Origin of the sequence: Coralloluteibacterium thermophilum, from assembly GCF_042654365.1 — a bacterium.
Classification (GTDB): Bacteria; Pseudomonadota; Gammaproteobacteria; order Xanthomonadales; family Xanthomonadaceae; genus Coralloluteibacterium; species Coralloluteibacterium thermophilum.
The window spans coordinates 1-53,248 of the sequence record NZ_JBHSGG010000031.1 but is presented as its reverse complement, the minus strand read 5'-3'; the positions used below and the strand labels follow the sequence as shown (position 1 = coordinate 53,248).

Genomic DNA, 53,248 nt, shown 5'->3' with positions numbered 1-53,248 from the left:
CGCCGACGTCGCCGCCGCCGTGCGCGCGCGCGACGCCGAGCTCGACGCGCTGTACACGGCGCTGTTCCGCGAGCTGCTGACCTACATGGCCGAGGATCCGAGGATGATCTCCTCGTCGATCCACCTGCTGTTCGTGGCCAAGAACATCGAGCGCATCGGCGACCACGCGACCAACATCGCCGAGAACATCTGGTACGTGGTGCACGGCGAGGCGCCGCGGCAGGAACGGACCAAGCTCGACCGCACCTCGGGCGGGTGAACCGCCGCTGCGCGCCGGCCGCCGCGACGGCGGCGGCACGCGGGCCCGGTGCTATTCTCGCCGCATGACCGAGACCTCCCCGACGCGCTCGATGGCGGCGCGTTTCCGTGGCTTCCTGCCCGTCGTCGTCGACGTGGAGACGGGCGGCTTCGACCCCGAGCGGCACGCCCTGCTCGAGATCGCCGCCGTGCCGATCGACCTGGACGCCCGCGGGGACCTGGTCCCGGGACCGACGGTGACGACGCACGTCGAGGCCTTCCCCGGCGCGGAGCTCGACCCGAAGTCGCTCGAGATCACGGGCATCGACCCCACGCATCCCTTCCGCGACGCCAAGCCGGAGAAGGAGGCGCTCGACCTCATCTTCGCGCCCCTCCGTGCCGCGGTGAAGAAGCACGGCTGCCAACGCGCCATCCTGGTCGGGCACAACGCCCACTTCGACATCGGCGTGCTCAACGCCGCCATCCGCCGTACCGGCCACAAGCGCAGCCCCTTCCACCCGTTCAGCGTGTTCGACACCGTCACCCTGGCCGGTCTCGCCTACGGACAGACCGTCCTCAGCCGGGCGGTGCAGGCTGCGGGCCTGGAGTGGAACGCCAGCGAGGCGCACTCGGCGGTCTACGACGTCGAGCGCACCGCGGAGCTGTTCTGCGCCGTCCACAACCGCTGGCAGGCGATGAGCCGCGCCCTGCTGCTGCAGCCCGCCCCGGTGCCCGCGCCCGCCGGCTGATCGCTGTATCCCAGGCACCGGCTTGCCGCCCGGCGGAGCGCGGTCGCAGACTCGGGCTCCCCGCCCCGTGCGCCGCCACGCGAAGGAGCCTGCGATGATCCACGATTCCATCCTCGGAACGGTCGGCAACACCCCCATCGTCCGCATCAACCGTCTCGCGCCCGAGGGCGTGGAGATGTACGCGAAGCTGGAGTACTTCAATCCGCTGTCGTCGGTGAAGGACCGCCTGGCGCTGGCGATCGTCCTGGACGCGGAGGCCAGCGGCGCGCTGAAGCCCGGCCAGACCATCGTCGAGGCGACGTCGGGCAACACCGGCATCGCGCTGGCCGGCATCGCCGCCGCCCGCGGCTATCCCTTCGTCGCCTTCATGACCGAGACCTTCTCGGTGGAGCGCCGCAAGCTCATGCGTGCGCTGGGCGCCAGGGTCGTCCTCACCCCGGCCGCCGAGCGCGGCACCGGCATGGTGCGGGCCGCGAAGGCGTTCGCGGAGAAGCACGGCGCCTTCCTCGCCAACCAGTTCGCCAATCCGGCCAACCCGCGCTTCCACGCGGCGACCACCGGCCCGGAGATCCTGCAGGACTTCGCCCGCCGGCGGCTGGACTGGTTCGTCTCCGGCTACGGCACCGGCGGCACCATCTCCGGCGCGGGCCGCGTGCTCAAGGCCGCGCGGCCGGACCTGAAGATCGCGGTGACCGAGCCTGCGGGGGCGGCACTGCTGTCCGGCAACGAGTGGAAGCCGCACAAGATCCAGGGCTGGACGCCGGACTTCCTGCCCGAGGTGCTGGACCGCACGGTCTTCGACCGCATCGTGCCCGTGGACGACGTCCTCGCCCGCGACACCGCACGCGCCCTCGCGCAGAAGGAGGGCATCTTCTGCGGCATCTCGTCGGGCGCCACCTTCGCCGCCGCGCTGGAGATCGCGCGCGACGCCGCGCCGGGAACCGTCATCCTCGCCACCATCCCCGACACCGGCGAACGCTACCTCTCGACCTTCCTGTTCGAGGGCATCGAGGAAGGCTCGGACGAGGAATGGCTCAAGGGCCTGGAGGCGCGCTCGACGGCGGGGTTGCCGTAGGGGCGGCTGAGAGCACGGGAACGGAATCGGGAGCTGGAATCCAGAGGCGGGAATTGGGAACTGGGAATCGGGACCTGAAGCGTCCGAGGCCAGTTCCCGGTTCCCGCCTTTCCCGCCCCCCAGGTCCCGATTCCCGATTCCCGCCTCACCCTTCCCGCTTCATCCAGCGCCCGCTTCACCTCAAAACGGCGGCCTCCCGCCCTCGCCCTTCACCTCGTCCCGCCGCGTGGGCTCGACGGACGACGGTGCCGGCTCCCGCGCGGTGGGGGCCGGCACGGGGCGTACGCGGCGGCGGCCGAGGTTGAGGTAGATGCCGACGCCGCTGATCACCGCCCAGGCGAGCGGAAGGGCGATGAAGGCGGTGAGGTTCAGCGTGTAGACCAGGCTGAACAGGGTGCAGAGCGCACCGACCAGGTTGATGGCCTGGAAGCTCAGCCGGTCGCCGCGCCAGGCCCCGATCTGCAACAGCAGCTGAGCCACGAGGATGCCGGCGACGCCGCCGAGCCCCAGCCAGTCGAACCACTGCAGTTGTTCCGCCATCTCCGACTCCTCCGTCCGCTGCTCTCGTTCCCTTGCGCGGCCGGCGTGCCGCCCGCGATCAGGCCGCCCGCTGCCGCACCGCCTCGAACAGGGCCACGCCCGCGGCGACCGACACGTTGAGGCTCTCCATCTCGCCCGGCATCGGGATGCGCACCAGCCCGTCGCAGTGTTCGCGGGTGAGCCGGCGCAGGCCCTCGCCCTCGCCGCCCATCACCAGCGCGACGTTGCCCTTGAGATCCAGGCCGTAGAGCGAGGCATCGCCCTCGCCCGCCAGCCCGTAGACCCAGACGCCGGCGTCCTTGAGCGTGCGCAGGGTCCGCGCGAGATTGGTGACACGGACCACGGGGATGCGGTCCGCGGCGCCCGACGCGGTCTTGCGCACGGTGGCGTTCACCGGCGCCGAGCGGTCCTTCGGGATCACCACGGCGGTCACGCCCGCCGCCGCCGCGCTGCGCAGGCAGGCGCCGAGGTTGTGCGGATCCTGCACGCCGTCCAGCACCAGCACCAGCGCCCGCCCCGCGGCCGCCTCGACCAGCTCCGGCAGCTCGCGCTCGTCCCAGGTCCGCGCCGCCTCGTAACGCGCGGCGGCGCCCTGGTGCCGCGCGCCGCCGCTGATGCCGTCCAGCGCCTGCGCGGACACCCGGCGCACGGCGATGCCGAGATCCTGCGCCTCCCGTTCGAGCGCCGCCACGCGCGGATTCCTGGCGCCGGCCTCGACCAGCACTTCGCGCACGTGCGCGGCGTCGTTCTCGATGGCCGAGGCGACGGCGTTGATGCCGACGACCCAGCTGGTCCCACTGCTCATGCGCGGTCCTTCTTCCTGCGCCCCTGCTTCGCGACGGGTTCGTCGCGCTCCTCGATCAGCCTGAAGTCGATCTTGCGGTCCTCCACGCTCGCGCGCAGCACCTGGATGTGCACGCGGTCGCCCAGCCGGAACGCGGTGCCCCGACGCTCGCCGGAGAGCATCTTCCGGATCGGGTCGAAGTGGTAGTAGTCGCGCGGCAACTGGGTGACGTGCACCAGCCCGTTGACCTTGGAGTCGTCGAGCTCGACGAACAGGCCGAACGAGGTCACGCCGCTGATGGTGCCGGCGAACTGCCCGCCGACGTGCTGCTCCATCCACGCCGCGCGGAAGCGCTCGTCGACCTCGCGCTCGGCCTCGGTGGCGCGACGCTCGCGCTCCGAGCACTGCAGCGCCAGCGCGACCATGTCGTTGTCGCTGTAGAGGTAGCCCGGCGGGCGGCCGCCGCCGAGGGCGTACTTGATCGCGCGGTGCACCAGCAGGTCGGGATAGCGGCGGATCGGCGAGGTGAAGTGCGCATAGGCCTCGAGCGCGAGCCCGAAGTGGCCGACGTTCTCCGCCGAGTACACCGCCAGGCTCTGGCTGCGCAGCAGCACCGATTCGATCAGGGCCGCGTCCGGCCGCTCGCGCACCTTCTTCAGCAGCGCAGTGAAGTCGCGCGGCTGCACCTTGTTCCACGACGGCATCTTGAGCCCGAACTCCTGCAGGAACTCGAGCAGGTCCTCGTACTTCTGCTCCGGCGGGCGGTCGTGGATGCGGAACGGCGCGGGGATCTGCGCCGCCAGCAGGTGCTTCGCGGCCTCGACGTTCGCCGCGATCATGCACTCCTCGATCAGCTTGTGGGCGTCGTTGCGCTGGAGCATGCCGGCCTGCACGACCTCGCCGGCCGGCCCGATCACGAAGCGGGTCTCGGAGGACTCGAACTCGATCGCGCCGCGCTTCTGCCGCGCCTTGGCGAGCACGTGGTAGAGCTGGTGCAGGCGCTGGACCTGCGGCAGCAGGCCGCCGATGCGGCCGAGCGCGTCCTCGCGGTCGGCATCGAGCACGCCGTCGCCGACCGCGTTCCACACCTGCGTGTAGGTGAGGCGCGCATGCGAGCGCATCACCGCCTCGTAGAACTTCGAGCCGCGGACATTGCCCTCGCGGTCGATCTGCATGTCGCAGACGAAGCACATGCGGTCCACGTCCGGCTTCAGCGAGCAGATGCCGTTGGACAGCGTCTCCGGCAGCATCGGGACCACGAAGCCGGGGAAGTACACCGACGTCGCGCGCTTGACCGCCTCGTCGTCGAGCGGCGTGCCCGGCTTGACGTAGTGCGAGACGTCGGCGATGGCGACGATCAGGCGGAAGCCCTGGCGGTTGGGTTCGCACCACACCGCGTCGTCGAAGTCCTTGGCGTCCTCGCCGTCGATGGTGACCAGCGGTACGTCGCGCAGGTCGACGCGGCCGGCGGCGTCCTCGGCGGGCACCTCCACCGGTACGCGCGCGGCCTCGGCCAGCACCTCCGGCGGGAACTCGTGCGGCAGCTCGTGGCCGTGGATGGCGGTGGTGACCACCAGCGACGGCGTCAGCCGGTCGCCGAGCACGCTGAGCACGCGGCCGAACGGGGGCCGCATGCCCGCCTGCGGCTGCACGATCTCGCAGACCACGAGCTGGCCGGCGCGCGCGCCGCCGCGCGCGTCCGGCGGGATCATCACGTTGTGCAGCATGCGGCGGTCGTCGGGAGCCACGAAGCCGATGCCGCCTTCCTCCTGGTAGCGGCCGATCAGGCGCGTCGTGCGGCGCTCCAGCACCTCCACGATCGCGCCCTCGCGGCGCCCGCGGCGGTCGACGCCGGTGACGCTCGCCAGCACGCGGTCGCCATGCATGACCTTGCGCAGCTCGGCCGGCGGCAGGAACAGGTCGTCGCCGCCCGCGTCGGTGCGGAGGAAACCGAAGCCCTCCGGGTTGGCGATGACCGTGCCCGGGACGAGGTCGAGACGCCGCGCCACCGCGTAGCCGCCGCGGCGGTTGGCGATCAGCTGGCCGTCGCGCAGCATCGCGCCCAGCCGGCGGCTGAGGGCGACGAAGCGGTCCGGCGCGGTCAGGCCCAGGGTGTGCGCGAGCTGCTCGGCGGTGAGCGGGCCGTCGGCGTCGCCGAGGACGCCGAGGATGACCTCGCGACTGGCGATGGGGTTCTCGTAGCGGGCGGCCTCGCGCTCGGCATGCGGATCGGCGCGCTCCTGCCGCGGCGGCGCGCCCACGGCGCCCGTGGCCTCGAGGGTGCGCGGCTTCTTGGTCCGGCCTCCCGCCTTGGCGGGTGCGGCCTTGGCGCCAGGGCCGCCGTCGGCCTTCTTGCCCTTGCGCGGGCGCTCGCCCTCGGCGGGTGCGGGTTGGAGGGGCTCGGGCAGCCAGCCCGGCAGTTTGTTCGCGCGGCCCTTGTCGCCGCGCCTGGTGGGTTTCGTCATGCGCAGGATGGTACACGTCGCTTCGTGAGCGCCGGTTGGGCGCGTCGCGGCGTCCGCGCACGGATCCGCGAAAAGTCCGTTGACAGGCCCGCGCACCAGGCGTAAATTGCGCGGCTCGCTCCGGCGAGAAGTCACTGCCCAGGTGGCGGAATTGGTAGACGCACTAGCTTCAGGTGCTAGCGTTCGCGAGAACGTGGAGGTTCGAGTCCTCTCCTGGGCACCAACATCGCATCGGGATCGGCAACGGTCCCGGCGCAGAACGAGAAACCCGCTCACCGAGCGGGTTTTTTGTTGCCTGCGCAAGGCGAAGGCGGAGCGGGCCTCAGGAGCAGGCGAGGCAGGCCGCGCCCGCGTCCCGCTCCTCTCGACCCGCTCCCCAGGCAGCGCGCTACGCGCGCTCACCCCCATCCCGGCCTTCCCCCGCAGGCGGGGGAAGGAGCCTGGGCAGCGGGAGGTGAGAGATGGAAAAGCGAGAAACGAGAGGAAGCGCGATCACCCGCACTCGTTTCCCGCTCCTCTCCACGCACTCCTCGAGCCAGCCCTACGCCGCGCCGCTGAGGTGCTCGTAGAGGATGAACGCGCCGATGCCGATGAGGACGATCCCGCCGATCACCTCCGCGCGGCGGCCGATCATCGCGCCGACCAGGCGGCCGAGCATGATGCCCAGGGTCACCATCAGCAGCGTTGTCGCCCCCACCGTCAGCGCCACCGGGAGGATGGGCACTTCGAGGAAGGCGAGGCTGGCGCCCACGGCCATGGCGTCGATGCTGGTGGCGAAGCCGGTCGCGGCGATCGCCCAGAATCCATGCCGCACCGGGCGCTCGACCAGGCCGTCGTCGCGCAGTCCCGCGTGGATCATGCGCGCGCCCAGCACGCCCAGCAGGCCGAACGCGATCCAGTGGTCGAAGGCGGTGATGTAGCTGGCCGCGGCAGCGCCGATGGCCCAGCCGATCACCGGCGTCACCGCCTCGATGCAGCCGAAGATGAGGCCGATGCGCAGGGCCTCGCGCCACCGCGGCCGCTGCAGCACGGCGCCCTTGCCGATCGCCGCGGCGAAGGCGTCGGTGGACATGGCGAGAGCGAGGAGCACGACCGAAACGGCGTTCATGCGGGCCAGCGGGGTCGGGCGGATGCGGCCACGACACGACGGTGCGCCCGACCCGCTGGCACCGGCATGTCGATGGTCTCGCCAACCTGGACTGGCTGCCCGTACCACGGTGCACGTCGTGCGCCGAGTGTGTTGATACGGGCGCTTCCGGGGGTGGAAGCAGGCTACTCCCCAAAGATGGCGCCTAGTGTAGCAGCGACGCGGGAGGGGCGCCGCCGCGACGGTTCAGCCCGCCGCGGCCAGCGGCTGCGTGCGCGCCTCCAGCCAGGCCAGCGCCGCGCCCTCCAGCAGGGGGGCGAGGGCATCGCGCACCCGAGCGTGGTAGGCGTCCAGCCAGGCCCGTTCGCCCGCATCCAGCCGGTCGAGGTCGATGCAGCGCAGGTCGATGGGGCACAGGGTGAGCGTCTCGAACTCCAGGAAGTCGCCGGACCCGCCGGGCACGTCCGCAGGCTGGTTCAGGACCAGGTTCTCGATGCGCACGCCCCAGCGTCCCGGGCGGTAGGTGCCGGGCTCGATGGAGGTGATCATGCCCGGCAGCATCGCCATCTGCGGCGAAGGCGCGGCCCGCCACGACAGCGCCTGCGGCGCCTCGTGCACGGCCAGGAAGTAGCCGACGCCGTGCCCGGTGCCATGGCCGTAGTCGATGCCGTCCGCCCACAGCGGCGCGCGGGCGATGGCGTCGAGCAGGGGCGCGGCGATGCCGGCCGGGAAGCGCGCGCGCGACAGCGCGATCAACCCCTTCAGCACGCGGGCGCAGTCGGCCTTCTGCTCCGGGCTCGGCGTCCCCACCGGCAGCATGCGCGTGACGTCGGTGGTGCCGCCCAGGTATTGGGCGCCGGAGTCCACCAGCAGCAGGCCGTCGCCTGCGATGCGCGCATGCGCCGCGGCGGTCGCGCGGTAGTGCGGCATGGCGCCGTTGCCGTTGAAGCCCGCAATGGTGGCGAAGCTGGGCGAGACGTAGCCGGGACGCGCCGCCCGCGCGGCCAGCAGGAGGGCGTCCACGTCGAGCTCCGTGAGCGCCTCGCCGGCGGCGAGACGCGCCTCGATGGCCGCGAAGGCCACGCACAGCGCAGCGCCGTCCTGGCGCATGGCCTCGCGCACGTGCGCGGCCTCGGCCTCGCTCTTGCGGGCCTTGAAGGCCACGCTGGGGTTCGGCGCGCGCACCTGCCGCACCGTGTCCGGCACGTCGGCGAGCACGCCGGCGGTCACGCGGTCGGGATCGACCAGCAGGACGTCCCCCGCCGGCAGGGTGCGCAGCGCGCCGCCGAGCGCGGCGTAGTCGGCCACCGTCACCCCGTCCGCGGCGAGCGCGTCGATGTACGCCGGCGCCAGCTTGCCGGCGCCCACGAACAGGCGCGCGCCCGCCTCGCCCACGAGCAGGTGCGCGAGGAAGACGGGATTGAAGGCGACGTCGCTGCCGCGGAGGTTGAGCAGCCAGGCGACGTCGTCGAGGCTCGACACCAGATGCCACTGCGCCGCGTGCCCGCGCATCGCCTCGCGCAGGCGCCCCAGCCGCGCGCCTCGCGGCTCGGTCGCCCACGGCGCCGCATGCTCGACCACGGGCGCGCCGGGCAGTCCGGGCCGCTCCGGCCATGCCGCGCCGGGGAGGTCCAGGTCCTCGCGCAGGCGGATGCCGCGCGGCGCGAGCAGCGCACGCAGGCGCTCGGCCACCGACAGCGCCAGCACGCTGCCGTCCACGGCCACCACGTCTCCCTCCCCCAGATTCGCGGCCAGCCAGTCCATGTACACCGGGCTGCGCGAGTCGGGCAGCTTCATCATGCTCACGCCGCTGCCGGCGAGCTCGGCTTCGGCCTGCTCCCAGTACCGGCTGTCGGTCCACATGCCGGCGAAGTCGTGGCCGACCACCAGGGTGCCGACGGAGCCGCTGAAGCCCGAGAACCAGCGGCGCGCCTGCCAGCGCTTCGGGAGGTACTCGGACAGGTGCGGGTCCGACGACGGGACCAGGCAGGCGGCGACACCGGCGGCGCGCATGGCGGCGCGGAGCGCGGCGAGACGGGGCGGGACCGGGTGTTCGGGCGTGGACGACATGGCGTTCCTCGCGGCTGCGGCGGCCTGCGCGGCGCCGGGCCGCAAACGACGAAGGCCGCATCGCTGCGGCCTTCGGGCGGGGGCTTCGCCGGTCAGGCGAAGGCGTCGCGCAGGATGATGTTGGAGTTGCGGTCGGGGCCGGTCGAGACCATGGCCAGCGGGCAGCCCACCAGTTCCTCGAGGGCGCGCAGGTAGGCGCGCGCCGCCGGCGGAAGCCTGTCCCACTCCGTGATGTCGTGGGTGGACTCGGTCCAGCCGGGGAACTCCAGGTACTCCGGCTCGCACTCGTCCCAGCCGGCCGCATCCAGCGGCGCGTACTCGGTGGTCTTGCCGCGGTACTTGTAGGCGATGCACATCTTCAGGCTCGGCAGGCCGTCGAGCACGTCGAGCTTGGTGACGCACAGGCCGGTGATGCCGTTGATCGCCACGGCGCGCTTGAGCGCGACGATGTCGATCCAGCCGCAGCGGCGCGGGCGCCCGGTGGTGGCGCCGAACTCCTGGCCGCGCTCGCGCAGCGCCTCGCCGAGCTCGTCGTGCAGCTCGGTCGGGAACGGGCCGCCGCCGACGCGGGTCGCGTAGGCCTTGGCGATGCCGAGCACGTAGTCGATGGCCTCCGGGCCCACGCCGGTGCCGGCGAGCGCGCCGCCGGTGGTGGTGTTGCTGGAGGTCACGTAGGGGTAGGTGCCGTGGTCGATGTCGAGCAGCGAGCCCTGCGCGCCCTCGAACAGGATGCGCTTGCCCTGCTTGCGCAGGTCGTGCAGCAGGCCGGCCACGTCGTGCTTCATCGGCTCCACGTACTCGCCGAAGGCGAGCGCGTCGTCGAGGGTCTGCTTCACGTCGATCGCGTCGACGCCCAGGTACTTGGTCAGCACGAAGTTGTGGTAGTCGAGCGCGCTCTCGAGCTTCTCCGCGAGCTGCTTGGGATAGGCCAGATCGGCCACGCGCACGCCGCGCCGGGCGACCTTGTCCTCGTAGGCGGGGCCGATGCCGCGTCCGGTGGTGCCGATGGCCTTGCCGCCGGCGGCCTTCTCGCGCGCCTGATCCAGGGCGATGTGGTACGGCATGATCAGCGGCGTGGCCGGGCTGATCTTCAGGCGCGAGCGCACCTCGATGCCCTGCCCCTCGAGCTCGGCGATCTCCTTCTGCAGGGCCGCGGGCGACAGCACCACCCCGTTGCCGATCAGGCACAGCACGCCCTCGCGCAGGATGCCCGAGGGAATCAGGTGCAGGATGGTCTTCTTGCCGCCGATGACCAGGGTGTGGCCGGCGTTGTGGCCGCCCTGGAAGCGGACCACCGCGCCCACCTGCTCGGTGAGGAGATCGACGATCTTGCCCTTGCCCTCGTCGCCCCACTGGGCGCCCAGGACCACCACTGACTGACCCACGGCCTTGCTCCTTGATGCGAAGTGCCTTCGGTGGCACCGGTGAGAGACCCTTGGCCGGAGCGGGCGCGCTTCGGCGCCGCCCACCCGCAGACAAGGAAAAAGCCGGGGGTGTCCCGGCTTTTGCGAATTATCCAAGAAAACCGCCGGCTGCGCAGCCGCGGCCGTTCAGCCGGCGGCTCAGCGCACCGCCTGGAGCAGCACCAGGCCGAGGCCGATGGCCAGCGCCCCCGCGACCCGCAGGGCCCGGTCCGGCATGCGCAGCATGCTGAACGCGGCCCGCTTCCAGGTGCGGGGGACCGCGAACAGCATCAGGCCCTCCAGCACCAGCACGAGGCAGAGCGCCGCCCAGAGGTTGGCGCCCATGCGGTCAGCGCGCCGGACCGGCCTGGTCGAAGTACCGCATCAGCTCGGAGTCCTTGTCGAGCACCAGGGTCGCACGGCCGTCCGCGAAGGCGTTCCGGTAAGCATCGAGGCTGCGGTAGAAGCTGTAGAACTCCGCATCCTGCCCGTAGGCCTGGGCGTAGGTCGCGGCCGCGCCGGCGTCGCCTTCACCGCGCAGGCGCTGGGCGTCGCGCTCGGCCTCCGCGAGGATCACCGCACGCTGGCGGTCCGCTTCGGACTGGATGGTCTGGCGGATCTCGTCGCCCTCGGCGCGCAGCTCGTTGGCCACCCGCAGGCGTTCGGCGCGCATGCGGCGGAACACGGACTCCAGCACGCCGCTGTCCTCGGGCAGGTCGATGCGCTTGATGCGCACGTCCACCACCTCGATGCCGAAGCCGGCGGCCGCCTGGTTGGCGACCTCGACGAAGCGCGCCGAGAGGTTGGTGCGCTCGCCGCCCACGACTTCCTGCAGGGTGCGCTGGTTGATCTCGTTGCGGATGGCCTGCTTCACGACCGGGTCCAGGCGCGCGATGGCGTTGGTCTCCAGGCCGCCCAGCGAGGTGTAGTAGCGCCGTGCCTCGGCGATGCGCCACTTCACGAAGAAGTCGACGTTGACGTCCTTCTTCTCGCTGGTCAGGTAACGCTCCGGCGCCGACTCCAGGGTCAGGATGCGGCGGTCGAAGGTGACCGGGGTCTGCACGATCGGCAGCTTGAAGTGCAGGCCGGGCGGCAGGTCGCTGCGGACCACGCGGCCGAGCTGGATGACCATGCCGGTCTGCGCTTCGTTGACGCGGAACACCGAGCCCAGCAGCAGCAGGACCACGAGCGCCGCGATGGCGATGACGATGGGTCTCATGTCAGCGGCCCTCCGGACGGGTGGCCCGCGTGGGGCGTTCGGTGTTGCGCTGCGCCGCTGCGGCGCGCTCGGCCTGCGCGGCCATGCCGGCGTTGGTCAGGTCGGGCGTCGCCGTCGAGGCCGCGGGCAGGCGGCTCAGGCCGCCCGGCGGCAGGCCGCCGCTCTCGGTCGGCAGGTAGAGCACGTTGCCGGTGTCGCCCGAGTAGACCTTGCGGTTGGCGGCCAGCACCTCCTGCATGGTGTCGAGGTAGAGGCGACGGCGGGTCACCTCCGGCGCCTGCCGGTACTCGGCCGCGAGCAGGGTGAAGCGCTCGGCGTCGCCCTCGGCGCGGGCGAGCACGGCGGCCTTGTAGCCCTCCGCCTCGGTGCGGATGCGGGCGGCGGCACCGCGCGCCTCCGGCACCACGGTGCTGGCATAGGCCTGCGCCTCGCTCTCGATGCGCTCCTTGTCCTCGCGCGCGCTGATCGCGTCGTCGAAGGCGTCGCGCACCTCCACCGGCGGACGCGCGTCCGGCATGGCGAAGGTCGAGACCAGGATGCCGGTGCGGTAGCTCTCCAGGGAGGCCTGCAGCAGCTCCTGCGCGCGCGCAGCGAGCGCCGCGCGCTCGCCGGTGAGCACGCCGTCCATGATGCTGCCGCCGATCACGTCGCGCACCGCCGCCTCGGCCGCGTGCCGGAGGGTCTCCTCCGGCGCGGCATCGCCGAACAGGAACAGCGTGGGATCCGCGACCGCGTACTGCACTTCGTAGTTGATCTGCACGATGTTCTCGTCGCGCGTGAGCATGCGCACCTGGTCGGAGACGCGGCGCACGCTGGTGACGTCCACCTTGTGCACCGTCTCGAACGGCATCGGCAGCTTGAAGTTCGGGCCGGGCTCCATCACCCGCGCGAACTTGCCGAAGCGCAGGACCACGCCGCGCTGGCGCTCGTTGATCAGCTGGAAGCTGTCGAACACCAGCCACACCGCCGCCAGCAGAAGGACCAGCCACAGGGGATTGAAGCCGTCGCCGCCGCGGGAACCGCGGCTGCCGCCGTCGTTGTTGCCGCGACCGCCGCCGAACACACCCTTCAGGCGGCCGACGAAGGCCTCGATCTCCGAGTTGGGGTCCTTCCCCTTCCAGGGATCTTTGCTGCCCTTTCCGGGCTCGTTCCAGGCCATGCAGGCTCCGTCGCAGGGCGGACGCCGAGGCCGTAGACCAGGGCGCGCCGCGGGGGAAATCGCTCGATTGTAGGTAGGGGGGGCGCCCGGCTCAAGCCGAACGGCCGGCGGCACGGGCGTTCAGTCGACGTCGTCGCGCGGCGGCAGCAGGGCCCGCAGCGGCGCGGCGTCCGGTTCGGCGGCGATGCGCTCGGCCACGGTCAGGGGCATGTCCAGGCGCATGCGCCACCCGTCCTCGCCCAGGGTCTCGGCGACCACGCCGCCCGCCGCATGCAGGCGCGCATGCAGGCGCCCGGCTTCGGGCGGCAGGTGCAGCTCGCCGCCGACGCGGCGCAGGCGGAAACGCGCGTCGAGCGTCTCGCGCAGCAGGTCGATGCCGTCGCCGCGCTGCGCCGACAGCCAGATGCGCTCGCGCCCGCCCGGCGCCTCGGGCTCGTGGCGCGCGTCGGCGCCCTCGATCCGGTCGATCTTGTTGAACAGCAGCAGCTGCGGGATCTCGCCCGCCCCGATCTCCTCGAGGACGGCGTCGACCTGGGCGATGCGCTCCTCGCGCAGCGGATCGGCGGCATCGACCAGATGCAGCAGCAGATCCGCCTCGCGCGCCTCGGACAGCGTGGAGCGGAACGCGGCGACCAGTTCGTGCGGCAGGTCGCGCACGAAGCCGACGGTGTCCGAAAGCACCAGGGTGCCGGCCCCCGGCAGCCGCAGGCGGCGCACGGTCGGGTCGAGGGTCGCGAACAGCTGGTCCTCGGCGTACACCGAAGCGCCGGTCAGGGCGTTGAACAGCGTGGACTTGCCGGCGTTGGTGTAGCCGACGAGCGCCACGCGCGGCAATGCGTTGCGCTCCCGGGCGCGGCGCATCTGCGCCTGCTGGACCTCGACCTTGCCGAGCCGCTTCTGCAGCATGTCCACCCGCTTCTGCAGCAGGCGCCGGTCGGTCTCGAGCTGCGTCTCGCCGGGGCCGCGCAGGCCGATGGAACCGCCGCGCTGGCGCTCGAGGTGGGTCCAGCCGCGCACCAGGCGGGTCGCCAGGTGCCGCAGCTGCGCCAGCTCCACCTGCAGCTTGCCCTCGTGGGAGCGCGCGCGCAGGGCGAAGATGTCGAGGATGAGCCCGGTGCGGTCGACCACGCGCCGCCCGAGCGCCTTTTCGAGGTTGCGCTCCTGCACCGGCGTGAGCGCATGGTCCACCAGCACCAGGTCGGCGCCGGTGGCGTCGGCGAGCATCTTCGCCTCCTCCACCTTGCCGCTGCCGATGAAGGTGGCGGGACTCGGGCGGTCGATCCGCGCACCCAGGCTCGCCACCACCTGCGCCCCGGCCGAGCGCGCGAGTTCGGCGAACTCCTGCTCGGCGTCCTCGTCGACCCCGCCACGGTGCGGGTGGATCAGCAGGGCGTTCTCGCCCCGCCGCGAACGTTCGAAAAGCTCCAAGAGGACCTGTTTCCCGCCTGCGTCAGGCCGCCGGCTCGGCGGCTTCGGAATCGGATGCCGCGGCCCCGGCCGGCCCCATGCGCACGTTGCGCGCCGGCACCACGGTGGAGATGGCGTGCTTGTAGACCATCTGGCTCACGGTATTGCGCAACAGCACCACGAACTGGTCGAAGGACTCGATGGTCCCCTGCAGCTTGATGCCGTTGACGAGGTAGATCGATACGGGGACCCGCTCACGACGCAATGCGTTGAGGAACGGGTCCTGGAGGGACTGACCCTTGGACATGCTTCACCTGCTCTTCTTTTGTGCGCGCAGCGAGCCGGCGCGCCATCGGCAGCTCGAACGTTCTCGCGCCGCTCGGGGGTGCGGCGCGGCCGGGGAGCCGCCGGCGCCAGCGACGCCGGCCGGGGTGGAGCGGGCTCCAGGCCGGCGACGATGTTACACAGCGCTCCGGTCTTGATCGAGTGAGGGCGCGGCCGCCCGCCGCCCGAGGAACAGCCGCAGCGCGGCCTCGAGCTCGTCCCGCTGGTGCTGCGGATCGAGCCAGCGCGCCGCCGGATCCCCGCGCAGCCAGGTCAGCTGGCGCTTGGCGAGCTGCCGGGTCGCGGCGATCGCCTCGCTCCTGAACGCCGCGGCGTCGGTCGCGCCATCGAGATGGCGCCAGGCCTGCCGGTAGCCGACCGCGCGCATCGCAGGCAGGTCCGGGTGCAGGCGCGGATCGGCGCGCAGCCGGCGGACCTCGTCGAGGAAGCCCTGCTCCAGCATCTGGTCGAAACGCCGCGCGATCCGTGCGTGCAGGACCGCCCGGTCCGACGGCGCCAGCACCAGGCGCAGGACGCGGAAGGGAAAGCGGCGCCGCGTCGCCCCCTCTGCCTGCCAGGCGCTCAGCGGCCGCCCGCTGACCCGCCAGACCTCCAGCGCCCGGGCGATGCGCTGCGGATCGCTGGGCCGGATGCGCGCGGCGGAGACCGGGTCGACCCCGGCGAGATCGGCGTGGAGCGCCGCCCAGCCGCGCCGCGCGCCCTCCTCCCCGATGGCTGCACGCACCTCCGGCACCGATTCGGGCATCTCGGCAAGGCCGTCGAGCAGGGCACGGAAGTACAGGCCGGTCCCGCCGACCAGGAGCGGCACGCGGCCCTCGGCCGCCAGAGCCTGCATCTCGGCGAGGGCATCGGCCGCGAACTCGCCGGCGTTGTAGGTCTCGTACGGGTCGCGGATGTCGATCAGGCGGTGCGGCGCCAGCGCCTGGGTCGCCGCGTCGGGCTTGGCCGCGCCGATGTCGAGGCCGCGGTAGACCAGGGCCGAATCGACGCTGACGATCTCGGTGCCGAGCCGCTGCGCCCACTCGACCGCCAGCGCGGTCTTGCCGGAGGCGGTCGGCCCCATCAGCGCGATCGCCAGCGGCCGCGCGTCCCCGTCGCCTGCCATCCGCGCGGCGCTCACTCGTCGTCGGGCCAGCGCGGCAGGGCCGGCGCGGCCGGACGCTCCGCCGCGGCGGGCTGTTCGAGACAGGCCTGCAGTACCTTCAGCGCGTCCACGGTCGCGGCGACGTCGTGCACCCGTACGATCGCCGCGCCGTTCTGCGCCGCCAGCACCGCGCCGGCCACCGAGCCGTGGACGCGCTCCGCGGCGACCGCGCGGCTGGTGACGGTGCCGATCATCGACTTGCGCGACAGGCCCGCGAGCACCGGCACGCCGAGCTCGGCGATGCGTCCGAGCTGGCGCAGCAGCAGGTAGTTGTGCGCCACCGTCTTGCCGAAGCCGAAGCCGGGATCGACCAGGATGCGCGCCCGGGGAATGCCGGCCATCTCGGCGGCGAAGATGCGGTCGGCGAGGAAGCGATGGACCTCGCCGACCACGTCGTCGTAGGCCGGCGCGTCCTGCATCGAGCGCGGCTCGCCGAGCATGTGCATGAGCACCACCGGAACGCCCGCGGCCGCCGCGGCGTCGAGCGCGCCCTCGCGGCGCAGCGCGTAAACGTCGTTGATCATGCCGGCGCCGGCGGCGACCGCCGCGCGCATGACCTCGGGCTTGGAGGTGTCCACGCTGACGGGCAGGCCGGTCTCGCGCGCCAGGCGCTCCACCACCGGGAGGACACGTGCGAGTTCCTCCTCGAGCGGAACCTCGCCGGCGCCGGGGCGGGTGGACTCCCCCCCGACGTCGAGGAGGTCCGCCCCCTCCTCCGCCAGGCGCAGCGCGTGCGCGACCGCGGCATCGGTGGTGGCGTGGGCGCCCCCGTCCGAGAAGGAGTCGGGCGTGACGTTGACGATGCCCATGACGCGCGGCCGGTCCAGCTTCAGGCGGCGGCCGCCGCAGTCGAGGGCCGGGGTGGTATCGAACATGCGGTGATCCCGGAGTCCATGAAAAAGGCCAGCGCATGCGCTGGCCTTCGCACATCGCGGCGATGGTGCCGCCTCAGCGCCGAGGGCGGAAGAGCGCGTGGACGCCGAAGCCCGCCAACAGCAGGGCACCGCACCACAGGCCGGTTGCGACCTGCACAGGCAGCGCGCCGAGCAGGACCCACACCATGGCCGTGCCCGCCAGGGCGCCGGCCGCGGCGAGGGCCCCGCCGCCGTAGCGGCGCCAGGCGGCGGGCGTGCCGTGGTGGCCGACGGCGCGTCCGTTCACTCAGAGCTGCTCCGCAGGCCCGCCGATCGCGCCGGGGGTGCTGCCGGCATCGTCGCCCTTGCGCGGCGGCTTGGCCTTCTGCTGCGCCTCCCAGCCGTCCGGCGGCGGCGGCGTCCGGCCTTCCATGATGGCGTCGATCTGCTTGGCGTCGATCGTCTCGTACTGCAGCAGCGCGTCGGCCATCACGTGCAGCTTGTCGATGTTGTCCTTGAGGATCTGCGTGGTGCGCTGGTAGGCCTTGTCGAGGATGCTGCGCACGACCTCGTCGATCTTGCGCGCCGTGTCGTCGGACACGCTCTTGTGCTGGGTGACCGAGCGGCCCAGGAACACCTCGTCGTCCTCCTCACCGTAGGCGATCGGGCCGAGCTCGTCCGACAGGCCCCACTTGGTGACCATGTTGCGCGCCATCTTGGTCGCGCGCTCGATGTCGTTGGACGCGCCGGTGGTGACCTTGTCCGGCCCGAAGATCAGCTCCTCGGCGATGCGGCCGCCGTAGAGCGAGCACAGCTGCGACTGGATCGCGACCTTGTTGTAGCTGTACTTGTCGCCCTCGGGCAGGTACATGGTCACGCCCAGCGCGCGGCCGCGCGGGATGATGGTGACCTTGTAGACCGGGTCGTGCTCGGGCACCAGGCGGCCAACGATGGCGTGGCCGGCCTCGTGGTAGGCGGTGAGCTTCTTCTCGTCGTCGCTCATCGCCATCGAGCGGCGCTCGGCGCCCATCAGGATCTTGTCGCGGGCGCGGTCGAAGTGGTCCATGCGCACGTCGCGCGCGTTCTCGCGCGCGGCGAACAGGGCCGCCTCGTTCACCAGGTTAGCGAGGTCGGCGCCGGAAAAGCCCGGCGTGCCGCGCGCGATCACCATCGGGTCCACGCCCTCGGCGAGCGGCACCTTGCGCATGTGCACCTTGAGGATCTGCTCGCGGCCCTTCACGTCGGGCAGGCCGACCACGACCTGGCGGTCGAAGCGACCCGGGCGCAGCAGCGCCGGGTCGAGCACGTCCGGACGGTTGGTCGCCGCGATGACGATCACGCCCTCGCCGCCCTCGAAGCCGTCCATCTCGACCAGCAACTGGTTGAGGGTCTGCTCGCGCTCGTCGTGCCCGCCGCCGAGACCGGCACCGCGATGCCGGCCGACCGCGTCGATCTCGTCGATGAAGATGATGCAGGGCGCGTGCTTCTTGGCCTGCTCGAACATGTCGCGCACGCGACTGGCGCCGACACCCACGAACATCTCGACGAAGTCGGAGCCCGAGATCGAGAAGAACGGCACCTTGGCCTCGCCGGCGATGGCGCGCGCCAGCAGCGTCTTGCCGGTGCCCGGGGGGCCGACCATCAGTACGCCGCGCGGGATCTTGCCGCCGAGCTTCTGGAACTTGGACGGATCGCGCAGGAACTCGACCAGCTCGCCGACCTCCTCCTTGGCCTCGTCGCAGCCAGCAACGTCGGCGAAGGTGACCTTCACCTGGTCCTCGCCCTGCATCTTGGCGCGCGACTTGCCGAAGCTCATCGCGCCGCGGCCCGCGCCGCCCTGCTGCATCTGCCTGAGGAAGTAGATGAAGATGCCGATGAAGATGACGTACGGCAGGATGTTGAGCAGGATGATGCCCAGCCCCGGCCCGTCCTTCGACGGCTCGCGGCTGACCGCGACCCCGTTGTTGATGAGGTCGTTGTACATCTGCTCGCGGTCGCCCAGCGGCGCCTGGGTCACCCCGGCCTCGCCGTTCTTGCGCTTGAACTCGATGGTGCTCTCGTTGGCGCTCACCCGCACCGACTCGATGCCGTTGCGCTGCACTTCCTGCAGGAAGGTCGAGTACGGAACCTCGCGCGTGCCGCCCGCGGTCGAGGGCGAGAAGCTGTTGAAGACCGCCAGCAGTACCACGGCGACGATCACCCAGAGCAGCAGGTTCTTGGCAAGGTCGTTCATCTGAATCCTGTCGGTTCGAGCCGGGCGTCAGCGCTTGCCCTGGGCCAGTGCATACACTTCGTTGGAGCGGCGCCGGGATGCCGCGGGCTTGCGGATCACGACGCGCGAGTAGCGGCGCTTCAGATCGAGCACGTAGGCGTCGAACCCCTCCCCCTGGAACAGCTTGGTGAGGAAGGCGCCGCCCGGGGCCAGGTGATCCTGCGCGAAGTCGCGCGCGAGCTCCGCAAGATACATGGCCCGCGGCTGATCCACTGCATCCACGCCGCTCATATTGGGGGCCATGTCGGAGAGCACAAGATCGACGGCGCGCCCGCCGAGGGCGGCGTCGAGCCTGGAAACTGCGTCGTCCGCCCTGAAATCACCGTGAATGAAGTCCACGCCGGCGAGGCCGGGCATCTCGAGGATGTCCATCGCCACCACGACGCCCCGGTCGCCCATCGCCTGGCGCACGTACTGCGACCAGCCGCCCGGCGCGGCGCCGAGGTCGACCACGGTCATGCCCGGCTTCAGCAGGCGGTCGCGCTCGATCAGTTCCTCCAGCTTGTAGGCGGCGCGCGAACGCAGCCCTTCCGCCTGCGCCTTCTTCACGAAGGGGTCGGAGAAGTGCTCCCTGAGCCAGCGGTGGCTGCTCTTGCTGCGTGCCATCGGGACGATCGAGTGAGGGTCGGGCCGGCGGGCATGATACCCTGACCGGCCCTCCCGACCGCCCCAGCGCGCCGCCGCCCTCCATGCCGTCCGCCCTCACCGCCGCCCAGAAACGCTACCTCCGCGGGCTGGCGCATCCGCTCAAGCCGCTGATCCAGGTCGGTGCCAAGGGCGTCACGCGCGCGCTGCTCGCCGAACTGGACCTCGTGCTCGAGCGCCACGAACTCATCAAGGTGAAGTTCGCCGCCGAGGACCGCGACACGCGCGACGCCTGGATCACGGAGCTGGTGGAAAACTCCGGCGCCGAACTGGTGCAGCGGATCGGCAACACCACCGTCATCTACCGGCGCGCGCAGGAAAACCCGCAGATCGTCCTGCCGAAGGCGCGCTGACAGCCGCAGGAGCCGCGCATGCAGCTCACGCTCGAACAACCCGACTCCAGCTTCGTCCTGCGCGGCACCGGCCCCGGACGCGTGCTGGTGAACCAGCGCACCCTGACCCGCAGCTTCATCGTCTCCGCCGACCGCCTGCTCGAGGACTGGCCGCCGGGCGCGCCCGCGGAACTCGAACCCGGACACATGGACGCCGCGCTCGACCTCGGCATCGAGGTGCTGGTGCTGGGCACCGGCGACCGCCTGCGCTTTCCGTCGCAGGCGGTCATGGCCGCCTGCCTGACGCGCGGCGTGGGCATCGAGGTGATGGACAACGCCGCCGCCGCGCGCACCTTCAACGTCCTGGTCGGCGAGGGCCGCCGGGCGGCCGCGGCCTTCCTCATCGAACGCGCCTGAGGCGCGGCCGCCCGCGCCCCTAGCGCGGGGGCAGCAGCGGCAGCGGATCCACCGGCCGTCCGTTGCGGCGGATCTCGAAGTGCAGCATGTCGCGGCTGGCGCCGGAGCGGCCCATCTCGGCGATCTGCTGCCCCGCCTTGATCGACTGCCCCTCCTCCACCAGGCGCCTGCGGTTGTGCCCGTACGCCGAGAGCCACTCGTCGGAGTGCTTGAGGATGATCAGCTCGCCGTAGCCCACCAGGCCGGCGCCGGAATACACCACCACGCCGTCGGCCGCGGCGAGGACGGGGTCACCCGCGTTGCCGGCGATGTCCAGGCCCTGCCGGGTCGGATCGCCCGCGGCGAAGCGGCCCACGATCTGCCCGTTCGCGGGCCAGCGCCAGCCGCTCGGCGAGACCGCGCCCGGCGCCACCGGGCGCGCCGGCGGCGGTGTCGCGGGCGCCGCGCCGGCCCCTGCCACGGGCACCGTGGCGGGCGGCGTCGAGGGCGCGGCGGTCGGCGAGGACGGCGGCGCCGACTGCGGGGGCTGCCTGCCGGCCGCGGGCGCGGACGTCCCGCCGGGGGCCGGCCGTGCCGCGACCGTCGGCGCGGGCGCCTGCGCGCCACCGAGACGCAGGCGCTGTCCCGGATAGATGGTGTAGGGCGCGGAGATGCCGTTGCGGGCCGCGAGGTCGCGGTAGTCCATGCCGTTGCGGAAGGCGATGCCGTAGAGCGTGTCGCCCCGCTGCACCACGTACTCCCCGCGCGCCGGCGCGGTCGCGCTGCGCGGCGTCGTTGCGGGACCGGAGTCCGGCACGCTCCGGACCACCACGGAGCGGCCGCAGCCGGCCGCGGCCAGCACGGCGACGAGGACCATCCAAACCCTGCCAGTACGCATTCCACCCCCTCGTTGACGCGCCGGAACCGGCTCCGGCCTTCCTGCCGCCTTCAGGCTAAAGCCGGTTTCGACGACTGCATGTGAACCGCCCCGCGGTGGGCGGCCGGCCGCGGCGCAGGTCACCGGCCGGCTCCCGCGGCCGCCTCCGCCGCATGGCGACGGCCGAGCCAGTCCACCCAGAGCACAAGGAGCACCGCGACGACCGCCAGCGCCAGCGCCAGCGCGACCTGCGGATCCTGCCCCGTGACCTCGGCGAAGCGGCCGGGCAGGAGGTTCTCCTGCACCAGCGGAGAGCGCTCGCCGCGGCTGTCGGTCTGCCAGGTCAGGGTGTGCTTCCACGGCCAGACCTTGCCGAGCGAGCCCAGCACCAGCCCGGTGAGGAAGGCCATGGTGAGGTTGCGCCAGGCGCTGAGCAGCCAGCTCAGCAGGCGCGCGAAGCTCAGCAGGCCGAGCGCGCAGCCCGCGGCGAAGACCGCCAGGATGGGGATGTCGAGCGTCCGCACCGCCAGCAGGACGGCCGGATACAGCCCGAGCAGGACGAGGATGAAGCTGCCCGAGATGCCCGGCAGGATCATGGCGCAGATCGCGATCGCGCCGCCCAGGAACAGGACGAGCGGAGACGCGGGCAGCTGGAGCGGCACAGCCAGGGCGATCCACGCCGCGAGGGCGAAGCCGGCGAGGAAGGCGACGACGGTCCCCGCCCGCCAGGCCCCGACCTCCCGTCCCACCAGATGGACCGAGACCGCGACGAGCCCGAGGAAGAACGACCACAGCGGCACCGGATGGGCCTCCATCAGCCAGCCGATCAGGCGGGCGAGCGTGAAGACGCTGGTCAGGATGCCGGCGAGCACCAGCGCAAGGAAGCCGGCGTCGCAGGCCGCCCAGGCTTCGCGCAGACGGCCCCGTGCCGCCGCCGCCAGCGCGCGCGGCGCCTGCGCGAAGGCGCCGAGCAGGCGGTCGTAGATGCCGATGATGAGCGCCATGGTGCCGCCGGACACGCCGGGCACCACGTCCACGGCGCCCATCGCCATGCCCTTGAGATAGGTCAGCAGGAAACCGCGGTTCATCGGTGGGATCCGTCGGGAAGTGGGAGTCGGCGACGCTGACGCCGCGCGCCGGGGATGCCGCGCGGGGCGCTCACGCGCTCACGGTGCCGGCGAGCAGGGGGACGAACACGACCGTCCCCAACGAGACCTGCTCGATGCGGTCGCCCTGCCGTCGCAAGCGCAGCAGTTGTTGCCCGCCCGCACCGCCGACCGGCGCCACGAGGGTGCCGCCGTCGCCGAGCTGCGCGAGCAGTTGCGGGTCGATCATGGCGCCGGCGGCGGTCACGATGATGGCGTCGAAGGGCGCGTGCTCGCTCCAGCCGATGCGGCCGTCGTCGTGGCGCGTGCGCACCTCCAGGCCGAGCTTGCGCAGGCGCCGCCGCGCCTGGCGCAGCAGCTCGTCGATGCGCTCGACGCTGTAGACCTCGATGCCCAGCGCCGCCAGCACCGCCGCCTGATAGCCGGAGCCGGTGCCGACCTCGAGCACCCGGCGCGGCACGTCCTGCCCCACCGGCGGCGCCTCGAGCAGGGCCTCGGTCATGCGCGCCACCACCCAGGGCTGGGAGATGGTCTGGCCGTTGCCGATGGGCAGGGCCGTGTCCTCGTAGGCCCGGCTGGCCAGCGCCTCGTCGATGAACAGGTGCCGCGGCACCGTCCCCATCGCGACGAGCACGCGCTCGTCGCGGATCCCCGCCTCGCGCAGGCGCTCGATGAGCCTGTCGCGGGCACGCTGCGAGGTCATGCCGAGGCCGCGGGCCTCGGGGCGGCTGTTGAAACGGGACATCATGCGCGCTGACCGATCTCCTGGCTCAGGCCGTCGACCCAGCTCGCGACCTTCTCCAGCGCCTGGTAGCGCGTGAGGTCGACGTGGATCGGCGTGATCGAGATGTGCCCGGTCCGCACCGCGTGGAAGTCGGTGCCGGGACCGGCGTCCTGCTCCTTGCCCGCGGGTCCGATCCACCAGACCTGGCGGCCGCGCGGATCCTCCTGCGGCACGCAGGGCTCGGAGCGGTGGCGGTTGCCCAGCCGGGTCACCTCGAAGCCGGCCAGCTCTTCCCACGGGAGGTTGGGCACGTTGACGTTGAGGATGGTGTTGGCGGGCAGGGGATCGAGCGCGAGGCGCTCGATGATCTCCTCGGCGGCGCGCGCGGCCGTGGCGAAGTGGCGGGCCTCGCCGCCCGTCCAGGCCAGCGACACCGCGACCGCCGGCAGGCCGAGGAAGCGCCCTTCCATCGCCGCAGCGACGGTCCCCGAGTAGATGACGTCGTCGCCCATGTTGGCGACGTTGTTGACGCCGGAGACGACGATGTCGGGCTCCAGTTCCAGCAGCCCGGTCAGCGCCAGGTGGACGCAGTCGGTCGGCGTGCCGGCGACCGCGTGCACGTCCTCGCCGAGCGCGCGCACGCGGATCGGCAGGTCGAGCGTCAGGGAATTGCTCGCCCCGGAGCGGTCGCGGTCCGGCGCGACGATGGTCACCGCGTGGCCGGCCGCGCGCAGCCCCTCCGCCAGCGCGCGGATGCCGGGTGCGTCGACGCCGTCGTCGTTGCTGACAAGTACGCGCATCGTGGTTCCAGCGGAAAGCGCGCAATGATACCGGATGCTCCTGCCCGCCCGGCGTCGTGGCCGCCGGTTGCCTGGGCCGGGCGCGCGCCGCAGTATCGGCGGCCCACGCACTCCTCCCGGCGCGCACGACGCGCTCCGGACGCGACGCCCCGCCGCCCCGAGCATGGCCCACCGCCGCCGACCGCCCCCGCCGCCTCCCGTCGACCCGGACGACGCCGCGCTGTTCCGCGAGGCCATCGGCGAGGTGCGCCGCATCGAGGCGCCGGCGACGCAGCCGCGCCCGCGGCCCGCGCCGCGACCGGTCAAGCGCACGGAGGACGAGTACGAGGCGCTGCGCGCCCTGCGCGAGACGCCGCTGGCCTCGTTCGACGCCGCCGAGGCGCTGGCGTGGCGGCGCGACGACGTGCCCGCCGCGACGCTCAAGCGGCTGCGCCGCGGCGAGTTCGCGGTGCAGGGCGAGCTCGACCTGCACCGGGCTGACGCGGTGCAGGCGGAACGCCTGCTGCGCGAGTTCCTGCACGCCGCGCGCGGACACCGCGCACGCTGCGTGCTGGTGATCCACGGCAAGGGCCTGCGCTCGGAAGACGGCGTGCCGGTGCTCAAGGCCCTGGTCGACCGCCTGCTGCAGCGCCGCGACGACGTCCTGGCCTACGCCTCGCCCCCGCCGGCGCTCGGCGGCACCGGCGCCGTGCTGGTCCTGCTGCGGCCGAAGTAGGACCGGCCGCCCCGGCTCAGTCGACCGAGGCGACCGCGCGCGACGGACGCGGCGGCGGATTGACCCACTGCACCTTGATGCCGCGCCGCGCGGCGAGCGCCTCGACGCGGCCCATGTAGGCGGCGTCGTGGAAACCCGATGCGGTGGACGGAGGGACGGGAACCGGCGGCGGGCCGGCGGTCGTGGCGCAGGCGGACAGCCCGGCCGCGGCGAGCCCGGCGAGCACGCATCCCGGGACACGGGAGACGGACATGGCGGAGACTCCTCGACGACGCGTCGATGCGACCACCGCACCGGCGCTGGGCCGACTCTACGCCGGGACGCGCGCCGCGCAACGTGCCGCACGGCAACCGCCGACGAACGGCGGCGTCCGCACGCTCCCCGGCCTCAGCCGGGGCGCATGCAGTCGCGCACCTCTCCGAGCTGGGCGAGCACGGTCGTGGCGTAGGCGCCGGGCGCCAGCCGCAGGTCGATGCGGAGACCGTCGTCGCCCTCCCACCGCCAGGCGAGCGCATCGACACGGACCCGGAGCGCGCGCCGCTCCTGCTTCAGGCCCGCCGCCTCCAGCCCGGCCCGCAGGGCGAGGGCGTCCGGATCGCCGAGAAGCCCCTCTTCCAGCGCGCGGCTGTCGGCGCCGCTGCGCACCGCCCCGCGGCCCCACAGCGGCCCGGTGGGATGGATGTCCTGCGCCGCGACGCGCGGCGCGAGTTCCGGGCCGGGATCCTGCGGGCCGAAGACGCTGTTGCTGCCCTCGAGCATCCAGACCTCGCCCGGCAGGCCGCCGCTCCAGCTGCCGTCGGCCACCCGCTGCGCGAGGATGCGGTTGAACAGCGCCGAGCGCGCCGCGGAGAGCAGGATCCCGCGCTGCTCGCGGCGCACCCGCTCGCCGCCGAACATCCGCAGCGCCGCCTCGACGTTGTCCCCGCCGCGGCCGAAGCGCTGCTCGCCGAAGGCGTTGGGGACGCCCGCGGCGGCGATGGCGCGGAGCCGCGCCTCGATGGCGGCACGCTCGCCGACGACCTCGCGCAGCAGCAGGGAGAACCGGTTCCCGGCGAGCGCCCCGCGCGGCAGCTTGCGGGCGTGCCAGTGCGCCTCGACCACGCGCAGGTCGTCGCTCTCCAGCGCGGCCAGGTCGGGCGCCACGCGCTTCGGCAGGTGCACGCTGATGCGCTGGCGGGTGACGGCGTGGCGATCCTTCAGGCCCGCGTAGCCGATGGCCACCTCGCCCACCCCGGCCCAGGCCGCGATGCGCTTCGCGGCGTAGGCGGTGGTCATGCCGCGCTTCTCGACCGTCAGCAGCAGGTGCTCGCCCTGCCCCGCCGGCGCGAAGGCGTCGATTTCCTCGACCCTGAAGTCCTCCTGCTCGCGGCGGATCGCCGCGCGCAGCACGCTCTCCCCGAACGCCGCCGGTACGCCGACGCTCATGCGGCGACCAGCAGCGCAACGGCCATCGCGGCGATGCCCTCGCCGCGACCGGTGAAGCCCATGCGCTCGCTGGTCGTGGCCTTGACGCTGACCGCGTCCACCGCGACGCCGAGGTCCTCGGCGATGCAGGCGCGCATGGCCTCGGCGTGCGGCCCCACCTTGGGCCGCTCGCAGACCACGGTGACGTCGCAGTTGCCGACGGCGTAGCCGCGTTCGGCGACCAGGGCGCGGCAGTGCCGCAGCAGCACGCGGCTGTCGGCGCCCTTCCAGCGCGCGTCCGAGGGCGGGAAGTGCACGCCGATGTCGCCCAGGGCCAGCGCGCCCAGCAGCGCGTCGCAGAGGGCGTGCAGCACCACGTCGCCGTCCGAGTGCGCGACCACGCCCTGCACGTGCGGCACCCGCACCCCGCCGAGCATCACGTGGTCGCCCTCGCCGAACGCGTGGACGTCGTAGCCCTGGCCGATGCGGATGGGGGGCATTGGGGTCTCCGGTTGAAGCGGGAAGAGGGAAAGGTGAAGCGGGAATCGGGACCTGGGGCGATGGCCCGCCGGTCAGGACGAGGCCTCGAACGGAGGAAGCGGATGGGACGCGGGCACGACCTGCAGGTCCCCATTCCCGCTTCCCGGTTCCCGGCTCCGCCCCAGCACGAACTCCGCGAACGCCAGGTCCGCCGGCGTCGTGACCTTGATGTTGTCCTCGGCGCCCTCGACCAGCAGTGGGGCGAGGCCGAGGCGCTCCATGGCCATGGCCTCGTCGGTGACGGCGACGCCGGCGCGCACCGCCGCCTGGAGCGCGCGGGTCAGGCCGCCGCGGCGGAACAGCTGCGGGGTGAACGCGCGCCAGAGACCGTCGCGCGGCGCGGTCGCGGCGACGCCGCCGCGGGCGTCGGCGCGCTTGAGCGTGTCGCGCACCGGCGCGGCGAGCAGGCCGCCCACGGCGTGCCGGCGGCCGAGTTCGAGCAGGCGGTCGATGTCGGCCACGCGCACGCAGGGCCGCGCCGCGTCGTGGACGAGGACGGGGTCGTCCTCGATGACGGAATCCGGCAGCGCCTGCAGCCCCGCGAGGACCGAGTCGGCGCGCTCGTCGCCGCCCCAGCAGGTGAAGACGGGCTTGCCGGCGACCTCGCGCAGGCCCGGCCAGTACGCGTCGTCGGGAGCCAGCACCACCATCGCGGCATGCACCCGCGGATGCGCCAGCACCCGCGCGAGCGTGCACTCGATCACGCTGCGCCCGGCGAGCGGGGCGTACTGCTTGGGCCGTTCGCCGCCGAACCGCCTGCCGCGGCCGGCGGCCGGCACCACCACCCAGGTCACGGCCGCCGCCCCTCGTCGCGGGCCGGGTGCTGCGGCTCGACCACGCGGTAGAAGACCTCGCCCGGCTTGATCATGCCCAGCTCCGAGCGGGCGCGTTCCTCGATCGCGTCATCGCCGGTCTTGAGGTCGTCGACCTCGGCCGCGAGCGCGTCGTTGCGCAGCTTGAGCCTGGCGTTCTCGTCGCGCTGCTGGGCGACCGCGGCCTCCAGCGCCTCGACCTGCCGCCAGCTGCCGTCGCCCGCCCACAGCTTGACCTGCAGAAGCACCAGCAGCGCGACCAGCACGAGCGCGATCAGGCGGAACATGGAGGGGACGGCGGACCCGGATCAAGGCGCAGGAGCGAGCGCGCCTAGCGTGCCAGATTCGGGAACGCGTCGCGCCCGGCGTAGCGCGCGGCGGCGCCCAGCGCGGATTCGATCCGCAGCAGCTGGTTGTACTTCGCCACGCGGTCGGAACGGCACAGGGAGCCGGTCTTGATCTGGGTGGCCGTGGTCGCCACGGCGATGTCGGCGATGGTGGTGTCCTCGGTCTCGCCCGAGCGGTGCGAGACGATCGCCGCGTACCTGGCGCGGTCGGCCATGGCGATGGCCTCGAGCGTCTCGGTCAGGGTGCCGATCTGGTTGACCTTGATCAGGATGGCGTTGGCCACGCCGCGCTCGATGCCCTGCGCGAAGATCCGCGGGTTGGTCACGAACAGGTCGTCGCCGACCAGCTGCACCTTCTGGCCGACGCGGTCGGTGAGCGCCTTCCAGCCGTCCCAGTCGTCCTCGGACATGCCGTCCTCGATGGTGACGATGGGGTACTCCGCGCACCAGTCGGCGAGGAAGTCCACGAACTGCTCGGAGGTCAGGCGCTTGCCCTCGCCGGTGAGGTGGTACTTGCCGTTGTCGTGGAACTCGGTGCTGGCGACGTCGAGGCCGAGCAGCACGTCCTCGCCCGCCTTGTAGCCGGCCTTGCCGATGGCTTCCATGATGGTGTCCAGCGCCTCCACGTTGGAGCGCAGGTCCGGGGCGAAGCCGCCCTCGTCGCCCACCGCGGTGGAGAGGCCGCGCCCCTTCAGCACGCTCTTGAGCGCGTGGAAGATCTCGGTGCCGGCACGCAGCGCCTCGGAAAAGCGGTCGAAGCCGACCGGCAGCACCATGAATTCCTGCAGGTCGACGTTGTTGTCGGCATGGGCGCCGCCGTTGATGATGTTCATCATCGGCACCGGCAGCACCGGTGCGCGGTCGCCCGCGAGGTACTGCCACAGCGGCTGCCTGCGCGAAGCGGCCACGGCATGCGCCGCCGCCAGCGAGACGCCGAGCAGCGCGTTGGCGCCCAGGCGGCCCTTGTTCTCGGTCCCGTCGAGGTCGATCAGCCTGCGGTCGAGGCCGGCCTGGTCGGCAGCGTCGAAGCCCTTCAGCGCCGCGGCGATCGCGTCGTTGACGTTGCCCACCGCCTTGGTCACGCCCTTGCCCAGGTAGCGCGTCTTGTCGCCGTCGCGCAGTTCCACCGCCTCCTTGCTGCCGGTCGAAGCGCCCGAGGGCACCGCCGCGCGCCCGACGGCGCCGTCGGCGAGGGTGACTTCGGCTTCGAGCGTGGGATTGCCGCGGGAATCGAGGATCTCGCGGGCGAGAACGGCGGTGATGGTGGTCATGAAGGAACGATCCTGTGAGGGAACGGAAGGGAGATCGGGAATCGGAAGAGCAGCCACGCCGTCCCGGCGAGGGCCGCCAGCGCGACCGCCGCCGGCACGCGCTGGCGGCCGCGATGGAGCGCAAGGATAGCGAGGACGAGGATCGCCAGCGCGTCGAGGGCGAGCACGACGAGGCCGCCCTTGACGACCGGCCCGATCACGGCGGACGCGTGCCCGCCGTCGCCGGGCACCGCGATGGTCGCCACCACCGCAGCGGCGAGCGCAGCCGCCACCACGAGGGCGAGGCACGCCAGCACCAGGGCGGCGCGGCCGGGGTTGCGCCGCAGCAGGCCGGCCGCGCGCGCGGCGGGACCGGCGGCGGCTGGGTCCGAGCCGTCGGGCTCAGGCATCGGACTCGAGGAAGCCGTTCTTCTTGGTGACGGCGTCGAGCGCCATCAGGTTCTCGAGCAGGGCCTGCATCCTCGACAGCGGCCAGGCGTTGGGCCCGTCGGACAGGGCCTTGTCCGGGTCAGGATGGGTCTCGGCGAACAGGCCGGCGATGCCGACCGCCACCGCCGCCCGCGACAGCACCGGCACGAACTCGCGCTGCCCGCCGGACTTGCCGCCGGCGCCGCCCGGCAACTGCACCGAGTGGGTGGCGTCGAACACCACCGGGCAGCCGGTATCGCGCATCACCGACAGGCTGCGCATGTCGGACACCAGGTTGTTGTAGCCGAAGCTGGCGCCGCGCTCGCAGGCCATGATCTGCGTGTTGCCGGTCGCCTTCGCCTTGTCGGTGACGTGCTTCATCTCCCAGGGCGAGAGGAACTGGCCCTTCTTGATGTTCACCGGACGGCCTGCCGAGGCGACCTTCTGGATGAAGTCGGTCTGGCGGCAGAGGAAGGCTGGGGTCTGCAGCACGTCGACCACCGCCGCGACCTCGTCCATCGGCGTGTACTCGTGCACGTCGGTGATGACCGGCACGCCGATCTGGCGCTTCACCTCCGCCAGCACCTTCAGCCCCTCCTCGAGCCCCGGGCCGCGGAACGAGGTGCCCGAGGTGCGGTTGGCCTTGTCGAAGGACGACTTGAAGATGAAGTTCATGCCGACCGCGGCGGTGATCTCCTTGAGCCGCCCGGCGACGTCGAGCTGCAGCTGCATCGACTCGATGACGCAGGGGCCGGCGATCAGGAACAGCGGCTGGTCGAGACCGACCTCGAATCCACAGAGTTGCATCGTCAGTGCTCCTGCGCGGCGACGGGCGCCTGCGCGTCGGGGGCCAGCGCGCCGCCGGCCTTGTGTTCGCGCGCCGCGCGCACGAAGCCCACGAACAGCGGATGGCCGTCGCGCGGGGTCGAGGTGAACTCGGGATGGAACTGGCAGGCCACGAACCACGGGTGGTCGGCGATCTCGACGATCTCCACCAGCGAGGCGTCCGCGGACCGGCCGGCGATGGTGAGGCCGGCGTTCTCCAGCCGTTCCAGGTAGTGGTTGTTGAACTCGTAGCGGTGGCGGTGGCGCTCGCTGACGATCTCGGTGCCGTAGAGCGCGTACGAGCGCGTGCCCGGGGCGAGCCGGCAGTCCTGGGCGCCCAGGCGCATGGTGCCGCCGAGGTCGGAGTCCTCGCTGCGGCGCTCGATCTCGCCCGAGGCGGTGCGCCATTCGGTGATCAGGCCGATCACCGGGTGCGGGCTCTGGCGGTCGTTCTCGGTGCTGTTGGCACCCGCGAGGCCGGCCTCGTGGCGGGCCACGTCGACCACCGCGGCCTGCATGCCGTAGCAGATGCCGAAGTAGGGAATCCTCTTCTCGCGGGCGAACTTCGACGTCAGCACCTTGCCCTCGAAGCCGCGGTCGCCGAACCCGCCCGGCACCAGGATGCCGTCCACGCCCTCGAGCACGCCGGTGCCGTCGCGCTGCACCTGCTCGGATTCGATCCACTTCAGGCGCACGCGGGTGCGCTGGCGCAGGCCGCCGTGGCGCAGCGCCTCGCCGATGGACTTGTAGGCGTCCGCGTGGTCGACGTACTTGCCGACCACGGCGATGGTGACCTCGTCGGCCGGGTGCTCGACGGCGTCCACCACCTCGTTCCACTCCGACAGGTCGGCGGGCCTGGGCGCGACGATGCGCAGGCGGTCGAGGACGATGTCGTCCAGGCCCTGCTGGTGCAGCCACAGCGGGATCTTGTAGATGGTGTCGAGGTCGATGGCGGTGATGACCGCCTTCTCCGGCACGTTGGTGAACAGCGCGATCTTGCGCCGCTCGCTTGCCGGCAGCGGCTGCTCGCTGCGGCAGACCAGGATGTCGGCCTGGATGCCGATGGAGCGCAGCTCCTTGACCGAGTGCTGGGTCGGCTTGGTCTTGAGCTCGCCGGCGGCCTTGATGTACGGCACCAGGGTCAGGTGCATGAACAGGCAGGCGTCGGGGCCGCGCTCGGTGCGCATCTGGCGGATCGCCTCGAGGAAGGGCAGCGACTCGATGTCGCCGACCGTGCCGCCGATCTCGACCAGGCCGATGTCGGCGCCGGCCGTGGCCTCGTCGATGGCGTTCTTGATCTCGTCGGTGATGTGCGGGATGACCTGCACGGTCGCGCCGAGGTAGTCGCCGCGGCGCTCCTTGCGGATCACGTTCTCGTAGATCCGGCCGGTCGTGATCGAGTGCTTGCGGGTCAGCCGCGTGCGGACGAAGCGCTCGTAGTGGCCGAGGTCGAGGTCGGTCTCGGCACCGTCGTCGGTGACGTAGACCTCGCCGTGCTGGAAGGGGCTCATGGTGCCCGGATCCACGTTGATGTAGGGATCCAGCTTCATGAGGGTGACCTTGAGCCCGCGCGACTCGAGGATGGCCGCAAGGGAGGCCGAGGCGATGCCCTTCCCGAGGGAGGACACGACACCGCCGGTGACGAAAATCAGGGGAGTCATGGAGAGAGCGCTACCGGAAAGCGGCATTCTACCGGCTCCCCTCGCGGCGGGCGAGCGGCGCGGCCCGGTCCCCACCGGCACGCTTGCCGAGCGCGGGCGGAGCCCCCATCCTGCGCGCCCCGATCCACCGGTTTCCCGATCCGCATGACCAGCCGTTACGACGCCGCCGACATCGAAGTCCTCTCGGGTCTCGACCCGGTCAAGCGGCGGCCCGGCATGTACACCGACACCGCGCGCCCCAACCACCTGGCCCAGGAGGTCATCGACAACTCCGTGGACGAGGCGCTGGCCGGCCACGCGAAGACGGTGGAGGTCACCCTGTTCGCCGACGGCTCCTGCGAGGTCGCCGACGACGGCCGCGGCATGCCGGTGGACATCCACCCCGAGGAGAAGATCCCGGGCGTGGAGCTGATCCTCACCCGCCTCCACGCGGGCGGAAAGTTCTCCAACCGCAACTACACCTTCTCCGGCGGCCTGCACGGCGTGGGCGTCTCCGTGGTCAACGCGCTGTCGAACAGGGTCGAGCTGTTCATCAAGCGCGGCGGCCAGGAGCACCGCATGGAGTTCCGCGACGGCGACGCGGCCTCGCCGCTCGAGGTCGTGGGTACGGTCGGCAGGAAGAACACGGGCACCCGCCTGCGCTTCTGGCCCGACCCGAAGTACTTCGACACCCCGAAGTTCGCCCTGCGCCCGCTGCGGCACCTGCTGCGCGCCAAGGCGGTGCTGTGCCCCGGCCTGACCGTGCGCCTGTACGACGAGGCCACCGGCGAGCGCGCGGAGTGGTTCTACGAGAACGGCCTGCGCGACTACCTCAAGGGCGAGCTGGCCGACCGCGAGCTGCTGCCGCCGGAACTCTTCCTCGGCCACCTGACCCGCGAGACCGAGGTGGTGGACTGGGCCATGGCCTGGGTGCCGGACGGCGAGCTGGTCCAGGAGAGCTACGTCAACCTGATCCCGACCGCGCAGCACGGCACCCACGTCAACGGCCTGCGCTCGGGCGTCACCGACGCCCTGCGCGAGTTCTGCGACTTCCGCAACATGCTGCCGCGCGGCGTCAAGTTGGCGCCCGAGGACGTCTGGGACCGCGTCGCCTTCGTGCTCTCGCTCAAGATGACCGACCCGCAGTTCAGCGGGCAGACCAAGGAGCGCCTGTCGTCGCGGCAGGCCGCCGGCGTGGTCGAGGGCGCCGCGCACGACGCCTTCTCGCTGTGGCTGAACCAGAACGTGGAGATGGGCACGCGCATCGCACAGCTGGCCATCGAGCGCGCGCAGGTGCGGCTCAAGACCGAGAAGCAGATCGTCCGCAAGAAGATCACCCAGGGGCCGGCCCTGCCCGGCAAGCTCGCCGACTGCATCAGCCAGGACCTCTCGCGCACCGAGCTGTTCCTGGTCGAGGGCGACTCCGCGGGCGGCAGCGCGCGGCAGGCGCGCGACAAGGACTTCCAGGCCATCCTTCCGCTGCGCGGCAAGATCCTCAACACCTGGGAGGTGGAGTCCGGCAGCGTGCTCGCCTCGCAGGAGGTCCACGACCTCGCCGTCGCCATCGGCTGCGACCCGGGCAAGGACGACATCTCGGGCCTGCGCTACGGCAAGATCATCGTGCTCGCCGACGCCGATTCCGACGGGCTGCACATCGCCACCCTGCTCTCGGCCCTGTTCCTCAAGCACTTCCCCGCCCTGGTCGCCGCCGGCCACGTCTTCGTCGCCATGCCGCCGCTGTTCCGCATCGACGTGGGCAAGCAAGTGTTCTACGCGCTCGACGAGGAGGAAAAGCGGGTCATCCTCGAGAAGATCGAGCGCGAGAAGATCAAGGGCGCGGTGTCGGTCACCCGCTTCAAGGGCCTGGGCGAGATGAACCCGCCGCAGCTGCGCGAGTCGGCCATCCACCCGGACACGAGGCGCCTGGTGCAGCTCACCGTCGACGACGACGACGGCACCCGCGGCCTCATGGACATGCTGCTGTCGAAGAAGCGCGCATCGGACCGCAAGAACTGGCTGGAAGCCAAGGGCGACATGGCCACGCTCGAGGTCTGAGCATGCGGCCCGACATCCCCCTCGACGGCGAGCGCGCCGCCGACTGCATCGACATCGTGATCGCCGTGATCCGCGATGCGGACGGGCGCGTGCTGCTGGTGCGCAAGCTCGGCAGCGACGCCTTCATCCAGCCCGGCGGCAAGCGCGAGCCGGGGGAGCGTTCGCTGGACACGCTGGCGCGCGAACTGGCCGAGGAACTGGGCCTGCGGCTGCGCGCGGACACGGCGCGTCCGCTCGGCGTGTTCGAGGACCTCGCGGTCAACGAACCAGGCCGCCGCGTGCGCGGCGAAGCCTTCCTGGTCGAGGCCGAGGGGGCGCCGGCGCCGGCGGGCGAGATCGCGGAGCTGGCGTGGATCGACCCGCGCGCGCCCGGCGGGCTGCCGATCGCCCGCCTGAGCGCGCACCACATCCTGCCGGCGGTGCTGGCCGACGACCTGCGTCGCGAGGCGCGCCGCTAGGCGGTTCCGCTGCGCTCGACCTGCGCGTGCCGGAGGCAGGCGTCCAGCAGGGCGCGGAGCAGGGGCTGCAGGCGGGCGGCGCGCTCCGGCAGGTACCCGAAGCTGTCCTCGTCCATGTAGCAGCGCTGCGCCAGCTCGAGCTGCACCGCCTCCACGCCCTCGGCCGGACGGCCGTAGTGACGGGTGATGTGCCCGCCCTTGAAGCGCCCGTTCGCGACCCAGGTGTAGCCGTCCTGGGCGCGCAGGACCGCTTCCAGCCGCGCCTGCAGATCGGCGGAGCAGCTCACGCCGGCCGCGGTGCCGAGGTTGAGGTCCGGCAGGCGTCCCTCGAACAGGAAGGGCAGCTCGCCGCGGATGGAATGTCCCTCCCACAGCACCACCCGCCCGTGCAGGTCGCGCAGGCGCGCGATCTCCTCCGCGAGCGCGCGGTGGTAGGGGCGCCAGTAGCGCTCGACCCGCGCACGCACCGCCTCCGGCGACGGCGCGCGCCCCGGCCGGTAGACCGGGTCGCCGGAGAACCGCACGACCGGGCACAGGCCCGTCGTGTTCTGCCCCGGATACAGCGAGACGTCGTCCTCCGAACGGTTGAGGTCGATCACGTAGCGCGAGTGCGTCGGCACCAGGACCGACGCGCCCAGCTCGCGCGCGAACGCATAGAGCGTGGAGACGTGCCAGTCGGTGTCCGGCACCCGGCGCGCCTCGTCGGTGAGATCGGCGGCGATGTCCTCCGGCACGAGGGTGCCGTCGTGCGGAAGGCTGACGAGCAGCGGCGCGCTGCCGCGGTGAAGGGTGTAGATGTCCATCCGGACATCGTACGGAGGTGAGGAGCGGCTGGGGAGGAGTGACGGCCTAGGAGTGAGTGGAGAGGAGTGAGAAACGAGGGCCGGCGACCGCACCCCTCCTTTTCTCGCTCCTCATCTTTCACTCCTCGCCACTCCTCATGTTCCGCTCCTCAGGCTAGGCCAGCGTCACGACCTCCTCGCCCACCGTCGGGTGCACCGCCACGGTGCGGTCGAAATCGCGCTTGGTCGCGCCCATCGCCATGGCGACGGCGAAGCCCTGGACCACATCGTCGGCGCTCTCGCCGACGATGTGCAGGCCCACCACGCGCTCCTCGTCGCCGGCGCAGATCAGCTTGATGCGGCTTGCGCAGGCGCGGCCAGCGAGGCCGGTGCGCAGGGCGCGGTACTCGGAGCGGTAGATGCGCAGGGCGTCGCCATGGCGCTCGCGCGCCTCGCGCTCGGAGAGGCCGACACTGGCGAACGGCGGGTGGCCGAAGACCACGCTGGGGATCAGGTCGAGCTCGATCGGCTTCGGCTCGCCCTGCCCGAACAGCCGGTCGGCCAGGCGGCGGCCGCAGGCGACCGCGACCGGCGTCAGCGGGCGCAGCGTGGTGCAGTCGCCGACGGCGTAGACGCCGGGCGCGCTGGTGCCGAACTCGTGGTCGACCACGATGCGCCCGCGCGCGTCGGTGCGCACGCCGGCCTCCTCCAGGCCGATGTCCTGCGTGCGCGGACGACGCCCGACCGCCCACACCACGTGGTCGAAGCCGCGGCTGCCGCCCGCACCGCCCTCGCAGTGCACGGCGATGCCGTCGTCCTCGCGCGACAGGCGGTCCACGCTGGCGCCGCAGCGCACGTCCACGCCCTCGTCGGCCATGCGGCGGCCGAGGAAGTCCGCGCTCTCGGTGTCGAACTGCGCCAGCAACTGGCGCTCGCGCGCGTAGATGGTCACGTCGACGCCCAGCGCACAGAGCATGCCGGCCAGTTCCACCGAGATGTAGCCGCCGCCGATGAAGGCAACCCGCCTCGGCGCCCGGGTCCAGGCGAAGAAGCCGTCGGAATCCTCGCCGAGGTCGGCGCCGGCCACCTCCGGGCGGACCGGGGCGGAGCCGGTCGCCACGAGGATGCTCGGCGCGCTCAGCGTGCGCGCGCCCGCCTGCACGCGGCCCGCGCCGAGCAGGCGCCCGCGCTCGGCGACGATCCCGATGCCGAGCGTCTCGAAGCGCTCCCGGTAGCGGCCCTCGATGCCGCGGATGTACTCGCTGCGGCGCGCCACGAAGCGCGGCCAGTCCAGCCCCGCCGGCGTCAGCGGGAAGCCGTACTCGCGTGCGAGCCCCTGCGCGTAGGCGAGCTGCGCCGCCAGCCACGTCGCCTTCTTGGGCACGCAGCCGACGTGGATGCAGGTGCCGCCGACCGGTCCGGGCTCGACCACCACGACCTTCGCCCCGTGCGCCGCCGCGCGCTGCGCGGTGGCCATGCCGCCGGAACCGGCGCCGAGGACGATGAGATCGTGGGTCTGGGTCATGCGAAGCGTCCGGGATCGTAGGGTCTGGGATCGACCGGCGGCGCGCGCCCGGCGACGAGGTCCGCCACCATCTGGCCGGTGATCGCCGACATGCTCATGCCGAGCATGCCGTGCCCGGTCGCGAGCCACAGGTTCGCGTAGCGTGGCGCACGCCCGATGAGCGGGAGGTCGTCGTAGACCATCGGCCGCCAGCCGTACCACTCCTCGCGCAGGACCGGGCCCACCGGCTCGTGCAGGAAGGCGTGCGCGCCGCGCACCAGCGCGTCGAGGCGGGTGCGGTTGAGGCTGGCGTCGTAGCCGGAGAACTCCATGGTGCTGCCGAGCCGGAAACCGTCGCGCCACGCGGTCACGCAGACCTGCGGCTCCTTCAGCACCAGCGGGCGCGAGGGCGTCAGCACCGGGCGGTCGTAGGTGATGGAGTAGCCCTTGCCCGGCTGCACCGGGATGGTCAGGCCGAGCCCGCGTGCCACCTGCGGGCTCCAGGCGCCCAGCGCGAGCAGCACCTCGCCGCCACGGCGCGGGCCGCGCTCGGTGTGGACGCCGACGATGCGCCCGCCGTCCTGTTCCAGGCCCAGCACGCGGCAGTCCTCCTCGACGACGCCGCCGCGCTCGCGCACGCGCCGCGCCAGCTCGGCGACGTAGCAGTCGGGACGCAGGCTGGCGTCGCCCGGGAACGCGATCGCGCCGGCCACGCCCGGGCGCAGCGCGGGCTCGCCGGCCTCGGCCTCGGCGCCGGACAGCAGGCGCACGTCCACCCCGAACTCGCGCAGCGCCTCGGCGTCGCGCGCCTCGCGCTCGAAGGCCGCGGCATCGCGGCACACGTACCAGAGGCCGTCGTGCGAGAAGTGGCAGTCCAGCCCTTCCTCCGCCACGAGGCTCTCCATCATTCCGCGCGAGGCCAGCAGCAGGCGCGCCTTGGCCCCGGCGCTGGCGCGCCAGTCGCGGCGGTTGCAGCGCAGGGCGAAGCGCAGCAGCCAGTCGGCGAGGTCGAGGTCCACGCGCGGGCGGATGTAGAGCGGCGCGTCGGGACGCCCCACCCACTTCAACGCCTTGAGCAGGGTGCCCGGCCCGGCGAGCGGCGCGGCGTGGCTCGGGGTGATGGTCCCGCAGTTGCCGTGCGAGCTGCCGCAGCCGGCGCGTCCCTGGTCGAGCACGCGCACCCCGCGGCCGGCGCGCAGCAGGTGGAGGGCACAGGAAAGACCGATGGCGCCGCCACCGAGGATGAGGATGTCGTCGGAGGGCTGGCTCATGCGCGCAGAGTGTACGCGTCAGCCTGCGGCCCCCGCGCGCCAGCGCGGCCATGCCTGGCGGGCGAACGCACGCCACAGCCATTCCACCGGACCGTAGGCGAAGCGCGCCAGCCACCAGCGGCTGAGCGCCAGTTGCGCCGCGAACACGACGAGCACCAGCGCGCACTGTCCCGTGCGCCCCATCTGCCCCCACTGGCCGAGACCGTAGCCGTAGAACACCAGCGAGGCGACCAGCGACTGCATCAGATAGTTGGTGAGCGCCATCCGCCCCGCCGGCGCCAATGCGCTCCGCAGCCCGCGCGCCAGCGGCGCGGAGAGGCCCAGCGCCAGCAGCGCGAGGTAGGCCAGCGCCACCGGCAGGTTGCCGAGCAGCATGATCGACAGCGCGAGGTACTGGCCGCCGATGTCGCCGGCCTCCAGCGCCATCGCGCGCGCGGTCGCCGCCCATACCAGCGGCACGCCGACCATGAGCCCGAGCACGGCGATCCAGCCGAGCGTGCGCCTGTGCGCTGCGGGATCGGCGACCACGCCGGAGCGGAAGAACCACACGCCGACCAGGAACACGCCCAGCGTGGAGGCGCTGTTGCCCAGCCCGGCGAGCGTGACCGCGACGAAGTCCTGCCAGCGCGCCGCCGTCACCGCGGCGTAGCCGCCGGTGGCGTAGACCTCGCCGCGCACCACGCCTGCGGCGCGATCGGCGGCGAGCCCGTCGAGCGTGTCCGCCATCTGCTCGGGCATGCCGACCATCATCAGCGAACCAAGCAGGCCCAGCAGCGCCATCGCCATGTAGACCGCGATGCCGAGCCCGGCCAGCACGCGCGCGTCGATGCCGCGGAACAGCAGCAGCCCGAGCCCCGCCACGGCGTAGGCCAGCAGGATGTCGCCCGGCCACAGCAGCAGTGCGTGGGCGACGCCCAGCGCGGCGAGCATGCCGAGCCGGCGCAGCATCGTCGGCACGAAGCCGCGCGCGGGCGCGGCGGCCTCCATCGCCGCGAAGCTCATGCCGAACAGCAGCGAGAACAGCACCCAGAACTTGCCCTGCACGACCGCGAAGATGCCCCAGCCGAGCAGCGCGTCGAGGCCCGCGGCATCCGCGGGCGGGCCCATGCCCAGCTCCTGCATCGGGCGCGAGAACCACTCGACGTTCATCAGGAAGATGCCGAGCAGGGCCACGCCGCGCAGCGCGTCGAGCAGTTCGATGCGCCCGCGCGGCGCACCGTCGGCGGCGGCCGTCACGGGCGGATCTCAGGGTACGCGCGGCACCGGCGTGCGGTGCCGCGCGACGGAACGGAAGGCATGGACATGCGAGCTCCCCGGCTCGACGGCGAGGCGCCTAGCTCAGCACGGCGCGGGCGGCAGCGGCCAGTGCATCCAGCCTCGGGAAGCGAGTGAAGGGAAACGAGAAACGAGGGGAAGGCACTGCTGCCCCGGACTCGTTTCCCGCTCCTCATGTCTCACTCCCCGCTCAATGCTGGTGACCGCCTTCGCCGTGGGCGTGGCCGTGGTCGATCTCTTCCGGCGTGGCGGCGCGGACCTCGACGATCTCGACGTCGAAGTGCAGGTCCTTGCCGGCCATCGGGTGGTTGAGGTCGACGTCGACCACCGACAGGCCGACCTTCTGCACGGTGACGGCGCGCGGGCCCTGGTTGGTCTGCACCACCACCTGCGCGCCGGGGACGAGCTTCTGCTTGCCGAACAGCTTCTTCGCCACGCGCTGGGTCATGCCCTCGCGACGCGGGCCGTAGGCCTCGTCGCTGGCCACGTCGACGGAGACGGTCTCGCCCGCCTCGGCACCGATCAGCGCCTTCTCAAGGCCCGGGATGATCGCACCGTGCCCGACCAGGATGGTCAGCGGCTCGCGGCCGTGCGAGGTCTCCACCTCGTTTCCGCCCTCGCTGACGCGGTAGTGGAAACGCACGACGCTGTCTTTCTCGATCTTCATTCGTCTATCCCGGGACGTGGCCGCGACACCGCGGACTGCGGCATCATCGGTGGCCGTGAACAAGACCGCGCATTATCCCGGCGCCCGTGCGCGCACGCCAGCAGCGCGCGCAGCCGCCCGCATCCTCGTCGTGTCCGTCGCGCTGGCGGTGGCCGCCTGCGGCGGCCGCGACACCCGGCCCACCGGCGCGCCCAAGCCCATGCGCGACTGGCACAGCGAGGGCTACGACCGCCCCACGCCGGTCTCGCCGCGCGCCAACGACGTGCTGATGCGCGCGCTCGGCCTGGTCGGCACGCCCTACCGCTACGGCGGCAACACCCCGGAAGGCGGCTTCGACTGCAGCGGCCTGGTGGTCTACGTCTACCGCGACGCCGTCGGCGTCGCGCTGCCGCGCACCTCGCAGGCCATGCACGAACTGGACGCGCCGCGCATCCGCGTGGCCGACATCGCGGCGGGCGACCTCGTGTTCTTCGGCAGCGGGCGCCAGGCCAGCCACGTCGGCATCTACGTCGGCGAGGGCCGTTTCGTGCACGCGCCCAACAGCGGCGGCACGGTGCGCATGGACCGCCTCGACGGCCACTGGTGGCGCGAGAACTTCCTCGGCGCGCGCCGCGTCCTGCACTGAAACGACGGGCCTGCCGCAACGCCGGGTGCGCGGCGGACGCACGAGCGCGCGCCGCCCGGAACGCCGGCAGCGACGACCACGCGGCGGCGCGCGCTCCGAGCCGCGTGTCTACGGCCAGCCGGCGGCCCCGATCGACGCGCGCCCACTCCACACGAGCCAGCCGACGACGCCGACGTTGGCGACCGCCGTCACCCGGAAGATCGCCTGGAACGACGCCTTCGCCGTCTTGTGCCGGAAGCGGTGCTGCGCCAGGAGCGCACCGGGCCATCCGCCGAGCAGGTCGACGAGATGCAGGGTCTTCTCGGGCGTGCGGCGACGGCCGGCACCGGCGGCGGTCTTGTCCAGCCAGTACATGCAGAACGAGACGAGGCTGAGCAGACCGTAGAGGCCGGCGACCGGCATCGGCAGCACGCCCAGCAGCCCGCCGGCGGCGACGACGGCGAGCGCCGTGCCGCCGAGGGCCGCGCGGGGAACGCGCCGTCGCGGCGCACGGCGCTCCCGGCGCTGGCCGGCGAAGCGGACACGCACGGCAGTGCTGCGGCCCCTGGCGTCCCGGGCGATCTCGTAGGAGATCAGGTCGCCGTCCAGCGGACGTCGGCGGCCGCCGCCCTGGAAGGCCCCGATGTGGACGAAGGCGCGCGCGCCGCCGCCGTTCGGCGTGACGAAGCCGAACCCCTTGTCGTCGTTCCAGTCCGAGATCCGTCCTGCAAACCGCATCGCCACGCCATCGGCCCTCACGGCACGCATTCGAAGGGAGGATAGCGACCGGCAGGCCGGCTCAGGCCACCGCGATCCGGCCCCGCGACCAGGGCCCTGCCTGCGTCGCGCTCCAGCGGGCGGTCCACCACGGCGAGCACGTCGACGTCGCTGTCGGGCCGCAGCCCGCCCGCGACGGCCGATCCGAACAGGTAGACCGCGCGGACGGCGTCGCCGAGCGCATCGCGGAGAAGCCCGCAGGCGCGCAGGGCTTCCGCCGGAATGCCGGCGGGCGCGGCCCGCCGGTCGATGCCCACGGCTCAGCCCATGTGCCGGGCGACCATGCCCGCGAGGGCCAGGACCATGCCCAGGATGAGCAGCATGCGCGCCTTCCTGTCGACCACGAGCCGCCCGTCCGCCGCGCGCGTGTTGGGCCCGCCGCCCCGGTAGGTGCCGTAGGCCATCAGCGCGAAGCCGACGGCGGACACCAGGCTGTGCCACTCCCTGCCGTAGAAGGCGAAGTTCGCGACGTTGACCAGCGCCAGCAGCGTCGCGGCGCCGATGAAGAACCGGGCGCCGGTGGTGAGGCGGGTGCGGTCGGTCGATGCTGTCATGCGATGTGCTTCCTCATGTTCTGCGCGGCGGGCGGTGCCGGAACGGGGATTCTCCCCGCGCGCCGGGTCCGCGCAAGTCGCGGGGACGGCGAGGAACGCTGCGAGCGCGGCGGCACCGCCGGGGCGGCCGGCGCATAATCCCGGCCGGCACGGAGACTGCGGCCGCCCCATGACGTCCGGGCGAGCGCGCCGGCGCCCCGTCCCCTCCACCAAGAACCGCACCATCACGCGACGCCCCCGATACTGCCACGTCGCCCCGACGGACTCCGCCTGCCGCCGATGTCGCCGCCCTCCCCCGCACCCCGCTCCGCCACGTCCGCGCCACCCGGCGTGCGGGGGCGGATCCGTTGGGTCGTGCAGGTGACGCTGGTCTCGTGGGCACTGTGGTTCGTGCTCGCGGGGACGTCGGCGCCACTGGTGGGGCTGGCCTTCGCGGTGGCCGGAGCGCTGGCGGGAAGCTGGCTGGCGCCGGGCGACGACTACCGCTGGCGGCCGCTGCGGCTGGCGGGCTTCGCGCTGTACTTCCTGCGCGAATCGGTGCTGGGCGGGATCGACGTCGCGCGGCGCGCGCTGGCGCCGTCGTGCCCGGTGGAACCGACCCTCCTCGACTACCGCATCGGCCTGCCTGCGGGCGCGCCACGGACGCTGATGGTGGCGATGGTGAGCCTGCTGCCGGGCACGCTCTCGGTGGACATCGGCGACGACGGCCTGCTGCGCGTGCATGCGCTCTCGGCGGATGCCGGCAGGACGCTCGCGCCGCTGGAGCGCCGCGTGGCGCACCTGTTCGGCCTGGAGGCGCGGCCGGGCGCGCCCGTGCCGGCGGCGGCCGCGGGGAGGCGCGCATGAACGCGCTGCTCGCCGCCCTGGCGGTCTTCCTCCTGCTGAATCTCGCCGCGGGGCTGCTGCGGGTGTGGCGCGGGCCGACGCCTGCCGACCGCATGTCGGCGGCGCTGCTGTTCGGCTCGACCACGGTCGCCGTGCTGCTGGTGCTCGCCGAGCTCGCCGCGCTGCCGGCGCTGCGCGACGCCGCGCTGGTGTTCGTGATGCTGGCCGCCATCCTCAGCGTGGCCTTCGTCGGCCTGCCGCGCGGCCGCGGCACCGACGAGGAGGACGTGCCGTGAGCTGGCTCGCGGCTCCGCTGCTGCTGGCCGGCGCCTTCTTCTTCCTCGCCGGCACCGTGGGCCTGCTGCGCTTCCCGGACGCGCACTCGCGCCTGCACGCGCTGACCAAGGCGGACAACCTGGGCCTGGGCTGCCTGTGCGCCGGGCTGGCGCTGCTGGCCGGCTCCTGGCGCACGGCGGCGTTGCTGCTGGTGGTCTGGCTGCTGGCCCTGCTGGCGGCGACGGTCTCGGCGCACCTGATCGCGCGCTCGGCGCTGCCGGGCGGGGAGGACGGCCGATGACGCTGGTGCTCGACGGCCTGCTCGCGCTGGCCCTGGTCGGCCTGGCGCTGCAGGTGGCGCTGGACCGGGTGCTGTTCCGCGGCATCGTGATGTTCGTGGTGTTCGGGCTGGTGATGGCCCTGGTCTGGGCGCGGCTGTCGGCGCCGGACCTCGCCATCGCCGAGGCCGCCATCGGCGCCGGCATGACCGGTGCGCTGCTGATGGTGGGCTACCGCCGCCTGCTGCGCGCCAAGGGCCCGCCCGCGCGGCCGGTGCGGCGCGGCAACCGGCTGGCGGCGCCGATCGCGCTGCTGACGGCCGGGCTGGTCGCGACGCTCGGCACCTTCGCGCTGGAACTCCCGGCAGGCCCCGGCAGCGCCGGCGAGCGCGCGCTGGCGGCCATGGCGGACCTGCCGGTCGAGAACCCGGTCACCGCGGTGCTGCTGGTGTTCCGCGGCTACGACACGCTGATGGAACTGATGGTGCTGCTGGTCGCCCTGCTCGGCATGCGCGCGGTGCAGGGACCCGCGGGCGCGCCCGAGCTGCCGGCGCCCGCGCCGGCCGGCCAGCCGCTGGTCGCCGCCCTGCTCGCGGCGCTGGTGCCCCTGGGCGTGCTGGTGGCCGGCTACCTGCTCTATGCCGGCGGCTACGCGCCCGGCGGCGCGTTCCAGGGCGGCGCGGTGCTGGCGGCGGTCGGCGTGCTGCTCGTGCTCACCGCACGGCTGCGCCCGGCGTCCTCGCTGGGCTGGACCGAGCGCATCGGGCTCGTGCTCGGCATCGCGGTGTTCGCGGGCATCGGGCTGGCCGCACTCGGCCGCGGCGAGGCGATGCTGACCCTGCCGGGCGGCTGGGCCATCTACGCCATCGAGACCGCGATGCTGCTCTCCATCGCGCTCACCCTGGTGCTGCTGTTCGCGGGCGGCAGCGGCCTGCGCGGAGGCCAGCGGCCATGAGCCAGGCGACGCTCTACGTGCTGGCCGCGGCCGCGATCATCGGGGCGGGCGTGCACGGCCTGCTGACGGCCGCGCACCTCATGCGCAAGCTGCTCTGCCTCAACCTGCTCGGCGGCGGCGTCTTCCTGCTGCTCGTCGCGCTCGCGGGCCGCAGCGGCGAGGCGCCTGACCCGGTGCCGCAGGCCCTGGTGCTGACCGGCATCGTGGTCGCGGTCTCGATGACCGCCTTCGCGCTCGGCCTGCTGGACCGCCTCGCCCGCGTGGCCGGCGACACCCGCCTGGACGTGGACGACGATGACGACTGAGGCGGCGCTGGCAGCCCTGGTCTTCGGGCCCCTGTCCGCCGCCGCCGCGCTGGTGCTGCTCGGCGGCGGCCTGCCGCGGCTGCGCGCCGGCATCGTGCTGGCCGCCCTCCTCGCGCCGCTCGCGCTGCTGGTGCCGCCCACCCTGGCCCTGCGCGCGCAGCCGGTGATCGAGCTCGCGCTCGCCGGGCAGGTGCCGCCGCTGGGCATCGGCCTGCGGCTGGACGCGCTGGCCCTGGTGATGCTGTGGCTGGTCGCGGTGGTCGGCGCCGGCGCCGGGCTGCACGCCTTCCGCGCGCAACCGCCACAGGCCGTCGCCGGCACGCGCTTCTGGCCGGTCTGGCTGCTGATGATGGCGGGGCTCAACGCCTTCTTCCTGTCGGCCGACCTGTTCAACCTCTACGTCGCCATCGAGCTGGTGACGCTCGCGGGCGTGGCCCTGGTCTCGTGGAGCGGCAAGGCCGCGGCGCTGCGCGCGGCCATGCGCTATCTGCTGCTGGCGATGCTGGCCTCGCTGGCCTACCTGCTCGCCGTCGCCCTGCTCTACAGCGAACACGGCACGCTCGACCTCTACCTCCTGGCCGGCGTCGCGGGCGAGGGCAGCGGCGCGACGCGCACCGCGCTGGCGCTGGCGGTGGTGTCGCTGCTGCTCAAGGGCGCGATCTTCCCGCTGCACATCTGGCTGCCGCCGGCGCATGCGCGCGCGCCGGGCGCAGTCAGCGCGGTGCTGTCGGCGCTGGTGGTCAAGACCGCGCTCTACCTGCTCTACCGCCTGTGGTTCTGGACGCTCGACGGCGCGCAGCCGGCGGCGGTGGGCGTGCTGCTCGGCGCGCTCGGCGGCACCGCGGCGCTGTACGGCTCGGTCGCGGCGCTGGTGCAGGTCCGGCTCAAGCGCATGGTGGCCTACTCGACCGTCGCCCAGCTGGGCTACCTGATGCTGGTGTTCCCGCTGGCCGCCGCCGCAGGGGCCGGGGCGGTGGCCTGGCACGGCGCCATCTACCAGTTGCTGGCGCACGCGCTGGCGAAGTCGGCCATGTTCCTGGCCGCGGCCAACCTGCTGCAGGGGCTGGGCAGCGACCGCCTGCCGGATCTCGCCGGCGCGGGACGCCGCCTGCCGCTGAGCGTGTTCGCCTTCGCGGTGGCGGGGGTCAGCCTGATGGGGCTGCCGCCCAGCGGCGGCTTTCTCGCCAAGTGGCTCATGCTGGAGGCGGCGTGGATGGGGGCGGGCTGGGGCTGGATGGCGGTGCTGCTGGTCGGCAGCCTGCTGGCGTCGGTCTACGTGTTCCGCGCGCTGAGCGCGATGTTCGCCGCGCCCGCCGACGACGCGCCGCGTCCGCCGGTCGCGCTGCCGCGCACGATGGAGCTCGCCGCGCTCGCGCTCGCGGCCCTGGCCATCGCCGCCGGCTTCGCCTCGGCGCCGGTGTTCGGCCTGCTCGACGCAGGCCCGCCCTTCCCCGTGGTGGATCCCTCGCTGCCGGTGGTCGAGGAGACGCCATGAGCACGTCCTTCCTCTACACCGCCATGCCGCTGTGGGCGGTGCTGGTGTCGATGCTGGCCGGCATCGTCATCTTCGCGCTGGGCGAGCCGCGCAGGACCGCGCGCACCGTGGTGAATCTCGCCGCGGCCGTGGTCAAGCTGGTGCTGATCGCGGTGATGGTGGACGGCGTGCGCAGCGGCGGGACCTTCGGCTTCCGCCTTCCGCTGCTGCCGGGGCTGGACCTGGTGCTGTCGGCGGACGCGCTCAGCCTGCTGTTCATGACGCTGTCGGCCTGGCTGTGGCTGCTCACCACCATCTACGCCATCGGCTATCTGGAGCACGGCCGCGAACGGGCGCGCTTCTTCGGGTTCTTCAGCCTGTGCGTGGCGGCGACCATGGGCATCGCCGCGGCGGGCAACCTGTTCACCTTCTTCGTGTTCTACGAGCTGCTGACGCTGGCGACCTGGCCGCTGGTCGCGCACCGCGGCACCCCGGATTCGCTGCGCGGCGCGCGCACCTATCTCGTCTACACCTTGGGCGGCAGCGCGCTGTTCCTGGTCGGCCTGGTGTGGCTGTACGGCATCGCCGGCAGCGCGGAGTTCGTCGCCGGCGGCAGCGTGGCCGGGCTCGACCCGGAGCGCGACGCCGACCTGCGCTGGATCTTCGCCCTGCTGGTGGCGGGCATGGGCGTCAAGGCCGCGCTGGTGCCGCTGCACGGCTGGCTGCCCAAGGCCATGGTCGCCCCGGCGCCGGTGAGCGCCCTGCTGCACGCCGTGGCGGTGGTGAAGGCCGGCGCCTTCGGCCTGGTGCGCGTGGTCGAGGACGTGTTCGGCATCGAGGTCGCCGCGCGCCTGGGCGGCGCGCAGGCGCTGACGGTGCTCGCGGCGGTCACCATCGTCTACGGCTCGACGCGCGCGCTGTTCCAGTCCGACATCAAGCGCCGGCTGGCGTGGTCGACGGTGAGCCAGGTCTCCTACATCGCCCTGGGCGTCGGGCTCGGCGGCCCGCTGGCGCTCGTCGGCGGGCTGGTGCACCTGGTCCACCAGGGCCTGATGAAGATCACCCTGTTCTTCTGCGCCGGCGTGTTCGCGGAGCGCCTGGGCATCCACAGCGTCGGCGAGCTCGACGGCGTCGGCCGCCGCCTGCCCTGGACCAGCGCCGCCTTCACCGTCGGCGCGCTCGGCATGATCGGGCTGCCGCCGCTGGCCGGCTTCGTCAGCAAGTGGTACCTGGGCCTGGGGGCGCTGGAGGCCGGGCAGCCGTGGGTGGTCGGCGTGCTGGTGGCGAGCACGCTGCTGAACGCGGCCTACTTCCTTCCCGTGCTGCGGCGCATCTGGTTCGCGCCGGCGCCCGAGGCCTGGCCGCATCCGCAGGCGCTGGGGCGCGTGGCCTTCGCGGCGCTCGCGGTGCCGCCGGTCCTGACCGCGGCGACGGTGATCGCGACCGGCGTGCTGGCGGGGCTCGCGCTCAGTCCGCTGGGCTGGGTGGAGCTGATCGTGGCGAGGAGCGGCCGATGAACGCCTTCGCGCTCGCCGCCGGCCTCGCCCTCCTGGCGCCCCTGCTCGTCTGCGCGCTGCTGCCGGCGCTCGGCGAGGCGCGTGCGCGGCAGGTGCTGCGCATCGCCCTGCCGGCCGCCGGCCTGCCCGCGCTGGCGCTGGGCCTCGACCCGTCCGGCACCCTCGACCTGCCCTGGCTGCTGCTCGGCACGCGCCTGGAGACCAGCGACATCGGCCGCGCCCTGCTGCTCCTGGTCGGCATCGCCTGGACGCTGGCGGGTGCCTACGCGGCCGACCGGGTCGAAGCGCGCCTGCGCGGCTTCGCCGCCTGGTGGCTGCTGGCGCTGGCCGGCATCCAGCTCGCCGCACTGGCCGGCGACCTGGCGTCCTTCTACCTCGGCTACGCCGCCATGAGCCTCTCGGCCTACGGCCTGGTCGCCCATCCGCGGACGCCCGCGGCGGTCCGCGCGGCGCGGATCTACCTGGCGATGACCCTGCTCGGAGAGGGCGCGCTGCTGGCCGGCGTGCTCGCGCTCGCGGGCAGCGGCATCCATCTGCTGGCCGACGTGCCGGGCGCCGCGGCGCCGACGGCGGCGGCATGGCTGCTGCTCGCCGGCTTCGGGGTCAAGGTCGGCGTGGCCGGCCTGCACCTGTGGCTGCCGGTCGCGCACCCTGCCGCGCCGGTGCCGGCCAGCGCCGTCCTCAGCGGCGTGATCGTCAAGGCCGGCCTGCTCGGCCTGCTGCGCCTGGTGCCGGGCGCGGCCCTGCCCGAAGGCGCCGTCCCCGTCCTCGTCGGGCTGGGACTGTTCACCGCCTTCTACGCGGTGGCGACGGGCCTGCCGCAGACGCGGCTCAAGACCGTGCTGGCCTACTCCACGGTCAGCCAGATGGGCCTGCTCTTCGCGGCCGCGGCGCTCGCGCTCGCCGGCCCCGAGGCGGACGCGGCGCTGGCCCTGGTCACCCTCCTGGTGCTGCACCACGGGCTCAACAAGGCGGCCCTGTTCCTCGCCGCCGGGCACGTGCCGCTGCGGGGCGCCCTGCGCGGCGTGCTGTTCTGGCTGCCGGCGCTGTCGCTGGCGGGCCTGCCGCTGCTGAGCGGTGCGCTCGCCAAGACCGGCCTCAAGGCCGGCATCGAGGCGGTGGAGATGCCGGCGTGGACGCTGACGCTGCTGTCGCTCAGTTCCGTCGGCACGACCCTGCTGATGTGGCGCGCCTGGACGCTGGCGCGCCAGGGCGGGGAAGCCCCGCCGCGCGTGCATCCCGCCCTGCCGATGCTGGTGCTGGCCGGCGTGGTCGTGCCGTGGCTGTGGGCCGCGCCGCTGGATCTCGCCGCCCTGCCCGCGCCCTACGAGGTCTGGGCGGCGGCCTGGCCGCTGGGGCTCGCCGCGCTCCTCGCCTGGGCGTGGACGCGCGCCTGTCGCCCGCTGGCCGACCGGATCGTCGGGCGCGTTCCCGAGGGCGACGTCCTCCACCCCATCCTGGCCCTGCTCGCTGCGCTCGCGGCGGCGGCGCAGCGCCTGCCCCGACCGCCGGCGTGGCGTCCGCCCGAACGCCTCGGCGCGCGGCTGGAGGCGGCCATCGCCGCCGCGGAGACCCGCCTCGGCACGCTCGCCGCGGCGGGCACGGCCGTGCTGGCGCTGGTGGCGCTGACCTGGCTCGGCTGGCGCTGAGGCTCAGCGCTCGCCGGGCTCCGGTGCGTCCGGTGGCGGCTCCGGGCGATACCAGAGCCAGGTGGCGACGGCGCCCATGACCGCCACCGACAGCCATGCCGCCCAGCGCGGGGCGAAGAGGAAGGCGATCACCGCGCAGACGGCCATCGCGAGCGTCGCCATCCACTTGGCGCGGCGCCCGACGGCGCCGTGGGCCTCCCAGTCGCGGATGGTGGGACCGAAGACGCGGTGGCGCATCAGCCACGCGCGCAGCCGCGGCGACCCGTTGGTGGCCGCCCAGGCCGCGAGCAGGATGAACACCGTGGTCGGCATGCCCGGCAGCACCGCGCCGATCAGCCCCAGCACGAGGAACAGGTAGGCCGCCGCGAGCCACAGCCAGCGCATGGTCAGTGGCACCTGCCGGTCGCGGCGGGGCCGGCTGCGGCGGGCTCCATCGCCAGGAGCGCGGGCAACGGGGGCGCCCGGCGCGGGACCTCGACCGCCCGCGGCCGGGCGTCCGGCGCTCCGCCGGCCCGGGATGCGGGGATGCCGCAGGCGGCCTCGCTGCGCGGACGCGTTCCGCCGCCCACGCGCCTAGCCCTGCCGCTCGCCGAAGCGGGCGACGACGTCCTCGATGCCCTTGCTCAGCGCCATCACCTTCAGCGCGTACTCCGCGAGCTGGCGGTCGGCGTCGTCGCGCGGTTCCCAGGCCGGCACCGGCACGGGCCGGCCCTCCACGCCGTCGAGCGCGACGAACACGATGACGCAGTGGGTGCACAGCCGCTCCGCCGTCTCGCTGCCCTCCAGCCCCGGGTCGCGGGCGCGCACCTCGATGGCGAAGTGCATGCTCGTGGTGCCCGTATGCACGAGGGTGGCGGTGACCGTCACCACGTCGCTGATGCGGATCGGCGCGACGAAGCGGATGCCGCCGACCGCGACGGTCACGCTGTACTTGCCGCTCCAGCCCACCGCGGCGGCGTAGCCGACCTGGTCGATCCACTTCATCACCACGCCGCCGTGCACCTTGCCGCCGTAGTTGACGTCGGTCGGCTCGGCCAGGAAGCGGAAGGTCAGTGCGTGCTGGCGGCCGCTCATGCGCGGGACTCCGGCGGGCGGCGGGCGGTGCGGTTCGGCGTCATGCGCGGACTCCGTCGGGATCTGCGCCGCATGGTGCCCGCGGGGCGGGCGGATGGCGAGCGCGGACCGCCGCGGCTCAGCCCGCGGCCGGCACCGTCTCGCGCGCCAGCCGGCGGCGCATGCGCGCATGCAGCGCCGCCCGCCGCCGCGCCAGCGCGCGCACCCACGTCTGGCGCGTCGCGCGCTCCGCCGGTGCCGGGCCCAGCTGCGCCCGGCAGCGCAGGAAGTCGGCATAGGCCTCGCACACGTGCCGCAGCCGCTTCATGAGCAGTTCGAGCATGATCGCGTCGTCCAGCAGGCCGATGACCTCGACGTGGTCGGGGATCATGTCCTCCGGGTCGCCGAAGTAGGCCAGCACCCGCAGCACCTGCGCGCGCTCCTCCTGCGGCAGCGCCCAGGCCTCGTCCTCGAGCATGGCGATGAGGCGCTCCACGTCGTCGAGGCGGCGCCGGACGAAGCCGGGCGTGCAGGGAGGCACCGCCTCCAGCGCATGGCGCGCGGCGTCCACGATCTCGCAGGCCTCGGCGCAGGCGACGCGGCGTTCGGCCCGCACCAGCGCCTCGTGGAAGCGCGCCAGGTCGACCGGTTCGAGCTCGAAGGTGATGCGCACCGCCTGCCTCCCTGCCTCGTCCGCGGCTGCACCTGCCGCGCCGGAGCACGACCATACGCCAGGCGCGACGGTCGCGGACAGAGGACGTTCGTCACCCTGCCGGGTCGTGCCCTGCCCTTCGGGGCGAGCGCCCCCACCCTCGGCGCCGCACCGCCGAGGGCCGCCATGCCGCCGGAAGCGCGCGGCGCACCCTGAACCCGACGGGGCCACAACCGCCACCGCGCTGGCCGCTCCGCCCGCCATGGCGTAGACTGGTGCGGTTTGCTGCAGCGCACAGCCGTCCCCATCGGCCGCCGCCACCGGCTCGCACCACGCGAACCGCGCCGCGCCCCACCGCACGCCCGCTGCCGCAGACCCGGACCCGTCGGACGTCGACGGCGTCCGCATCCCAAGCTCGCAGCGCGGTCCAGGGAACGCTTCGAGTCGTCATGCCCGCCAGTCCACCGGACCGGGCGGCGCGCCCGGAGTGGCGCGCGACACTACGCCAGGAGCATTCCATGTCGTTCGAGACCCTCGGGCTGTCGCCCGCGTTGCTGCGTGCACTCGCAGAACAGAAGTTCACCACCCCCACCCCGATCCAGGCGCAGGCGATCCCGCACGTACTGGCGGGCCACGACCTGCTCGCCGGCGCCCAGACCGGCACCGGCAAGACCGCCGCCTTCGGCCTCCCCATGCTCGACATGCTGGCCCACGGCGAGGTGCGGGCGGCCGGCCCGAAGCGCCCGCGCGCGCTGGTGCTGGCGCCGACGCGCGAGCTGGCCCTGCAGGTGCACGACAACCTGCGCGCCTACGGCCGCCACCTGCGGCTGTCCACCACCGCCATCTTCGGCGGCGCCGGCATGACCCCGCAGCTCGACGCCCTCCGCCGCGGCGTGGATGTGCTCGTCGCCACCCCCGGCCGGCTGATCGACCACATCGACCGCCGCAGCGTGGACCTGTCGCACATCCAGATCCTGGTGCTCGACGAGGCCGACCGCATGCTGGACATGGGCTTCCTGCCCGCCATCCGCCGCATTCTCGGCCGCCTGCCCTCGAACCGGCAGACCCTGCTGTTCTCCGCGACCTTCGACGCGCCGATCAAGGCGCTGGCCAAGGACTTCATGCGGCCGGAGCCGCGCGAGGTCCAGATCGCGGCGAACAACGCCGTCGCCGACACCGTCACCCATCGCGTGCACCCGGTGGACGGCGCCCGCAAGCGCGACCTGCTGCTGCACCTGCTCGGCGCCAACCAGGACCAGACCCTGGTGTTCGCGCGCACCAAGCACGGCAGCGACAAGCTCGCGCGCTTCCTCGGCGCCTCCGGCATCACCGTCGACGCGATCCACGGCAACAAGACCCAGGGCGCGCGCACGCGTGCGCTGAAGGAGTTCAAGTCGGGCAAGACCCGCGTGCTGGTGGCGACCGACATCGCCGCGCGCGGCCTCGACATCCACTCGCTGCCGCGCGTCATCAACTACGACCTGCCGATGGTCGCGGAAGACTACGTGCACCGCATCGGCCGCACCGGCCGCAACGGCGCGAAGGGCGAGGCGCTCAGCCTAGTCGCGAGCGACGAGGCCAAGCTGCTGCGCGCCATCCAGCGCCTGATCCGCACCGACATCGAACTGGTGAACGTCAGCGGCTACGAGCCGCAGGTGCCGCTGCGCCTGGAGTCGGGCGAGTCCTCCGGCGGCCGCCGACGTCCCTCGGGCGCGCCCGGCGGCCAACAGCCGCCGCGCAAGCACGCGCGTCGCCCGCACCCGCAGGCGCCCCGCCACGCCCACGCCGGTCCCCGCCCGAAGCAGCCCAGCGGCGGCCGCAACGGCCAGCGCGGCGACGGCGGACGAGGCAACTCCGCACGCTGACCGCGCGCGACGGCGACAGGCGGCACGACGACGGGCGGAGCGATCCGCCCGTCGTCGTTTGTGGTGGGGGACGGGAGCAGGGAATCGGGAATCGGGAATCGGGAATCGAAGGGTGTCCTGATGATCTCCGAAGATCACGCTGCGCCCGGAGCACCGCCATCCAAACGCCGAGGTGGCCTGCCGTTCCCCATTCCCCATTCCCCATTCCCCATTCCCCATTCCCCATTCCCGATTTCCGCCCTCACCCGTTTCGCACCTCATTGACGCCCCGCCGCCCAGCATCCGGACGAGCCAAGACCGGAGCAGCGCAATGCCTTACCACTGGGATTTCTTCAAGGACGGCGACACGGCCTTCGGCCTGTTCTACCCGAAGAACTACATCGTCGCCGCGTTCGAGAACGAAGGCCGGGCGGAAGAAGCGGTGAAGGCGTTCCGCGAAGCCGGGTTCGCCGAGGACGACGTCGCCGCCGCCAGCGGCAGCTTCGTCACGCGCAAGCTCGAGGCCGAGCCCGAGGGCACCTTCGACAAGGTGAAGGCCGCGATCTCGGCGGCCATCGGCACCGAGCACAGCTACATCGAGAACGACATCGAGCACGCCAAGCGCGGCGGCGCCTTCGTCTTCGTGTACGCGCCGGACGACGAGGCCGCGGACCGCGCCAAGCCGGTCCTCAAGCGCATGCACGCGATGGAGGCCCGCCATTACCGGCAGATGGCGATCGAACGCCTCATCCATCCCTCCGGGGTTCTACCCCGAAATCACGGACGGTTGTAAAAGGGCTGAGAACTTCTGGTCTTGCCTG

At 73.0% G+C, this 53,248-nt stretch carries 58 protein-coding genes, 1 tRNA gene, 1 pseudogene and 1 riboswitch (1 of these 61 cut by a window edge); of the genes and pseudogenes, 20 read left to right on the top strand and 40 right to left on the bottom strand.

Features of this window, described 5'->3' with window-relative positions:
* The 3 genes from phoU to cysK all read left to right on the top strand — a co-directional run.
* A protein-coding gene (phoU, locus tag ACFO3Q_RS11385; protein WP_377004827.1) for a phosphate signaling complex protein PhoU crosses the window boundary here: on the top strand, positions 1-259 show its 3' end. Its footprint begins 434 nt before the window's first position; only the last 259 of its 693 coding nucleotides appear in the window; its start codon lies off the left edge, out of view; it ends in the stop codon at positions 257-259.
* 64 nt (positions 260-323) lie between these two features.
* Positions 324-986, top strand: coding sequence for a ribonuclease T (rnt, locus tag ACFO3Q_RS11380; RefSeq protein ID WP_377004825.1), 663 nt, complete (start codon positions 324-326; stop codon positions 984-986).
* A gap of 94 nt (positions 987-1,080) precedes the next feature.
* Positions 1,081-2,061: a cysteine synthase A gene (gene cysK / locus ACFO3Q_RS11375; RefSeq protein WP_377004823.1), complete on the top strand. Its 981-nt coding sequence runs from the start codon at positions 1,081-1,083 to the stop codon at positions 2,059-2,061.
* 180 nt (positions 2,062-2,241) lie between these two features.
* Here cysK and ACFO3Q_RS11370 read toward each other — a convergent pair whose 3' ends face one another.
* Genes ACFO3Q_RS11370 through rnr form a run of 3 tightly spaced genes read right to left on the bottom strand, consistent with a single transcriptional unit; the run spans position 2,242 to position 5,850 of the window.
* On the bottom strand, positions 2,242-2,601 hold the full coding sequence (locus ACFO3Q_RS11370) for a CBU_0592 family membrane protein (protein ID WP_377004821.1): 360 nt from the start codon (positions 2,599-2,601) through the stop codon (positions 2,242-2,244).
* A gap of 58 nt (positions 2,602-2,659) precedes the next feature.
* Positions 2,660-3,406 carry a 23S rRNA (guanosine(2251)-2'-O)-methyltransferase RlmB gene (gene rlmB, locus ACFO3Q_RS11365; RefSeq protein WP_377004819.1) on the bottom strand — a complete coding sequence of 249 codons (747 nt, stop codon included), beginning with the start codon at positions 3,404-3,406 and terminating at the stop codon, positions 2,660-2,662.
* The gene (rnr, locus tag ACFO3Q_RS11360) at positions 3,403-5,850 is read right to left on the bottom strand and encodes a ribonuclease R (protein WP_377004817.1); all 2,448 of its coding nucleotides are present in this window, start codon (positions 5,848-5,850) and stop codon (positions 3,403-3,405) included. The genes rlmB and rnr overlap by 4 nt, the downstream gene beginning before the upstream one ends.
* Before the next feature lie 136 nt (positions 5,851-5,986).
* On the opposite strand from rnr, the gene ACFO3Q_RS11355 reads away from it, so the two are divergent.
* Positions 5,987-6,073 (top strand) — tRNA-Leu (locus ACFO3Q_RS11355).
* Positions 6,074-6,391: 318 nt separating this feature from the next.
* Here the strand turns inward: ACFO3Q_RS11355 and ACFO3Q_RS11350 are convergent.
* The 13 genes from ACFO3Q_RS11350 to rlmE form a co-directional block, all read right to left on the bottom strand.
* Positions 6,392-6,958, bottom strand: coding sequence for a manganese efflux pump MntP (locus ACFO3Q_RS11350; protein WP_377004815.1), 567 nt, complete (start codon positions 6,956-6,958; stop codon positions 6,392-6,394).
* A gap of 12 nt (positions 6,959-6,970) precedes the next feature.
* Positions 6,971-7,149: riboswitch (yybP-ykoY riboswitch) on the bottom strand.
* A 34-nt stretch (positions 7,150-7,183) separates the two neighbouring features.
* Positions 7,184-9,007, bottom strand: coding sequence for a M24 family metallopeptidase (locus ACFO3Q_RS11345; RefSeq protein WP_377004813.1), 1,824 nt, complete (start codon positions 9,005-9,007; stop codon positions 7,184-7,186).
* A 92-nt stretch (positions 9,008-9,099) separates the two neighbouring features.
* Positions 9,100-10,392, bottom strand: coding sequence for an adenylosuccinate synthase (locus tag ACFO3Q_RS11340; protein WP_377004811.1), 1,293 nt, complete (start codon positions 10,390-10,392; stop codon positions 9,100-9,102).
* A 177-nt stretch (positions 10,393-10,569) separates the two neighbouring features.
* Entirely contained in the window at positions 10,570-10,755 is a 186-nt protein-coding gene (locus ACFO3Q_RS11335; protein WP_377004809.1) for a DUF2065 domain-containing protein, read from the bottom strand.
* Between the two features lie 4 nt (positions 10,756-10,759).
* The gene (hflC, locus tag ACFO3Q_RS11330; protein WP_377004807.1) at positions 10,760-11,629 is read right to left on the bottom strand and encodes a protease modulator HflC; all 870 of its coding nucleotides are present in this window, start codon (positions 11,627-11,629) and stop codon (positions 10,760-10,762) included.
* Between the two features lies 1 nt (position 11,630).
* Entirely contained in the window at positions 11,631-12,788 is a 1,158-nt protein-coding gene (hflK, locus tag ACFO3Q_RS11325) for an FtsH protease activity modulator HflK (protein WP_377004805.1), read from the bottom strand.
* A 120-nt stretch (positions 12,789-12,908) separates the two neighbouring features.
* Positions 12,909-14,216 carry a ribosome rescue GTPase HflX gene (gene hflX, locus ACFO3Q_RS11320; RefSeq protein WP_377004803.1) on the bottom strand — a complete coding sequence of 436 codons (1,308 nt, stop codon included), beginning with the start codon at positions 14,214-14,216 and terminating at the stop codon, positions 12,909-12,911.
* A gap of 22 nt (positions 14,217-14,238) precedes the next feature.
* Complete coding sequence (gene hfq / locus ACFO3Q_RS11315; RefSeq protein ID WP_377004801.1) at positions 14,239-14,502, bottom strand: RNA chaperone Hfq; 264 nt, start codon at positions 14,500-14,502, stop codon at positions 14,239-14,241.
* 153 nt (positions 14,503-14,655) lie between these two features.
* Positions 14,656-15,645: a tRNA (adenosine(37)-N6)-dimethylallyltransferase MiaA gene (gene miaA / locus ACFO3Q_RS11310; protein WP_377004799.1), complete on the bottom strand. Its 990-nt coding sequence runs from the start codon at positions 15,643-15,645 to the stop codon at positions 14,656-14,658.
* 11 nt (positions 15,646-15,656) lie between these two features.
* On the bottom strand, positions 15,657-16,559 hold the full coding sequence (gene folP / locus ACFO3Q_RS11305; RefSeq protein ID WP_377004797.1) for a dihydropteroate synthase: 903 nt from the start codon (positions 16,557-16,559) through the stop codon (positions 15,657-15,659).
* 73 nt (positions 16,560-16,632) lie between these two features.
* A complete protein-coding gene (locus ACFO3Q_RS11300; RefSeq protein WP_377004795.1) occupies positions 16,633-16,845 on the bottom strand; it encodes a hypothetical protein in 213 nt (70 codons plus the stop codon).
* On the bottom strand, positions 16,846-18,771 hold the full coding sequence (gene ftsH, locus ACFO3Q_RS11295; protein ID WP_377004794.1) for an ATP-dependent zinc metalloprotease FtsH: 1,926 nt from the start codon (positions 18,769-18,771) through the stop codon (positions 16,846-16,848). It lies immediately after the preceding gene.
* 27 nt (positions 18,772-18,798) lie between these two features.
* Positions 18,799-19,416 (bottom strand): 23S rRNA (uridine(2552)-2'-O)-methyltransferase RlmE, encoded by a 618-nt coding sequence (gene rlmE / locus ACFO3Q_RS11290; RefSeq protein ID WP_377004793.1) that lies wholly within the window; start codon positions 19,414-19,416, stop codon positions 18,799-18,801.
* 83 nt (positions 19,417-19,499) lie between these two features.
* Here rlmE and yhbY point away from each other — a divergent pair, with 83 nt between their 5' ends.
* Both yhbY and ACFO3Q_RS11280 read left to right on the top strand, forming a co-directional pair.
* A complete protein-coding gene (yhbY, locus tag ACFO3Q_RS11285; RefSeq protein WP_377004792.1) occupies positions 19,500-19,808 on the top strand; it encodes a ribosome assembly RNA-binding protein YhbY in 309 nt (102 codons plus the stop codon).
* 18 nt (positions 19,809-19,826) lie between these two features.
* Positions 19,827-20,204 carry an Mth938-like domain-containing protein gene (locus ACFO3Q_RS11280; RefSeq protein ID WP_377004791.1) on the top strand — a complete coding sequence of 126 codons (378 nt, stop codon included), beginning with the start codon at positions 19,827-19,829 and terminating at the stop codon, positions 20,202-20,204.
* A gap of 19 nt (positions 20,205-20,223) precedes the next feature.
* On the opposite strand, the gene ACFO3Q_RS11275 is transcribed toward ACFO3Q_RS11280, so the two are convergent.
* The 4 genes from ACFO3Q_RS11275 to surE form a co-directional block, all read right to left on the bottom strand.
* A complete protein-coding gene (locus ACFO3Q_RS11275; RefSeq protein ID WP_377004790.1) occupies positions 20,224-21,060 on the bottom strand; it encodes a peptidoglycan DD-metalloendopeptidase family protein in 837 nt (278 codons plus the stop codon).
* A gap of 140 nt (positions 21,061-21,200) precedes the next feature.
* Complete coding sequence (locus ACFO3Q_RS11270) at positions 21,201-22,148, bottom strand: DUF368 domain-containing protein (RefSeq protein WP_377004789.1); 948 nt, start codon at positions 22,146-22,148, stop codon at positions 21,201-21,203.
* Between the two features lie 70 nt (positions 22,149-22,218).
* Positions 22,219-22,914, bottom strand: coding sequence for a protein-L-isoaspartate(D-aspartate) O-methyltransferase (locus tag ACFO3Q_RS11265; RefSeq protein WP_377004788.1), 696 nt, complete (start codon positions 22,912-22,914; stop codon positions 22,219-22,221).
* Positions 22,911-23,690 carry a 5'/3'-nucleotidase SurE gene (gene surE, locus ACFO3Q_RS11260; RefSeq protein WP_377004787.1) on the bottom strand — a complete coding sequence of 260 codons (780 nt, stop codon included), beginning with the start codon at positions 23,688-23,690 and terminating at the stop codon, positions 22,911-22,913. Before surE ends, ACFO3Q_RS11265 begins: the two co-directional genes overlap by 4 nt.
* A 163-nt stretch (positions 23,691-23,853) precedes the next feature.
* On the opposite strand from surE, the gene ACFO3Q_RS11255 reads away from it, so the two are divergent.
* A complete protein-coding gene (locus tag ACFO3Q_RS11255; RefSeq protein ID WP_377004786.1) occupies positions 23,854-24,405 on the top strand; it encodes a Smr/MutS family protein in 552 nt (183 codons plus the stop codon).
* 16 nt (positions 24,406-24,421) lie between these two features.
* On the opposite strand, the gene ACFO3Q_RS11250 is transcribed toward ACFO3Q_RS11255, so the two are convergent.
* The 9 genes from ACFO3Q_RS11250 to ACFO3Q_RS11210 all read right to left on the bottom strand — a co-directional run bounded on the left by ACFO3Q_RS11250 (position 24,422) and on the right by ACFO3Q_RS11210 (position 31,673).
* Positions 24,422-24,658 carry a hypothetical protein gene (locus ACFO3Q_RS11250; RefSeq protein WP_377004785.1) on the bottom strand — a complete coding sequence of 79 codons (237 nt, stop codon included), beginning with the start codon at positions 24,656-24,658 and terminating at the stop codon, positions 24,422-24,424.
* Positions 24,659-24,792: 134 nt separating this feature from the next.
* The gene (gene truD / locus ACFO3Q_RS11245; RefSeq protein ID WP_377004784.1) at positions 24,793-25,830 is read right to left on the bottom strand and encodes a tRNA pseudouridine(13) synthase TruD; all 1,038 of its coding nucleotides are present in this window, start codon (positions 25,828-25,830) and stop codon (positions 24,793-24,795) included.
* The gene (gene ispF / locus ACFO3Q_RS11240) at positions 25,827-26,309 is read right to left on the bottom strand and encodes a 2-C-methyl-D-erythritol 2,4-cyclodiphosphate synthase (protein ID WP_377004783.1); all 483 of its coding nucleotides are present in this window, start codon (positions 26,307-26,309) and stop codon (positions 25,827-25,829) included. Before ispF ends, truD begins: the two co-directional genes overlap by 4 nt.
* A 72-nt stretch (positions 26,310-26,381) precedes the next feature.
* Positions 26,382-27,143 (bottom strand): 2-C-methyl-D-erythritol 4-phosphate cytidylyltransferase, encoded by a 762-nt coding sequence (gene ispD, locus ACFO3Q_RS11235; protein WP_377004782.1) that lies wholly within the window; start codon positions 27,141-27,143, stop codon positions 26,382-26,384.
* Positions 27,140-27,448 carry a cell division protein FtsB gene (gene ftsB, locus ACFO3Q_RS11230; RefSeq protein WP_377004781.1) on the bottom strand — a complete coding sequence of 103 codons (309 nt, stop codon included), beginning with the start codon at positions 27,446-27,448 and terminating at the stop codon, positions 27,140-27,142. The genes ispD and ftsB overlap by 4 nt, the downstream gene beginning before the upstream one ends.
* 44 nt (positions 27,449-27,492) lie before the next feature.
* A complete protein-coding gene (eno, locus tag ACFO3Q_RS11225; protein ID WP_377004780.1) occupies positions 27,493-28,779 on the bottom strand; it encodes a phosphopyruvate hydratase in 1,287 nt (428 codons plus the stop codon).
* The gene (locus ACFO3Q_RS11220) at positions 28,776-29,168 is read right to left on the bottom strand and encodes a hypothetical protein (protein WP_377004779.1); all 393 of its coding nucleotides are present in this window, start codon (positions 29,166-29,168) and stop codon (positions 28,776-28,778) included. Before ACFO3Q_RS11220 ends, eno begins: the two co-directional genes overlap by 4 nt.
* Complete coding sequence (gene kdsA / locus ACFO3Q_RS11215; protein WP_377004778.1) at positions 29,161-29,994, bottom strand: 3-deoxy-8-phosphooctulonate synthase; 834 nt, start codon at positions 29,992-29,994, stop codon at positions 29,161-29,163. Before kdsA ends, ACFO3Q_RS11220 begins: the two co-directional genes overlap by 8 nt.
* Positions 29,995-29,996: 2 nt before the next feature.
* Positions 29,997-31,673 (bottom strand): CTP synthase, encoded by a 1,677-nt coding sequence (locus tag ACFO3Q_RS11210; protein ID WP_377004777.1) that lies wholly within the window; start codon positions 31,671-31,673, stop codon positions 29,997-29,999.
* A 144-nt stretch (positions 31,674-31,817) separates the two neighbouring features.
* Here ACFO3Q_RS11210 and parE point away from each other — a divergent pair, with 144 nt between their 5' ends.
* Together parE and ACFO3Q_RS11200 are read left to right on the top strand one after the other, a co-directional pair.
* Positions 31,818-33,707 carry a DNA topoisomerase IV subunit B gene (parE, locus tag ACFO3Q_RS11205; RefSeq protein WP_377004776.1) on the top strand — a complete coding sequence of 630 codons (1,890 nt, stop codon included), beginning with the start codon at positions 31,818-31,820 and terminating at the stop codon, positions 33,705-33,707.
* A 2-nt stretch (positions 33,708-33,709) separates the two neighbouring features.
* Positions 33,710-34,165 carry an NUDIX hydrolase gene (locus ACFO3Q_RS11200; protein ID WP_377004775.1) on the top strand — a complete coding sequence of 152 codons (456 nt, stop codon included), beginning with the start codon at positions 33,710-33,712 and terminating at the stop codon, positions 34,163-34,165.
* Here the strand turns inward: ACFO3Q_RS11200 and hutG are convergent.
* The 5 genes from hutG to ACFO3Q_RS11175 form a co-directional block, all read right to left on the bottom strand.
* Entirely contained in the window at positions 34,162-34,968 is an 807-nt protein-coding gene (hutG, locus tag ACFO3Q_RS11195) for an N-formylglutamate deformylase (protein WP_377004774.1), read from the bottom strand. The genes ACFO3Q_RS11200 and hutG overlap by 4 nt on opposite strands.
* A 154-nt stretch (positions 34,969-35,122) precedes the next feature.
* Positions 35,123-36,472, bottom strand: a complete 1,350-nt coding sequence (gorA, locus tag ACFO3Q_RS11190) for a glutathione-disulfide reductase (protein WP_377004773.1) — start codon at positions 36,470-36,472, stop codon at positions 35,123-35,125.
* On the bottom strand, positions 36,469-37,722 hold the full coding sequence (locus tag ACFO3Q_RS11185; RefSeq protein WP_377004772.1) for an NAD(P)/FAD-dependent oxidoreductase: 1,254 nt from the start codon (positions 37,720-37,722) through the stop codon (positions 36,469-36,471). Before ACFO3Q_RS11185 ends, gorA begins: the two co-directional genes overlap by 4 nt.
* 18 nt (positions 37,723-37,740) lie before the next feature.
* Complete coding sequence (locus ACFO3Q_RS11180) at positions 37,741-38,958, bottom strand: DUF418 domain-containing protein (RefSeq protein ID WP_377004771.1); 1,218 nt, start codon at positions 38,956-38,958, stop codon at positions 37,741-37,743.
* 229 nt (positions 38,959-39,187) lie between these two features.
* On the bottom strand, positions 39,188-39,664 hold the full coding sequence (locus ACFO3Q_RS11175; RefSeq protein ID WP_377004770.1) for an FKBP-type peptidyl-prolyl cis-trans isomerase: 477 nt from the start codon (positions 39,662-39,664) through the stop codon (positions 39,188-39,190).
* A 49-nt stretch (positions 39,665-39,713) separates the two neighbouring features.
* Between ACFO3Q_RS11175 and ACFO3Q_RS11170 the strand changes: the two genes are divergently transcribed.
* On the top strand, positions 39,714-40,289 hold the full coding sequence (locus ACFO3Q_RS11170; RefSeq protein WP_377004769.1) for a C40 family peptidase: 576 nt from the start codon (positions 39,714-39,716) through the stop codon (positions 40,287-40,289).
* 108 nt (positions 40,290-40,397) lie between these two features.
* Here the strand turns inward: ACFO3Q_RS11170 and ACFO3Q_RS11165 are convergent, their stop codons facing one another.
* From ACFO3Q_RS11165 to ACFO3Q_RS11155, 3 genes and pseudogenes are all read right to left on the bottom strand, one after another.
* Positions 40,398-41,027, bottom strand: coding sequence for a DUF1294 domain-containing protein (locus tag ACFO3Q_RS11165; RefSeq protein WP_377004768.1), 630 nt, complete (start codon positions 41,025-41,027; stop codon positions 40,398-40,400).
* Between the two features lie 92 nt (positions 41,028-41,119).
* A pseudogene (locus ACFO3Q_RS11160) lies at positions 41,120-41,206 on the bottom strand (nucleotidyltransferase domain-containing protein); the annotation flags it as partial.
* A 99-nt stretch (positions 41,207-41,305) separates the two neighbouring features.
* Positions 41,306-41,599, bottom strand: a complete 294-nt coding sequence (locus ACFO3Q_RS11155; RefSeq protein WP_377004767.1) for a hypothetical protein — start codon at positions 41,597-41,599, stop codon at positions 41,306-41,308.
* A gap of 354 nt (positions 41,600-41,953) precedes the next feature.
* On the opposite strand from ACFO3Q_RS11155, the gene ACFO3Q_RS11150 reads away from it, so the two are divergent.
* Genes ACFO3Q_RS11150 through ACFO3Q_RS11115 form a run of 8 tightly spaced genes read left to right on the top strand, consistent with a single transcriptional unit; the run spans position 41,954 to position 48,878 of the window.
* On the top strand, positions 41,954-42,445 hold the full coding sequence (locus ACFO3Q_RS11150) for a Na+/H+ antiporter subunit E (protein ID WP_377004766.1): 492 nt from the start codon (positions 41,954-41,956) through the stop codon (positions 42,443-42,445).
* On the top strand, positions 42,442-42,720 hold the full coding sequence (locus ACFO3Q_RS11145; RefSeq protein ID WP_377004765.1) for an MrpF/PhaF family protein: 279 nt from the start codon (positions 42,442-42,444) through the stop codon (positions 42,718-42,720). Before ACFO3Q_RS11150 ends, ACFO3Q_RS11145 begins: the two co-directional genes overlap by 4 nt.
* A complete protein-coding gene (gene mnhG / locus ACFO3Q_RS11140; RefSeq protein WP_377004764.1) occupies positions 42,717-43,001 on the top strand; it encodes a monovalent cation/H(+) antiporter subunit G in 285 nt (94 codons plus the stop codon). Before ACFO3Q_RS11145 ends, mnhG begins: the two co-directional genes overlap by 4 nt.
* On the top strand, positions 42,998-43,933 hold the full coding sequence (locus ACFO3Q_RS11135; protein ID WP_377004763.1) for a hydrogenase subunit MbhD domain-containing protein: 936 nt from the start codon (positions 42,998-43,000) through the stop codon (positions 43,931-43,933). Before mnhG ends, ACFO3Q_RS11135 begins: the two co-directional genes overlap by 4 nt.
* Positions 43,930-44,238: an NADH-quinone oxidoreductase subunit K gene (locus ACFO3Q_RS11130; protein WP_377004762.1), complete on the top strand. Its 309-nt coding sequence runs from the start codon at positions 43,930-43,932 to the stop codon at positions 44,236-44,238. The genes ACFO3Q_RS11135 and ACFO3Q_RS11130 overlap by 4 nt, the downstream gene beginning before the upstream one ends.
* Positions 44,228-45,733: a complex I subunit 5 family protein gene (locus tag ACFO3Q_RS11125; RefSeq protein WP_377004761.1), complete on the top strand. Its 1,506-nt coding sequence runs from the start codon at positions 44,228-44,230 to the stop codon at positions 45,731-45,733. The genes ACFO3Q_RS11130 and ACFO3Q_RS11125 overlap by 11 nt, the downstream gene beginning before the upstream one ends.
* Positions 45,730-47,229 carry a complex I subunit 5 family protein gene (locus ACFO3Q_RS11120; protein WP_377004760.1) on the top strand — a complete coding sequence of 500 codons (1,500 nt, stop codon included), beginning with the start codon at positions 45,730-45,732 and terminating at the stop codon, positions 47,227-47,229. The genes ACFO3Q_RS11125 and ACFO3Q_RS11120 overlap by 4 nt, the downstream gene beginning before the upstream one ends.
* Positions 47,226-48,878 (top strand): complex I subunit 5 family protein, encoded by a 1,653-nt coding sequence (locus ACFO3Q_RS11115; protein WP_377004759.1) that lies wholly within the window; start codon positions 47,226-47,228, stop codon positions 48,876-48,878. Before ACFO3Q_RS11120 ends, ACFO3Q_RS11115 begins: the two co-directional genes overlap by 4 nt.
* A gap of 3 nt (positions 48,879-48,881) precedes the next feature.
* Here ACFO3Q_RS11115 and ACFO3Q_RS11110 read toward each other — a convergent pair whose 3' ends face one another.
* The 3 genes from ACFO3Q_RS11110 to ACFO3Q_RS11100 form a co-directional block, all read right to left on the bottom strand.
* Positions 48,882-49,262, bottom strand: a complete 381-nt coding sequence (locus tag ACFO3Q_RS11110; RefSeq protein WP_377004758.1) for a YbaN family protein — start codon at positions 49,260-49,262, stop codon at positions 48,882-48,884.
* A 189-nt stretch (positions 49,263-49,451) separates the two neighbouring features.
* Entirely contained in the window at positions 49,452-49,952 is a 501-nt protein-coding gene (locus ACFO3Q_RS11105; protein ID WP_377004757.1) for an acyl-CoA thioesterase, read from the bottom strand.
* A gap of 118 nt (positions 49,953-50,070) precedes the next feature.
* Positions 50,071-50,604 (bottom strand): DUF1232 domain-containing protein, encoded by a 534-nt coding sequence (locus ACFO3Q_RS11100; protein ID WP_377004756.1) that lies wholly within the window; start codon positions 50,602-50,604, stop codon positions 50,071-50,073.
* 497 nt (positions 50,605-51,101) lie between these two features.
* Between ACFO3Q_RS11100 and ACFO3Q_RS11095 the strand changes: the two genes are divergently transcribed.
* On the top strand, positions 51,102-52,448 hold the full coding sequence (locus ACFO3Q_RS11095) for a DEAD/DEAH box helicase (RefSeq protein ID WP_377004754.1): 1,347 nt from the start codon (positions 51,102-51,104) through the stop codon (positions 52,446-52,448).
* Between the two features lie 310 nt (positions 52,449-52,758).
* On the top strand, positions 52,759-53,220 hold the full coding sequence (locus ACFO3Q_RS11090; RefSeq protein WP_377004753.1) for a hypothetical protein: 462 nt from the start codon (positions 52,759-52,761) through the stop codon (positions 53,218-53,220).
* Positions 53,221-53,248: the final 28 nt, after the last annotated feature.

Excerpts from the sequence above, each read along its gene's own strand:
- rnt (WP_377004825.1), top strand. The coding sequence starts at position 324 with ATGACCGAGACCTCCCCGACGCGCTCGATGGCGGCGCGTTTCCGTGGC.
- cysK (WP_377004823.1), top strand. The coding sequence starts at position 1,081 with ATGATCCACGATTCCATCCTCGGAACGGTCGGCAACACCCCCATCGTC.
- ACFO3Q_RS11370 (WP_377004821.1), bottom strand. The coding sequence starts at position 2,601 with ATGGCGGAACAACTGCAGTGGTTCGACTGGCTGGGGCTCGGCGGCGTC.
- rlmB (WP_377004819.1), bottom strand. The coding sequence starts at position 3,406 with ATGAGCAGTGGGACCAGCTGGGTCGTCGGCATCAACGCCGTCGCCTCG.
- rnr (WP_377004817.1), bottom strand. The coding sequence starts at position 5,850 with ATGACGAAACCCACCAGGCGCGGCGACAAGGGCCGCGCGAACAAACTG.
- ACFO3Q_RS11350 (WP_377004815.1), bottom strand. The coding sequence starts at position 6,958 with ATGAACGCCGTTTCGGTCGTGCTCCTCGCTCTCGCCATGTCCACCGAC.
- ACFO3Q_RS11345 (WP_377004813.1), bottom strand. The coding sequence starts at position 9,007 with ATGTCGTCCACGCCCGAACACCCGGTCCCGCCCCGTCTCGCCGCGCTC.
- ACFO3Q_RS11335 (WP_377004809.1), bottom strand. The coding sequence starts at position 10,755 with ATGGGCGCCAACCTCTGGGCGGCGCTCTGCCTCGTGCTGGTGCTGGAG.
- hflC (WP_377004807.1), bottom strand. The coding sequence starts at position 11,629 with ATGAGACCCATCGTCATCGCCATCGCGGCGCTCGTGGTCCTGCTGCTG.
- hflK (WP_377004805.1), bottom strand. The coding sequence starts at position 12,788 with ATGGCCTGGAACGAGCCCGGAAAGGGCAGCAAAGATCCCTGGAAGGGG.
- hfq (WP_377004801.1), bottom strand. The coding sequence starts at position 14,502 with ATGTCCAAGGGTCAGTCCCTCCAGGACCCGTTCCTCAACGCATTGCGT.
- miaA (WP_377004799.1), bottom strand. The coding sequence starts at position 15,645 with ATGGCAGGCGACGGGGACGCGCGGCCGCTGGCGATCGCGCTGATGGGG.
- folP (WP_377004797.1), bottom strand. The coding sequence starts at position 16,559 with ATGTTCGATACCACCCCGGCCCTCGACTGCGGCGGCCGCCGCCTGAAG.
- ftsH (WP_377004794.1), bottom strand. The coding sequence starts at position 18,771 with ATGAACGACCTTGCCAAGAACCTGCTGCTCTGGGTGATCGTCGCCGTG.
- rlmE (WP_377004793.1), bottom strand. The coding sequence starts at position 19,416 with ATGGCACGCAGCAAGAGCAGCCACCGCTGGCTCAGGGAGCACTTCTCC.
- yhbY (WP_377004792.1), top strand. The coding sequence starts at position 19,500 with ATGCCGTCCGCCCTCACCGCCGCCCAGAAACGCTACCTCCGCGGGCTG.
- ACFO3Q_RS11280 (WP_377004791.1), top strand. The coding sequence starts at position 19,827 with ATGCAGCTCACGCTCGAACAACCCGACTCCAGCTTCGTCCTGCGCGGC.
- ACFO3Q_RS11275 (WP_377004790.1), bottom strand. The coding sequence starts at position 21,060 with ATGGTCCTCGTCGCCGTGCTGGCCGCGGCCGGCTGCGGCCGCTCCGTG.
- ACFO3Q_RS11270 (WP_377004789.1), bottom strand. The coding sequence starts at position 22,148 with ATGAACCGCGGTTTCCTGCTGACCTATCTCAAGGGCATGGCGATGGGC.
- ACFO3Q_RS11265 (WP_377004788.1), bottom strand. The coding sequence starts at position 22,914 with ATGATGTCCCGTTTCAACAGCCGCCCCGAGGCCCGCGGCCTCGGCATG.
- surE (WP_377004787.1), bottom strand. The coding sequence starts at position 23,690 with ATGCGCGTACTTGTCAGCAACGACGACGGCGTCGACGCACCCGGCATC.
- ACFO3Q_RS11255 (WP_377004786.1), top strand. The coding sequence starts at position 23,854 with ATGGCCCACCGCCGCCGACCGCCCCCGCCGCCTCCCGTCGACCCGGAC.
- ACFO3Q_RS11250 (WP_377004785.1), bottom strand. The coding sequence starts at position 24,658 with ATGTCCGTCTCCCGTGTCCCGGGATGCGTGCTCGCCGGGCTCGCCGCG.
- truD (WP_377004784.1), bottom strand. The coding sequence starts at position 25,830 with ATGAGCGTCGGCGTACCGGCGGCGTTCGGGGAGAGCGTGCTGCGCGCG.
- ispF (WP_377004783.1), bottom strand. The coding sequence starts at position 26,309 with ATGCCCCCCATCCGCATCGGCCAGGGCTACGACGTCCACGCGTTCGGC.
- ftsB (WP_377004781.1), bottom strand. The coding sequence starts at position 27,448 with ATGTTCCGCCTGATCGCGCTCGTGCTGGTCGCGCTGCTGGTGCTTCTG.
- eno (WP_377004780.1), bottom strand. The coding sequence starts at position 28,779 with ATGACCACCATCACCGCCGTTCTCGCCCGCGAGATCCTCGATTCCCGC.
- ACFO3Q_RS11220 (WP_377004779.1), bottom strand. The coding sequence starts at position 29,168 with ATGCCTGAGCCCGACGGCTCGGACCCAGCCGCCGCCGGTCCCGCCGCG.
- kdsA (WP_377004778.1), bottom strand. The coding sequence starts at position 29,994 with ATGCAACTCTGTGGATTCGAGGTCGGTCTCGACCAGCCGCTGTTCCTG.
- ACFO3Q_RS11210 (WP_377004777.1), bottom strand. The coding sequence starts at position 31,673 with ATGACTCCCCTGATTTTCGTCACCGGCGGTGTCGTGTCCTCCCTCGGG.
- parE (WP_377004776.1), top strand. The coding sequence starts at position 31,818 with ATGACCAGCCGTTACGACGCCGCCGACATCGAAGTCCTCTCGGGTCTC.
- ACFO3Q_RS11200 (WP_377004775.1), top strand. The coding sequence starts at position 33,710 with ATGCGGCCCGACATCCCCCTCGACGGCGAGCGCGCCGCCGACTGCATC.
- hutG (WP_377004774.1), bottom strand. The coding sequence starts at position 34,968 with ATGGACATCTACACCCTTCACCGCGGCAGCGCGCCGCTGCTCGTCAGC.
- gorA (WP_377004773.1), bottom strand. The coding sequence starts at position 36,472 with ATGACCCAGACCCACGATCTCATCGTCCTCGGCGCCGGTTCCGGCGGC.
- ACFO3Q_RS11185 (WP_377004772.1), bottom strand. The coding sequence starts at position 37,722 with ATGAGCCAGCCCTCCGACGACATCCTCATCCTCGGTGGCGGCGCCATC.
- ACFO3Q_RS11175 (WP_377004770.1), bottom strand. The coding sequence starts at position 39,664 with ATGAAGATCGAGAAAGACAGCGTCGTGCGTTTCCACTACCGCGTCAGC.
- ACFO3Q_RS11155 (WP_377004767.1), bottom strand. The coding sequence starts at position 41,599 with ATGACAGCATCGACCGACCGCACCCGCCTCACCACCGGCGCCCGGTTC.
- ACFO3Q_RS11145 (WP_377004765.1), top strand. The coding sequence starts at position 42,442 with ATGAACGCGCTGCTCGCCGCCCTGGCGGTCTTCCTCCTGCTGAATCTC.
- ACFO3Q_RS11135 (WP_377004763.1), top strand. The coding sequence starts at position 42,998 with ATGACGCTGGTGCTCGACGGCCTGCTCGCGCTGGCCCTGGTCGGCCTG.
- ACFO3Q_RS11130 (WP_377004762.1), top strand. The coding sequence starts at position 43,930 with ATGAGCCAGGCGACGCTCTACGTGCTGGCCGCGGCCGCGATCATCGGG.
- ACFO3Q_RS11125 (WP_377004761.1), top strand. The coding sequence starts at position 44,228 with ATGACGACTGAGGCGGCGCTGGCAGCCCTGGTCTTCGGGCCCCTGTCC.
- ACFO3Q_RS11120 (WP_377004760.1), top strand. The coding sequence starts at position 45,730 with ATGAGCACGTCCTTCCTCTACACCGCCATGCCGCTGTGGGCGGTGCTG.
- ACFO3Q_RS11115 (WP_377004759.1), top strand. The coding sequence starts at position 47,226 with ATGAACGCCTTCGCGCTCGCCGCCGGCCTCGCCCTCCTGGCGCCCCTG.
- ACFO3Q_RS11110 (WP_377004758.1), bottom strand. The coding sequence starts at position 49,262 with ATGCGCTGGCTGTGGCTCGCGGCGGCCTACCTGTTCCTCGTGCTGGGG.
- ACFO3Q_RS11105 (WP_377004757.1), bottom strand. The coding sequence starts at position 49,952 with ATGAGCGGCCGCCAGCACGCACTGACCTTCCGCTTCCTGGCCGAGCCG.
- ACFO3Q_RS11095 (WP_377004754.1), top strand. The coding sequence starts at position 51,102 with ATGTCGTTCGAGACCCTCGGGCTGTCGCCCGCGTTGCTGCGTGCACTC.
- ACFO3Q_RS11090 (WP_377004753.1), top strand. The coding sequence starts at position 52,759 with ATGCCTTACCACTGGGATTTCTTCAAGGACGGCGACACGGCCTTCGGC.